This window comes from Sphingomonas sp. ABOLG, from assembly GCF_003950435.1.
In the GTDB taxonomy this organism is placed as follows: Bacteria; Pseudomonadota; Alphaproteobacteria; order Sphingomonadales; family Sphingomonadaceae; genus Sphingomonas; species Sphingomonas panaciterrae.
In genome coordinates this window covers 1-57,001 of sequence record NZ_QQWW01000012.1, presented here as the reverse complement: position 1 = coordinate 57,001, position 57,001 = coordinate 1, and the positions used below count along the sequence as shown (strand labels likewise).

The following is a 57,001-nucleotide window of genomic DNA, read 5'->3' as shown; positions in this document are numbered from 1 at the left end:
TCCCGCGCATGATCGCGTTGCGCAGATCGTCGACCGACAGTCGCGCGGCGGCGAGTGCGGCAGCATCGGGGCGGATCTCATAGGTGCGCACGAAGCCGCCAAGTGCGTTGACGTCGGCGACGCCCGGCACGGTGCGCAGCGCGGGACGGATCGTCCAGTCGAGCAGCTCGCGCTTCTCGGCGAGCGACAGCGGCCCGTCGATGGTGAACATCAGCACGTCCGACAGCGGCGTGGAGATCGGCGCCATGCCGCCGGTCACGCCTTCGGGCATGTCGGCCATGACGTTGGCCAGCCGCTCGCCGACCTGCTGGCGCGCCCAATAGATGTCGGTGCCGTCGGTGAAGTCGATCGTGATGTCGGCGATGGCATATTTGGCGGTGGAGCGAAGCGTCGCCTGATTGGGCAGGCCGAGCGTTTCGAGCTCGATCGGGGCGATGACCCTGGTTTCCACCTCCTCGGGCGTCATGCCGGGCGCCTTCAGGATGATCTTGACCTGGGTCTGCGCGATATTGGGATAGGCGTCGACCGGCAGCGAGGCGTAGGCAAGCGCGCCGAGCACGCCGACCACCAGGGTCAGGCCGATGACGACCAACCGGTAGGACAGCGACCAGGCGACGAGCGATCGAAGCATCAGTTCTGCCCTGCGATCGACTTGAGCTCACTCACCCCGGCGACGGCGATCTGCTCCCCGGCGCGAAGGCCCGAGCGGATAACGATCATGCCATCGGCGCGATCGCCGGTCGCGACCGTGCGCACCGCCGCGCCTTGCGGCGTGCGGACGAATACGCTGGGCTTGCCGTCGACATCGGTGACGGCAGCGGCGGGAACGGCGATCGCGCCGTCCGCCGCGGGCGCATAGAGGGTGGCGGAGACCGCGCGGCCGGAAACCACCCCGGCGCTGGCGGGGACGCGCGCGCGCAACGTGGCGGAGCGGGTCTGCGGGTCGATCACGCTGCCGACGCTGGTCACCTCACCGCGCACGTCATCGCCGCTCGCGGCCGGCACGCGCACCGACATGCCGGGGCGCACCTGGCCCAACAGCCGTTCGGGCAGCTGCGCGGTCAGCTCGTAACGCCCCTGCGCATCGATGACATAGGCGGAGGTCGCCTCGCTCACCGGGCTGCCGGTGGTGATCGTGGCGGCGGTGATCTTGCCCGAGATCGGCGCCGTCAGCGTGTAGCTGCCGCGATTGGGCGATCCGTTGACGAGGCGGACGATGCGGCGCTGCTCGTTCAGCTCCGCCTCCGCCTCGCGCAGCGCGGCGCGCGCCTCGTCAGCGCGCGATCCGGCGATGACGCCTTCACGGGCGAGCTGACCCAGGCGGCGGTCGTTGGCGCGGGCGACGGCGACGCGGGCCGACGCCTGGTCGATCCCAGCGGCAAGCGTGAACATCTCGCGCGCGGCGACGATCGCCAGCGGTTGGCCGGCGCGCACGCTGTCGCCCTCCACCACCATCGTCCGGGTGACGACGCCGGGGATCACCGCGGCGACAGCGACGCGGGCGTTGGGCGGGGGGGCTAGCGTGGCGGGGACGGTGGCGACAGGCAGTTCGCTGACGCTTTCGACCGGGGCGAACGTGACACCAATCCGGGACAATTCGGCCGCCGACAGGGCGAGGGGAGACTTGCCAGCGGCCGCGGCGTTGCTGGTGGCGGCCTCATTGCCGTCGGCAGGTGCCGCGTCATTGCCGCCACACGCGGCGAGGGCGCCGAGCAGTGCGAGAAGCAGCGGCTGTCGCCAGTTGCCGACCATGAATGACGCCCCGATGTTGTTAGCCTAGGCGCGCCGTTAGCTTCGCAACCTGACAGGAACCTGTCAGAATGAGCCATGCGAATCCTTCTGGTCGAAGATGAAGCCGCGCTGGCCGAGCGCCTCGTCGCGAACCTCGCGCGGCACGGCATGACCTGCGAATGGCTGGCCCAAGGCGAGGATGCGCTGGATTTCGCCAGCGACGGCTTCGCCGTGCTGGTGGTCGACGTCGGCCTCCCGGGCATGTCGGGGATTGAGCTGGTGCGGGCGCTGCGCGCAAGGGGCATCGCCACGCCGATCCTGATCCTGACCGCGCGCAGCGGGTGGGAGGAAAAGGTCGAGGGGCTGAACGCGGGCGCCGATGATTTCATCGTCAAGCCAGTACGCACGGAGGAGCTGGTCGCCCGGATCCACGCGCTGGCGCGGCGCGCGGCGGGGCATAGCGCGACGCGGATCACCGCGGGGCGGATCGCGATCGACACCGCATCGGGCGAGGCAAGGCTGGACGACCGGCCGGTGCCGCTGACCGCGCGCGAATTTCACCTGCTGCAACTGCTGGTCTACAATGCCGGGCGGACGCTGACTCGGCAGAGCATCATCGACAGCCTGTATCCGCTGAGCGAGGAGCGCGACGAAAATGCGATCGAGGTGCTGGTCGGCCGATTGCGGCGCAAGATCGGCCGCGAGCATGTCGTGACGGTGCGCGGCCTCGGCTATCGGTTCGCGGCATGAGCCAGCCACTGCACAACAGCCTGCGGCTGCGGCTGATCGTCGGGTCGGCGCTGGGCGTGATTCTGGCGGTGCTGCTGGCCGGGCTGTTCATCGGATATTTGTATCGCAGCCACACCACCGACCGTTTCCAGACCGAGCTGGATCACCATCTGGGCGAGTTGGTGGCGCTGATCGACTTCGATCCGCAAGGGCGCCCGGTGGTGCGACAGCCGCTGTCGGATCCGCAGTTCAACGTCGGGCGATCGGGACTGTACTGGCAGGTTGACGGGCCGCGGGGGAGCGCGCTGTCGCCCTCGCTCGCCGACGGGCTGCGGCTGATCCCCGCCGCGGATGAGGCGTGGCATCGCGGGCGGGCGGGCGCGGAGGAGGAGGTGCTCCAGCGCAGCGCGCGCGTGTTGCGGGACGGGCAGCCATTGACCGTCACCATCGCCTCGGCGCAGCACCTGCTGGAGGAACAGGTGGACCATTTCCGGTTCGACCTGACGCTGTCGATGACGGTGGTCGGCCTGTTGCTGCTGGGCGGGGCGGCGCTGCTGGTGCGATTCGGCCTGACGCCGGTTCGCCGGCTGGGTGAGGAGGTGGACCGGTTGCGCAACGGCGAGATCGAGCGGCTGGACCCGCACGTCCCGGCCGAGTTCGAGCCGGTCGTCACCCGATTCAACGCGCTGCTGGAGGGACAGGCGCAGCTGATCGCGCGGGCAAGGACGGAATCGGGCAATCTCGCGCACAATCTGCGCACCCCGCTGGCGTTGATCACCGCGGAGGCCGAGCAACTGGAAAACGCCGGCCAGACGCAGAGCGCGGCGTTCCTGCTTGAACGCTGCCGCATGATGCAGCGGCAGATCGACTATCACCTTGCCCGTGCAGCCGCGGCGGGCACGCGCGGGGCGGGGACGCGGACCGCGGTTGCGCCGCTGCTGGTGCGGATCGTGGAGGCGATGCAGCGCCTCCATGCCGATCGCGGGATCAGGGTCGTGATCGACCTTCCCGACGGGCTGCGCCTGCCGTGCGACAGCGGTGATCTGGCCGAGATCCTGTCCAACCTGATCGACAATGCCTTCAAATGGGCGCGCAGCACGATCACCGTGGCGGGCGGGGATGACCGGATCACGATCAGCGATGACGGGCCCGGCATTCCCGCGGCGCAGCGCGCGCTGGTGACCAACATCGGTATCCGGCTGGACCCGGCGACGCCGGGGACCGGCCTTGGCCTGGCGGCGACGGCGGACCTGCTGCGTTTTTATGATGCGACGCTGACGCTGGACGATGCGCCGCACGGGGGGCTGAGCGTTACCGTCCGCTTTTGAACGTCTGCGTCGCGCGTCGGTGCTGCGCCGCGCTTCAGTGTTGCTCCTTTGTGACAGCAGGTAGCAAATCGCGTCGTGCCGCCGGAACCCATGCTCCCGCAATCGCGGTCGCGGCGTTTTCCCCGCCACACGGACAAAAGAAGCCAGAACGACAGAAAGCCAGCACGACAAAAGGGAGGAAGCCATGCAACGGTTCGCTCTTTTCGCAGGTAGTTCGACGGCGGCGCTCGGCGCCCTGATGCTTCCCGCCATCGCGGTAGCGCAGACCACCCCAGACACGACCCCCCAGACAGACCAAACGGCCACGGCCCAAGCGCCCACCCCCCGGACGGTCGCGGCGACAACCGAAGAAGACCCGGGCGACATCATCATCACCGGGTCGCGCATCGCGCGGCCGGCGGTGGACAATCCGCAACCGACCACCACCGTCGACGCCGCGACGATCAACAATCGCGGCTATCCGGACATCGCCCGCGCGCTGAACGAGCTTCCCGGCTTTGGCGTGCCCGACAGTTCGCTGGTCGGTGACCAGGGCAACGGTTTTGGCGTCGGGCAGAGCTTCGTCAACCTGTACGGGCTGGGATCGCAGCGCACGCTGACGCTGGTCAACGCGCGGCGGTTCGTGGGTGCGAACCCGGCGACGATCTTCTCATCCGGCGGCGCGGGCACGCAGGTCGACCTCAACACCATCCCGACCAAGCTGATCCAGCGGATCGAGACGATCTCCATTGGTGGCGCGCCGATCTATGGCGCCGATGCCATCGCGGGCACGGTGAACATCATCCTGCGCAACGATTACGAAGGGCTGGATGTCGACGGGCAGGTCGGGATCAGCCAGCGCGGCGATCTGGGCAACCAGCGCGTGCGCCTGCTCGCGGGGAAGAACTTTGCCGACGGGCGCGGCAACATCACGGTCAATGTTGAATACAATCACGATGACGGCCTGTTAGGCAACAAGCGCGAGATCATCCGGCGGCAGCTGGGCTTTATTGCGCCTGCGCCGGGCACGTCGCCCTTCAACCAGATACTCGTGGAAAACACGCGCACCTATCTGGGAACCCCGGCGGGCATTCCGTTCATCCGCGATGCCGCGCGACTGGTCCCGGCCACCGCGGGCGGCACGACGTCCGTTGTCCGCAATGCGGCGGGCCAGATCCTGGGTTTCGATCGCAACAGCAATCTGGTGCCGTTCAACATCGGAACTCCGACGCAGGACCCCACCACGTTTCTGGGCGGTGACAACCTGAACTTCGCCGACATCACCAACGCCCGCGTGAAGGATGACCGGTTCAACGCGGTGGCGCTGGCGAAATTTGACTTTTCGGACCGGATCACCGCCTTCGGCGAGGCGTGGTATTCCCGGAACAAGGCCACCAATCTCGCTGGTCAGCCGGTTTACAACACGGCCTTCTTCAGCGCGAGCGACCCAGGCGCCTTTGACGTCAACGGCAATTTCATCATCCCGCTGAACAATCCGTTCCTGACGCCGCAGGCGCGGGCATTGATCGTGCAGAACCTGACGGCGGCGGGGCTGCCCGCGGGCGACACGGACGTTTTCTACCTTGGGCGCGCCAATACCGATCTCGTCTCCGGCGTGGCGCGGCTGGATCAGGAAATGTACCGCTTCGTCGGCGGGCTGCGCGGCGATTTCTCGCTCGGCGAGCGGGTGTTCAACTGGGAAGTGTCGGCCAATTACGGCCGTACCAACAGCCGGTCGAGCCAGCCCTCGCTGGTGGAGCCGAACCTGCGGCGGGCGCTGAACGCCGGCTTCGACGCCAATGGCAATATCGTCTGCCTGCCGTTCAACCCGGACCCGAGCAACCCGGCGTCGCCGCCCAATGTGCCGCAATATAACGGCACCATCTCCACCACCTGCGCGCCGCTGAACCTGTTCGGTAGCGGCGCACCGAGCCAGGCGGCGCGCGATTATGTGACCACCAATGCGCGGACCGAGGCGATCACCTCGCAGCGCGATTTCCTGGCGACGCTGACCGGGCCGGTGTTCAAGCTGCCGGGCGGCGATTTCGCGATTTCCGTCGGCTATGAGAACCGCCGCGAATTCTCCCGCTTCTCGCCCGATGAATTCTACACCGAGGCGCTGGGCCGCTCGATCCCGATCCTTCCGGTGCGTGGGTCGTACACCACCAACGAAGTGTTCGGGGAGTTCCGCGCCCCGCTGATCGGGCCGGATCAGAACATCCCGTTGATCTACCAGCTGGAGATCAACGCGGCGGGCCGGTATGTCGACAATTCGGTCGCCGGCGGTGATTTCACCTGGACGGCGGGCGGCCGCTGGGCGCCGGTCGACGGCTTTGCGGTGCGGGGCAATTACACCCGCGCGATCCGCGCGCCGGCGGTGACGGAATTGTTCGCCGCCGACCAGCCGGCGTTCGATGGCGGGTTTGATCCGTGCGATTCCCAGAACCTGACCAGCGGGCCCAACCCGGCGGTGCGCCAGGCCAATTGCGCGGCGGCCGGCCTACCGACGGATTTCTCGTCGCTGATCAACTCGGTCACCGTGCCGATCACCGTGCTGGGCAATCGCGGACTGCAGAATGAGAAGGCCAATTCCTGGACCGTCGGCGGGGTCCTGACGCCCAGCTTCCTGCCCGGGTTTGCGCTGTCCGCCGATTATGTGAACATCAACCTCAAGAACACCATCGTATCGTCCAGTGCGACCGACGTGCTGAGCGGCTGCTACGACGCAACTGATTATCCGGACAATTTCTATTGCAGCCTGATCACCCGCGATACGACGCCGGGCGAAAGTTTCGGCCAGGTGCTGACGCTGGATGAGCCGTTCATCAACCAGGGCGGGCGTCGGTTTGAGGCAGTGATCGTCGAGGCGAGCTATCGCCGTACATTTGGCGAGATCGGGGTAAATGCCACCGTCAATTACCAGCATCTGATAAAGCAGGAGAACCAGATCAACTCGGCGACCCCTTGGGTTAGCGATCGAGGAGAGATCGGCCAGAGTATCGACCGTTTCAACGTCAATCTGACGCTGGATCGCGGGCCGATCAGCTGGTTCAACCAGGTGCAATATACCGGCCCGGCGGTGTTCAACGCGACCGATACGCCAACCACGCGCGAGTTCCGCGGGATCGGCAGCTACGCGATCTGGAATACCGCGATCATCATCCGTGCGAGCGACAATTTCGATTTCCGCTTCAACATCGACAATGTGACCGACCGGGGCGTCCCTTTCCCGGCGACCGCAGGAGCGGGGACGCTCAACACCTATTACCAGGGGCTGGTGGGCCGTGCGTTCCTGATGGGGGCGAACGTCCATTTCTGATGGGACGGGAGAGGGGCGGGAAAGCCGCCGCTCTCCCCCGCCCTATGCGTCAGAACAGCGGCGCCGCCATCGTCAGCAGATTATCGAAGAAGCGGCGCGGCAGCGATCGGGCGGTGACGCCGCCGGGGGAAATCTCGATCGCATCCGCCAGCCAGCGGCGCTGGTGCGCGCTGACCGCCTCGGCCAGCTCGGGCGACTGGATCAACATGTTGTTCTCGAAATTGAGGTCCAGGCTGCGGCGATCCATGTTGGCGGATCCCACCAGCATCAATGCTCCGTCCACCACCAGTGTCTTTGCGTGGAGCAGCCCGCCGCGAAATTCGAAGATGCGCGCACCGGCCCGGGCGAGGACGGGGTAATAGGCCCGGCTGATCGCGCCGGTGATGAAGCTGTCGTTGCGGTTGGGGAAGATGATGCTGAGGTCCACCCCGCGGCGCGCGGCGGCGACAATCGCGTCGAGCAGCGGGGGATCGGGCGCAAAATAGGGCGTGGTGATCACCACGTGATGCTCGGCGGCCGCGAGCACCGCGGCGAAAATGTTGGTCATGGTGGAGGCGGGGGACAGGGGGCCGGTGCCGACCGCGATGGCGGGATAGCCGTGACGCGGCGTGAGTGGCGGCTGGTCCGCGAACACGGCGGGCATGTCCTCCCCCGTTTCAACCATCCAGGCCGAAGCGAAGATCAGTTCCGCCTGGCGGACCACCGGTCCTTCGAAGCGGAAGAGGATATCGACCCAGGGAGCAAAGCGGCGCTTGGGCAGGAAGGCGGCGTCGGCGCAATTCTGACTGCCGCACCACCCAATGCGGCCGTCGATGACCGCGATCTTGCGATGGTTGCGAAGATCGGTGCGGTGGCCGGCGAGGAAGCCGATCCCCCAGGGGACCGTGAGCGAGGCGCATAGCCGCGCGCCCGCCGCGCGCATAGCCGCCCATTGGGGCGAGCGGATCAGCGAGCGCGAGCCGATCGCGTCCGCGACGATGCGGCAGGTGACGCCGCGCTGCGCCGCGCGACAGATCGCATCGGCTACGCGTGAGCCGTTATGGTCGGTCAGCCATATGTAGAAGGACAGATGCACGCTCGACCGGGCAGCATCGATATCGGCGACGACGCGGTCGATCGCGCTGTCGGCATCGGGCGCCACCCAGGGGGCGGTCGCGGTCGACAATGGCCAGCCGCTCGCCGTCTCGCAGGTACGAAACGCGTTGCGTGCCACCGCGGAGGGCGGGTCCAGGGCTGGCGGCGGGGCGTGCTCGACCAGCGCGCGGTGGACGAGCCGCGTGCGGCGGCGAAGGCGCGGCGACACCCATGGCTCGCCGAACAACAGGTAGAGTATGGTTCCGATCGTCGGCAACGCGACCAGCAGCAGCAGCCACGCGGCGCGGGCATAAGGCTCCCGCCGCTCCAGCAGCACGGCGCGCACCACCACTGCGGTATAGACCGCCACCAGGATCAGCCATGGCGCCCAGCCGAGATGGTCCATCCGCCCTTCGCCGCGTCGGCCGAACGCCAACCGCGCTAGCCTACGCCTGTTTGCGAGGCGGGCGCCATCCCGTGTTGATGCGGATGGTCACCGCGCCGGGTCCGCCCAACGACCACGCCGGCGCTGCCAGCGCAACAGGCCGGTGACGAACAGCGCGGCTGGCGCCAGGCCGACCAGAACCGCGACGATGCGGCCGACGAGCCCGCCGACTGATCCATCATGCAGCGGGCGCACCCAGGTATTGATCGCGGTGCCGAGACCGCCATCACGCACATTGTGCAACGCGACGATGCGCGCGCTACGCTGATCGACGAAGACATAGCTGCCGGGAAAGCGGCGGTGCGGGTCGCCCGGCACCTGAATGCGGACGCGGTACGGCACGGCGGGATCGCCCGGCACGTCGATGAAGGCGAGCCGGGCATCGGGCACTGCCGCACGGACGCCGGCCAGCGCGCGGCTAATCGGCAGCGCCGGTCCGCTGCCGGCGATCGCTGGCGGCTCCGGCACCGTCGCGGGCGACAGCAGCGCCGCCTTGACCGCCGGCAGTGCGAGGATGACGCCAGACGCGACAAGGATCAGCAGCAAGCCGCCGCTTCCCACCCCGACGAGCCGGTGGATGTCGTTGAGGCGGCGGATCGGCGGTGCGTTGCGACGGAACGCCAGCGCCTTGCGCCACGAGCCGCGCGGCCACCAGGCGATCAAGCCGCTCAGCAGCAGCACCAGCATGATGACGCCCGACCAACCGACGACCTGCGCGCCGACGTCCCCCGCGAGGAGATGCATGTGCAGTTCGTAGAGCCAGCTCATCAGATAGCCGCCCCACGGTGCGACGCGCAGGATGCGGCTGCCATCGGCGGAGAACCACACCATCAGCCGCTGCGGGTGGCGCACCGTACTGGAAGTAGGCGGATAGTAGCGCGCCGGGATCGCGCCGCCGCCCCCGGTCACCTCGAACGACCATTTGCCCGCCGGATCGAAGCGTGCGGCGTGCGCCGTCGCCAGCGCACGATCCCACACTGGCGACGTCCAGCCCGGCGCGGGTGCCCGCTGCTCCACCTGCGTTTCGGGATGCAGCGCCGCGTCGATGCCGACGTAGAAGACCAGCGCCGATCCGGTGAGGCTGATCACGGCGAACAGCAATCCGATCGTTAGCCCCAGCCACAGGTGGATACGGCGTGCGGCCGATCGCCAGGGCTGCCGTCCCGCCGTTACGGTCTGCGTTCCTATCCGGGACACGGTCAGAACCGCGCGCGGATCGCGCCGAACAGGCTGCGCGGATCGGCCGGCGCGTGCAGCCGCTGGGTGCCGTCGTACCAGACATATTCGTAGCGATCATTGGCGAGGTTGCGCACCTGCGCGGACAGCTCCAGCGCGTCGCTCAGCCGGTAGGCGAGTTCCGCCGTAAGCTGGAAATAGCCGCCATAGAGTCCCTGATCGTTGGCGGTGGTGAGTTCATAGGAGGATTGCCCATTGCCCCACAGCGAGGCGCGCCACGGCAGGGTCGTCGGGGCCCATTCAACGCCTGCGGTGACGACGTTCTGGGGGACGTGATCGATCGCATTGCCCGCGGTGAGCGGTGCGGCGGGATCGGCCACGCGAATGACCGCCTTTTGATGCGACCAGCTGGCCCAGGCGGACAGGCCGGGCAGCGGGCGAACTTGTGCCTCCAGGTCGAGACCGCGGCGGCGGGTCGCGCCGAGATTGTCGAATTCGCCGGAGGGATCGTTGAGGCGCCGGCGCAGCTCGCCACTTGCCGTCTGCTGCCAGACCGCGGCGCGCGCGGTCAGCCAGCGGCCGTGCGACAGTTTGACGCCGCCTTCCCACCCTTCGTTGATCGAAGGCGCCACATCGCGCACGCGCGGCGGCACGACAAAGGCACCGGAGCCCGCGCCGACCTGGAAGGTGCGACCGTAATTGGCGTAAGCGGTCAGCCCGGCCGTGGGCGTCACCGCGACCGACAGCTTCGGCTGGCTGATCGTGCCATAATCGTTGACCGGCGCGCGCGCTCCGTTCAGCCGGTTCAGGAAGTCACCGTCGACCCGGTCAATCCGCCACGCCGGGGTGATCGTCAGCCACGTCGCCGGGGTGACAATCGCCTGCACATAGGCGCCGCCCACCGTGAGGTCGAAATCCTGGTCGCGCGTCGGTGCGGTGATGATCCGCCGGTCGGTCGTCCAGCGCAGGCTGCGATTGTGTTGCCATTGCACGTCGCCCCCGGCCTCCGCCATCAGCCAGCCCGCGGCATGCCAGTGCACGCCGGCGACCACGCCATAATGCTGTTCCTGCGTCAGCCGGCGCTGCTGCGCGACATTGGCGGAGAAGCGCACGTATCGATCGTCATCGTTGGTCGTCGCATAGCCGATCGCGGTCAGTGACAGGTCGCGCGCCAGATCGGCGTCGAGGTGCAGGCTGTACTGGCTGAGATTACGGGTGCCGCCGTCGGTCTCAGACACGGCATAGGATCGCCGCCGGTCGATATAGGCGTCGGCATCGGTGAGGTAGCCGGGCTCCTCGGCCGTGCTGCGGCTGTGCCGAGCGATCAGGCCGACCCGCGCGCCGCCCAAGTCGTAGAACCACTTGCTCGCCAGCGTCAGCCGGTCGAGGTCGGCGTGATCGCGGTAACCCCCCGTCCGGCGATAGGAGAGCGCGACATTCTGGCTGAGGCGGCCGGTTTCGACGCCGGCGGCGAGCTGTGCGTCAAAGGTGTCGAACGCGCCAGCGATGCCGCGCATGTCGAGGTAATTGCCGCCGGTGCGCGTCTTGATATTGGCGCTGCCGGCGATGGCATGGAGGCCCCAGCGCGGGTCGGACGTGCCACGTACCAGCTCCACCGCGGCGATATCGAGCGGCGCCACCAGGTCGATGAAGTCGGTTCGCCCGGCATTGTCGTTGGACGGGACGCCGTCGATCAGCAGCTTGACGGCGTTGATCTCGCCCTCTCCGTTGAAGCCGCGGATCGAGAAGCGGCCCGATGTCGTGCCCTGGTTGAAATCGGTCAGCACCACCCCGGGCAGGCGGGCGAACAATTCCCAGGCGTTGTCGACATTCTGCCGCTGGGCAAGATCGCCGCCGAGGACATCGACCGAGGTGAGCACATTGGCGGTGGAGCGTGCCATATCGCGCGCGGTGACGACGATGGCATCGTCGCCGATCGCAATATGGGTGTCGCCGCGCTGGGCGGAAGCGGCATCGGGAAGGGCAAGGACGGGGGAGGGAGCGGCGACGCACAGGGCGGCGCCGCCGAGCAACAGGCTGCGGACCATGACAGGACTTTCTTGCTGACGAGGGCCTGCCGGGCACGCGACGCGGCAGGGGCGCCACCGCGCGAACGCGAGGCGGCAGTGTCGCCGGCCGGTCAATCCGGTCGGCGCGTCAGATCAGCAGCGGTGGTCCGCGCAACGGAGGGCGCAGGTAGAGGGCGGCGCGCGGCAGGCGCCGCACCATCGGGCGAAGCGCCTGGCCTGCCACGATCGCCAGCGCGGCGACCAGCAGCACGGCGTCGACCGCACCCAGGAACTGCGTCGAAAGCCCGGCAAAGGCGCAGGGCATGTCGCCCCCGCCACCATCCTTGGACGAGTCACTGCCGGGCGTGGCATGATCCATACCCGGTATGACGATCTCCATCGTCTGCGGGCCGAAGCCCGAACAGACCGCGACGGTGATCCGCCCATCATCGGGAACGATCATGTAGCCGGTGGGGACCAGCACCTTCAGCAGCAACGCCGCGGCACAGATCAGCACCGGGACGAGGCGTTGCGCCAACAGATTCCGGATCGCCCCCACGGCATCGCGGATATCGCCTGCGTGCGGCGGTGTCACTGGGACATTTTGTCGCCGGGGATAATCAGGTTGGGAAACGGGCGTCGCCGGCTTCAGCCGGTCAGTTCCTGCCGGACGATCTGCGCGCCAGCGCCCAGCGCCTTCAGCTTGCCCTGGGCCACGGCACGCGGCAGCGGGGCCATGCCGCAATTGGTGGCCGGATACAGTTTGTCCGCATCGACGAAGCGCAGCGCCTGGCGCAGCGTCTCGGCAACCTCCTGCGCGGTTTCGACCTGTTCGGTCGCGACGTCGATCGCGCCGACCATGACCTTCTTGCCCCGGATCAGTTCCATCAGATTCATCGGCACCCGCGAATTGCGGCATTCGAGCGAGATGATGTCGATGTTCGATTGCTGCAGGCGAGGGAAGGTTTCCTCATATTGCCGCCATTCGGAGCCGAGCGTCCTTTTCCAGTCGGTATTGGCCTTGATGCCATAGCCGTAGCAGATGTGCACCGCCGTCTCGGCGGTCAGCCCCTCGGCGGCGCGTTCCAGCGCAGCAATGCCCCAGTCGTTCGCCTCGTCGAAGAACACGTTGAACGCCGGTTCGTCGAACTGGATGATGTTGACCCCAGCCGCCTCCAGCTCACGCGCCTCCTGGTTGAGGATGCCGGCAAATTCCCACGCCAGCTTCTCCCGGCTGCGGTAATGCGCGTCGTACAAGGTATCGATCATCGTCATCGGGCCGGGGAGGGTCCATTTGATCGGTTGATCGGTCTGCGCACGCAGATAGCGGGCATCATCGACGAACACGGGACGGGGGCGCGACACGGGGCCGGTTACCGTCGGCACGCTGGCGTCGTAGCGATCGCGGATGCGCACGGTCTCGCGACGATCGAAGTCGACGCCGTTCAGATGCTCGATGAAGGTGGTGACGAAATGCTGGCGGGTCTGCTCGCCGTCGCCGATGATGGTGATCCCGGCCTGGCGCTGATCATCCACCGCAAGCCGCAGGGCGTCGCGCTGCGCATCCGCGAGTTCGGCATCGGCGAGCTTCCACGGCGACCAGAGCGTCTCCGGCGTGGCGAGCCACGCGGGCTTGGGCAGACTGCCGGCGGTGGTGGTCGGCAACACTGTGGTCATCATTGGATTCCTTGGGTGAATGGGGGTCACAGGCCGCACGTCGCTGACCATTGTTCGAGCATCGCGCCATGCGGGCGGATGACATGTTCCTCGGCAAAGCGGCCCTGCGCGACGGCGAGGCGGCTGCGTTCTTCGCGGTCGTAGGCGATGCGCGTCAGCGAATAATCCTGCCGCGTGAGGCTGGGCCGATAGTCATGCGCGGCGACCGAATTGGCGTTGTAGATTTCCGGCCGGTAGATCTTCTGGAAGGTCTCCATCGTCGCGACGGTGCTGGCCAGTTCGACATGGGTATAATCGTCGAGCAGCCGGCCCTGATGGTAGAAGGCGAGCGGGGCGGCGGCGTGCGGCGGCATGAAATAGCGCACCGCGAGGCCCATCTTGGCGAAATAGCTGTCGGTCGCGGAGTGATGCTCGCATCGATACTCCACGCCCAGGACCGGGTGGGAGTTGGTGGTGCGATGATAGATCTCGCGGCTGGAGACGCTGAGGCAGAACACCGGCGGCTTGCCAAACTGGTCGCGATAGGCGCTGGAGCCCAAGAAGTGCCGGAACAGCTTGCCATGTAACTCGCCGAACCCCTCCGGCGCACCGCCGCATGGGCTGCGCCGCTGGTAATCGGGCAGGCGGATGCTGAAATCATAGTCGCGGATGTAGGAGGACAGGCTGTTGCCGGTCATGCCGTCGGTCCACGCGCCGCTCTGCCGGTCGAGCACCGTCGTCGCCAGCATCTCGATCAGCGGCAGGCCGACCGGGTCGCCATCGGTGATCGCCAGGTGAGCGGAGACGATGCGCAGCGCGAGGGCGTAGCGATCACCGCCGGGATTGTCCCAGTGCATCAGTGCGTTGAAGCGATTGTCGATCATCCGCAGCGTGTTGCGCAGGTTCTCTGCCCGCGCCTCGCCCCGCGCCAGATTGGCGAAGTTGGTGGTCAGCCGCGTACTGTCGCCGGGCTGATAGTCCTCGTCAAAAGGGATGCTGCTGGTCGTGAACGTGAAACCGCTGTTCGTCATGACTCACCTGCTGTTGTACGAACAGGGGAGCCAGAGGGAGCGCGCACGTCATCGATGGTCCGCGATGGCAGTCACCATCCACGGTTCTCCGGCGCGATCCACCGGAGGAACCCCCGTCCGAGGAACGTTATCGCGTCGGAGGCAGGTCTCCTGGCTTGCGGGTCAACACGGCAGTTCCGGCCTTCCCGGACCCGTTACAGGGCCCAGTGACACGAAATGGAACTGCCGCTCTCCGCTCACAGTTGCGGGGGCAGCGCCGGAATCCGCCCCCTTCTGGAACGTCACCGGCTTCCCGTCTTAGCCCCATCGCCACGCCTGGCATGGGGAACCTCGACAGGGCCGGTTGAACATCATCCAACCAGCCCTGTCAATGCCGATATAAAGATATGTTTATATCCTGATGTCCGCTGCGGTCGTGCCGCTGCATTCATCAGAAACGAATGCCGATGCCGGCCACGACCTGATGCCGCTGCGGACGGAATTTGGAATAGGTGATGCCGTCGTCGAACTTGTCAGCCGAATAGTTGGTGAAGACGTATTCGAGCTTTCCATAGACGTTGTTGGCGACCATCACCTCGCCGCCGGCACCCAGATGGAAGCCGCCGTGATTGTCCTTGAACCGCACCCGTTCGTCATCGACGAAATCATCGGCCTCGAACTTCAGCTGGCCGTTGGAATAGCCGCCCTTAAGATAGACGACGCCCTGGTCCGTGACGTAGCCCGCCCGTGCGCCGACGGTGAAATTGCGTCCGCCCTTCAGACAGGCACGATCGCCGAACGGGCTGGTGTCGCAGTCCTTGATGGACGATCCCTCGACCCCGACATAGCCGCCAACCAGGAACCGGCTGTCGGTGACATAGTCATAGCCCGCTTCGATACCGTAAGTGACGCCGCTCTTTCCGTTCTTGTCGGAAATGTCTACCAGAGGGTCGCGAAATTCAGTCTTGAACTCACCCCGGTCCCAGCCGAACCGGGCTTCGACGCGACCGCTGGATTGGATCGCCCCGGCGGATTGCGCCGCAGCGGGCGCAGCGATGAGGATCGCAAGCGCGGTCCCGATGAAATACTTCATATCGCCTCACTCTCTTTGGCCGGATCACTCTTTACCGACACCCGCGACATAAGCGCGGCCCAAGCCACGGCATATCGGGAGATGCACGTATCGCGCGGCGCATGGTGGAAATGCGCCGCCGAAACCGATCAGAAGCGAAAGCCGAGTGTCGCCATGACGTTGCGCGGCGCGGCCATGAAGCAGTCGCCACGCGCCAGGCAGGAGGCGAAGGCGCGTTCGTCGAACAGATTGGTCGCGTTGACCGCGAGACGCCACTGGTTCCAGCTGACCTCCGCCAGCGCGTCCACGGTAGTACGTGCGGGCGTCACGATCGTGTAGAGCGTGCCGGGCGCAATCGCGGGGTTGAGGGCATAAGGATCGAGCGGGCCGGTCGACTTGCTGTTGCCGCTGTAGACGATGCCGGCACCGAGCCGCAGCTGCGGACCGTCCGCGCTGGTCGCGAAGGTCTTCGTCGACCACAAGGATGCGGTGTGCCGCGGCATGTAATCGAGGCTGGTGTTCACTTCCGAATCCAGCTCGCTGTAGCCGTAGTTCAGCAGCAGTTCGAAATTGCCCGGCAGCGTGTGGCTGGCCTCGAATTCGAACCCCTTGGTCGTGAGCTCGCCGGACTGAGTGGTCACGTTGTTGGCGAGGTAGAGGACGCGGTTGCGCTCCTTGATGTGGAATCCGGTGACGGTGACGAGCGTGGTGGGCGCGGGCTGCCACTTCACGCCGGCTTCATATTGCGTGCCGGTCTGCGGTCTGAACGGATTGCCCGGAACACCGCCGGGCCCGGACAGCCGCCCGGCGATCGGCAGGAAGCTTTCGGTATAGCTGAAGAAAGGCGAGATGCCGGCGCCGATCTCCCCGATAATGCCGGCACGGAAGGTGGTGGCGTTGTCTTCCTGCCCCGACGAATTGGTGACATGGTCCCGGCGGGCGCCGACGATCACCGAGACACGGTCGAACAGACGGATCTGGTCCTGCACGTACACACCGAGCTGCTTTTGCGATTCATTGACGAACGGACCCGTCGGATCGTAGGTCAGCAGTGCATCGTAATCGATGTCATAGAGGTCGACGACCTCCAGCGCAGGCGACAGCGCTACGCCCCGCTTTCCGACCTTGTTCCAGCTATAGTCCAGCCCGACAAGCAACGTGTGTTCGACATTGGCGCCGGTGTTGAAAGTGAACTGCAGATTGTTGTCGGTCGAGAAGACGTTCATCCGCGCGTCGCTGGCATCAGCGGTCAGGCCGATATGGCGACCGTCGGTGCCATAGACCGAAAAGGGATCGGTCGGGTTGGTGTAGCTGTCGGCATAATGGGTGAAATATTCGAGGTCGCTGTCGATGTAGCGCGCCTTGAGGCTGAGCCGGACATTGTCGGAGAAACGGTGCACCAGCTGCCCGCCGCCCTGCAGTGAGCGTCCGTTGTAGCGATCCCACCCCGCCTTGCCGACGAACGTATAGGGATCGAGCCGCGCGCCCGGGTTTGCGGGATTGGGGCGGAAGGTGCCGACGATCGGCAGGAACTGCGAGGTCGAGCCGGTATCGTCCTCCTGGTACAGACCGGTCAGGATGATGTCGGTCGCGGCGGTCGGCTGCCAGCGGATCGACGGCGCGGCCATCACGCGGTCATCGGGGACGTTGTCGACATAGGTGTCGGCATCGCGCACGCGGCCCACCAGGCGCACCGCCAGCGTGTCGGTGACGGCTAGGTTGACGTCGCCCAGCGCTTCCTTGCGGTTGTAATTGCCATAGACGAGGTTGAGTTCGCCGCCGGTGCGAAATTCCGGCACCTTGGACACCAGATTGACGAGGCCGCCGATCGACCCCTGGCCAAACAGAACCGAGGCAGGCCCGCGCACGATTTCCACACGGGAAAAGTTATACGGGTCCGAGGTGATGCTGGCGTAATAAGAGAAGATGTCGCGCATGCCGTCGCGGAACTGCAGCGCATTGATGCCGCGCACGTTGAACCCGTCGACGCGGGTGTCACGGCCATAGGGGTTGGCGAGCACGCCGGCGGCGTATTTCACCGTGTCGCTGATGTTGATCGCGCCCTGCGAAAGATAGGTGCCCGAATCGATGATCGTCAGCGGCTGGGGCACCTGCGTCAGCGGGGTTTCGGTCTTGGTACCGGCATTGCTGCCCACGACGACGATTTCGTCCTCCGGCGTGGTGGCCGCGTCGGTCTGCTGGGTAGCGGCGGGGGCAGAGGCGGGGGCGCCGGACGGGGTGAGCGCAGCCTCCTGCGCCAGAGCGGTCTGGCTCAGCAGCGCGCTTGCTACCCCCGCCGCTACGATCAGTTTCGCCATGTCCGCCCTTTCGAGAAATGTAATCGTTCGTTGCCGGCGCCCTCTAAATGCGTGCGAAAGATTATCAATAGCATTTTTCTTGCCATCGGCGGATCGTGTTTCTATTCGCTGCGCCATGGCCGAGCCGACCCCTTCAGCGCAGCCGAACGCCCGCCAGCGATGGGCGCGAATCCTGCTCGCCGGGCCGGGCGCGATCATCGTGACGCTGGCGCTGCTGGCCGGCATGCCGCTGTGGCTGCCGGGCGGCGCCGCAGGAATCGACAATCTGGCTATTCCGCTGGTGATGGCGCCGCTGATCTGGGCGCTGCTGTTTTTTCACGCCTGCCTTGATCGTAACCTGACGCGAGTCGCGCTGGTCGCTGGCGCATTGCTGCTGGTCCATGGCGGACTGGTCGCCACCCGCATGATGGCCGGGCCCCCTGCCGCGGAGAGGAACCTATGATTCAACTGAGGAAGGATCAGACCAAGGCGATGGTCGCGGTCCACGGCTGGTCGGGCATCCTGCTCGGCCTGCTGTTGTATGCGGTGGTGCTGACCGGCACGGCGGCGGTGTTCGCGCACGAGATCGGCGCCTGGTCGGCGGGCCATGTGGCGACCAAATCCTCCTTCGCGCAGCCGGTCGACGCCACGCTGCGCCGCCTGACCGCGCAGACGCCGCGGCAGTATCAGGAAGCGGTCAACATCTGGGAGACCGGCGACCATGGCCTGGGCGTGTTCTTCCACCGGCACGAGACGGGCGCTGACGGAGTTCCGACCGAGGCCGGCGTCTTCTACCAGCTCGACCATCAGGGGCGGGTGCTGAACGCCACCACCGGCAATATCGACGACCTGTTCGGGCCGCGCAACGACGATGCGCTGAGCACCTTCCTGGTCGACACGCACGTCCGGTTGCATGTGCCCAACCCATGGGGGCTGGTGCTGACCGGGATCCTGGGGCTGGCGATGCTGGTCGCCGCCATTTCGGGGCTGCTGATCCACCGCCATCTGTTCAAGGACATCTTCACCCTGCGCCGCGGTGCCAAGCCGGTGCTGGCGACGCGCGACCGCCATAGCGTGGCGGGCACGTGGAGCCTGCCGTTCGCCTTCGTACTGGCGTTCACCGGCAGCTTCTTCTCCTTCTACGGCACGGTCGGGCTTCCGGTCGTCGCGACGGCGGCGTTCGGCGGCGATGTCGAGGCGCTGCAGCATGCCGTCTTCGGCAATCCCGGCACGCCCGATCCGCGCCCGGCGGCGAGCGGCAACCTCGACCGGATCACCAGCGATGCGATCCGGCGCACGGGCGAAGTGCCGACCTTTGTCGCGATCGAGAATTTCGGGCGCGCCGACGCCACGGTGACCAGCTATCACAATCCGCGGGAAGGCGACCTGAAGCCGGTTGCGCTGCTCTATAACGGCGCCACGGCCGAGTTCATCCGCGCCAAGCCGCAGGTCGGCGCGGGGCCCTCCGCCGGGGGGACGCTGGTCGGCATCATGGGGCCGCTCCATTTCGGCAATTTCGCGGGGCTGTTGTCCAAGGCGATCTGGTTCGGGCTGGGATTTGCCATGTGCTACGTCACCTATACCGGGATGCGGTTGTGGGTGGTGCGGCGGCGTGAGGATGCGCGGTCGCTTGCGTGGCTCGAACGGACGCTAACCGTGGTGGCGTTTGGCCTGCCGCTGGGGCTGGTGGTGGCCGCGGCCGGCTTCCTCGTGACGATGCCGCAGGGCGGCGCGGTCTATTGGACGACGACCGCCTTTCTGATTGCGTCTGCAGTGGCGATCATCGCTGGCGTGGTGGCGCGCAGCAACGATGCGCTGACGCTCATGCTGAAGGGTGCGACCGGCCTCGTGATGCTGATGCTGCCGCTGCTGCGGCTTGTCGCTGCGGGCGGGCCGGGCTGGACCGCGGCGATCGCATCGGGCCAGGCGGTGATCCCCGCACTTGACCTGGCCTTTGTCGTTGCTGGCGGCTGGCTGCTGCGGGGGTGCTGGCAGGCGCGCCCGCTGACGCTGCCCGAGCGGCCGCGGCGGATGGAGGCGGTGGAGGCGTGAGCACGCTGGCGCTTGCCCTCGTCGCACTGGCGCTGTCGGCGCCCGCCGTCCTTCTGTTGTGCCGCGACGATCCCAAGCGCCGCCGCGCCGCGGGGCAGGGCGGGGGCGCGACCGGGCGGGCGCGATCGTTGCTGGTGGGCTGGGCCTGTGCGCCGGCGCTTGGCTGCATTGCGCTGGGCAACAGCGCGGCGTTCATGCTGTGGCTTGGCGGGGCGGCGCTGCTCGGCTGGCTAGCGGCGGGGAGCTTTGCGCGGCCGGCAAGGTGAGGGCGGGTGGCACCTGTACTTAAGGACAGGTTAGCGGGAGTATCTCTGAACAAATCTTGTGATCGCGGATACTTGCGGCACAGTTCTGCAAAGAACAGTGAAGTTGAGCCGTGAAACCGGCGTGCGTCACATGCATTGGCAGCGGCATCTGGAACCTGAAAGGAAAGGAACCAACGTGTCCGCGCTTCGCAATCTGATGATCCTCGCGGCGGGAGGCATGATAACGGCCCCGCCCGCTTATGCCGAGCCGCAGGCGACGACGGCCGCAACCGCTGCCACCGCGTCCAAAACCATCGTCGAGAACGCCTCGGCGCTGCCCGATCTCAGCACGCTCGTCGCCGCGGTAAAGGCCGCAGGGCTGGTCGACACGCTGAACGGCGCTGGCCCGTTCACGGTCTTCGCCCCGACCAATTCGGCCTTTTCCGCGCTTCCGGCGGGCACCGTCGACACGCTGCTGAAGCCGGAGAACAAGGCGCAGCTGACCGGTGTCCTCACCTATCATGTCGTGTCGGGCAAGGTGACCGCGGCTGACCTTGCGCGCCAGATCCGAGCCGGCGGTGGCAAGGCGATGCTGACGACCGTGCAGGGCGCGCCGCTTACCGCGAGCATGTCGGGTGACAAGGTCATCATCACTGACGCGGCCGGCGGCACTGCAACGGTCAGCATGGCCGATGTTCAGCAGTCGAACGGCGTCGTGCACGTCATCGACAAGGTGCTGCTCCCCAGCGCGTAACGGCGCGCTGCTCACTACCCCTGCTACTACCCCTGTCGCTACCCCTGGTCCCTGCGGAGGGCTCCGGTCGAAAGGCCGGAGCCCGATGCGGGTGACTAGAACCCGGCCTCGACCGCCGTGCGGATCGCCTCCGCCGCGGTCCGGCACCCCAGCGCCTTCAGCAGCGCGGCGCGGTGCATCTTCACGGTCCGTTCGCTGATCCCCATTTCATAGGCGATCTGCTTGTTCATTAGCCCCCCGGTCATGAACCGCAGCACGTCGCGCTGGCGCGACGACAGGCGCTCGATCGCGCAGCGCCCGCCCGTCGTCGGTCGCCCGGCGGTCACGTCGAACTGAGAGCCCAGGATGAAGCGCAGCGCGCCGTCCGCCTCGAAGATCGGGGCGAGCATCACTGCATTGCGAAAGGGGCTGCCGTCCTTGCGATAATTCAGGATCTCGACCAGCGTCGTGCGCCGGTCACGCACCGCGCAGCGCAATTCCTCGGTCAGGTGCAGCTCCGTATCGAGGCCCCGGAGGAACCGGCAGTTGCGCCCGATCACTTCCTCGGCAGCATAGCCGGTCAACGCGCTGAAGGCGTCATTGCAAGCCACGATGGGCGTGTCGGGCAGCGTCGGGTCGCTGATAACCGCGGCGACGGAGCTGCCGGAGATCATCTCGAGCGGCGACATGGTCGCCGGTTTTGCATTCCATCGCGCGCAATGCAAATTACAAGATGTTGCGCAGCATGTTGCGCCGCACTCTTCCTACCCTGCCCAGACAGTTCGTTTCCATTGGCGGCGCAGCGCCTCGTCGAGCGCAGTTATCACGCTAGCCACGCAAGTCTAGTTGATGCGACGCCGTGAGATCACCTATTTTGCCAAAGTCAAGATGTCCGAACACCCATGGATGTGCAGTCTTGTCGTTTCGATTGTGTCCCGCACATCGGCACCGGGCGGCGCAGCCTTTCGGCACGTGCTGCTCATGTGGCTTTGATTAAGGGGATTGATATGCGGAAACTGGCCTATTTGCTGGCAGCACCGGCGGTGGTGCTTGCCATGCCGGCGGCAGCGCAGGATGTGTACGTGGGCGTCAGCGGCGGTCTGTCGCTGCCGGAGGATTCCGCCAATCGTGGCCGCTTCACCAGCGATGTTGCCGCGACCCCGGACTATCCGGCGATCGCATCGGGCACGCCGCTGGCCTGGACGACCCGGTTCAAGAGCGGTTTCAACATTTCGGGCCAAATCGGCGCGCGCTTCGACAACGGCTTCCGGACCGAACTGGAGGTGGCCTACTCGCAATATGACGTGCGGCGTCACCGCAACCTCAGCGTCGGCGGAACGGAGATCGACGGCCTTGACGTGTCGGTGCTCACGCGCGGTGCCCCGGCCGCCGGCAACCCTACCGTCGGGCAGGTGATCAACGACGGTCGCGGCAAGGTGAAGAACCTGGGTGCTTTCGCCAACGTCTTCTACGATTTCAACCGTGCCGAGGCGTTCCAGCCCTATCTGGGCGCGGGCCTTGGTATGCAGCGGGTCGACGTAGAATATCGCCCGTCGGGCGTCGACGTGGCGAATGATGACCAGACGCGTTTCGCCTATCAGTTCATGGCCGGCGCAACCTACCAGGTGTCGCCGCGCGTCGACCTGTTCGCCCAGTACACCTATCGCCGCACCGAGGGGCGCGCGAATGTCGACCTTAACCTGTTGCCCGCACGGCTCGGGGTGGAGTCCAACCAGTCGATCGTCGGGGCTGGCCTTCGCTTCAAGCTGAACTGACGTGCCGTATCGCCGCACCAGGCACGTCGGGGCCGGCCGGCGGCCGGGAAAGTCCTGCCCTCAACTCCCGGCACCGAACGGCTGCGGCATCAACGGTGCGGCCCATGACTGAAGTATCCTGAGCAACCTCCCTGTGTGTCCTCCTCGTCCTGCGACGGTGCCACTGCCCCGGCACCGACGCGGGGCGCTTTTCTGCCGGAGTGCCAGCGCCGCGCTCGCTGGACCTTCCGCCCGCCTGCCGGGTTGTCCTGGTGCCGAACAAGGGAGTGACTGATGAAGACGCGCAATGCCGTGATCGCCGCAGGGCTGCTGGCCGGGGTCGTGACGACAGCCGCGATGTTCGCCGGGCGGAAGACGGGCGTGCTGGACAAGACGCTGGATCGTGACGCGGTCGACTGGATCGACGAGACCACCGGTTCCCGCGAGGTGATCGGCGACACGGGAACGAGCCTGGTCGAATTCACCAACCATCTCGGCGCGTCGGTGAGTTTTGCCGCGCTTTATCCACCGCTGCGCCGTGCCTTTCCGACGGTCTCGCCGGTGGTTCTCGGAACGCTCTATGGCACGGGGCTTTACGTGGTGAACATCGCCGGGATCGCGCCATTGCTCGGTATCACCGAAGGCGAATTTGCGGCGGGCCCGAAGAAAGCGGCAGAGCGGTGGTCGCTGCATGTCCTCCAGTCGGTCACCACCGCGCTGGCGATCGAGCGGCTGGCCGACGATCTGCCCTGAGAGTGCCGGCCTTACCCTTGTCCTGTAGACCATCGTCCGGCCGCGGCGCACGGCAACGGCGGGATGACGCGGGCCGCTAGGCAGACAGATGCTGATACAGGATCGTGCTGCCGACCACGACGAGGACCACGCCGCCTGCGATTGCGGCGTAATTGCCAAGATAGGCTCCCACGCGCTTGCCCAGCATCACGCCGCCCGTGGCGACAAAGCTGGTGGTGCCCCCGATAATGAGGCAGGCGATCCAGATGTTGACGTCCATCAGCGCCAGCGTGACACCGACGGCGGCCGCATCGATGCTGGTCGCAATCGCGGTGAGAGATAGCTTGAGGTAGCTCGGCTGCTCGAGCGCTGCCGTCGACGCGGCGGGAGGTGTCCCGTCACCCTTCAGCGCCTGAACGATCATGTGCCCACCAATGCCAAGCAGCAGGACAAACGACGCCCAGTGATCCCAGTCGGCGATCCAGTCGTTGACCAGGTAGCCGAGGAGCCAGCCCAGCGCCGGCGTCACCGCCTCAAAGAAACCGAAGACCAGCCCGATCCGAAGCGCGTCCCCCCAGCGGGCCTTGGGCTGTTGCGCGCCCTTGCCGAGCGCCGCGGCGAATGCGTCGACGGACAGGCTCGCGCCCAAGGCGCCGAGCGTCAGAATTCCTGGCATTATTGATCAAATCCCGGGGCCAACGACCAAACGACACCCACCCCTCCCGGCCCAACGCGGAAAGGCGGTGTCGTGGTCTCGCCTGGCAACGCGAAGGTTGCTGCAATCGCCACGATCCCAGGGATCGAGTATGTTGACGATTGCCCCGGGGCCGGGTGGCTACTCCCCAAGAACGGCAGCCCGTCTAGCGGATGCCGATAATCGGATCAATAGCATCCGATTTGGTGCCTGGCGACCAAGGTGTGCCTGCCGTTCAGCTCTGATCGTCTACGACGCGGGGCCAACAAGGGCTGATGACGATGAAAAGCACGATCTGCGCGGGGATTGCAGCGCTTGTGGCGCTGGGCGGCTGTGCGTCGATGCGCCCGGTGGAAGGGCCGGTGAGGCTGGGGCAAGTGGCCTATGTCGATGGGCCGCGCGTCCGCGTGGATGAGATTATCGAGGACAGTCGCTGCCCGAGCGACTTGCTGTGCGTCTGGGCCGGCCGCCTGATCGTGCGGGCAACGGTACTGGGCGGCGGATGGGAAAAGCAGCTCAGGATGACGCTGGGCGAGCCTGTCGCTGTGGCGGACGGCGCGCTGACGCTTATCACCGCGACCCCGGTGCCGACGCGGCGGAAGCCCGTTGGAATGCCGGAGCCTTACCGCTTCACCTTCGCCTTTCAGGGCGGGCTGTAGAACAGGGTGCGCCCTAGGAGCCTTAGCCAGCTGCCGCGTTCTTGGGCGTCGGCGCTGACCCGGGGAGCCTCAGGATGCGATCGAGCAATTTTTCGTGGATCGGCCTGCCGCCGAGCAAATAGGCCGTGAAATTGGCCGCAAGGCAGGTGGTGAGCAACGGCAGCGACAGGGGGTAAGCATTGGTCAGTTCCAGCGTCAGGACGACCCTAGCGGCGAGCGGACCGAGGCGGTGAACAAGCCGCCCATCGGCGCGATGACAAAGGCGCTGGTCGCGGAGCTGCCATCCGGCAGGAACGCACTGGCGGCACGGGCAAAGGCGACGCCGACGCAGGCGGCCAGCGACAGGATCGGGGCAAAGATTCCGCCCGGCACACCGGTCGAATAGCTTGCCACGATGACGCAGAACCGTGCTGTGGCCAGCAGCAGCATGACGCGCACGCCGGCTTCGGCGCTCACCCAGCCCCGGATCAATGCCTCTCCACCGGTCGCCGCCTGCGGGACCAGCACCATCAGCGCCCCCACCGCCAGCCCGATCGCGGCGAAATAGGCATAGTAGAGGCGCCTTTGGGCCGCGTCGGCAAAGGCCAATCCGCGCAGCAGCCCGGCATTGAGGAGGACGCCAAGCCCCCCCCAGGAGCCGGCCCAGCAGCACGAACAACGGCAGCATGGGCAGCAACACCTCCGCCGGACTCATCGGAAGCTCCGCGATGGTCCCGCCGATCCCGCGCGTCATCACCGTCGAAAGCACGGTGACCAGGATGACGGCCATATAAGTGCCGGTCCGCCAGGCAAACTGGCGCCGCGTTTTCCCGATCACGAACAGCACGCCGGCGACCGGCGCGTCGAAGGCGCAGGTGAGGACTGCCGCCGCCCCGGCCGCGATTGTGTTATTTGCTGACCAGCCCCAGTGTTGTAGGAGCGCCTGTCAGTAATCACATCAGCGGAGTCGTCCGTCATGTCGCTGCGACTTCCCCAGGGACTTGGGCCTTCCGTGGCGCCGGACCGGCTGAACCAAGCGTTCCAGCACGAGATCGCAGCGGAAAAGGCAGCGTCGCTCGATCGGTCGGGGAAAAAGCTGGCGGCCACGCTGGCGCAGCTACACAGTGCCGCCGACGAGGGTGATCGCGCGACGCTGATCAAGAACGCTGCCGAGGCGGCGCATCATTATTTCATCCAGCGCGAATTGTGTGGCTTGTTCGTCCACCAGTCCATCATCGACGACTACGATATCCCGCGAGAAGTATTGGCGCAGATGGGCGCTCGTTAAGGTCAGGCTATAACTTGCCGACCACCTTGGCAGCGGCATTTGACTCGACGGCGAGCGCCTGAGCGTAGCGCGCCGGCTGGGCGGGGGATTTCCAGCGCAGCGCCTGCATGATCCCGGCGAGGTCCTGCCCGCTGGCGAAGAGGTCCTGCGTCAGCCCGACGCGCGTTGAGTGCGCGGTGAGGCTCGCGCGCCAGATGTCGAAATCGGCGCTGTCGATCATTCCCAGCAGCCCCGCCGCATGGGCCGCGTCCAGCATCGCCCTATATATAAGAGTCACGGATTGCGCGGAGAGCGCGGCGCCGACGCTCCAGATATCGGCGCCCGACTTGTCACGCGTCCGATGGAGGCGGCGAAACAGCGCGCCGTCGCTGCGCCCGCCACATGCCGCGCGCCACTCGCCCAGCGCGGTCATCGTCCTGGCGGAGAGATAAGCGTAGGCGCCCGCCCCCTCCTGATCTGCCTTGGAGCGCGGCACGAACAACCTGCCGCCGCCCGCGCCACCGCGCTCCACATGCGGCCAGCGGATCGCGACGATCTCCGAGCGTCGCAGGCCGGTGTCGAACGCAAGGCTGAGCAGCGCGCGATTACGCTGACCCGGCAGATCGTCGCCGGTCGCCGCCAGCATCGCTTCGACGCAGACGCCGACTGGCCCGGCGGCCGCCAGCGGATCGGCAACCTCGCCGCGGAAACGCAGCCCGCGCGCCTGTCGCTGCCGCACCCCCAGCGCGCGTCGCTGCGCCTTCAGCTCAAGACGCACACGCTCGGTACGGGTGGGATCGGGTTGGTCGGCCAGCGCATGCAGCCGCGCGATCGACGCCGTATAGCGCGCCAGCGTGGCCGCCTTCTTTCCGTGATCGGCCTGATCGGCGAGGAACGTCGCGACGGTCGCAGGCAAGGCGGGCAATGTCATTAGTCCGCGTGCGGCACACCAACCGGCGAACACGCGAATGTCGGCGCGCAGCGCGCGCCACGAATTGGGGCTCATCGCGCGGCGCGCCGCATCGATCACATCGGCGTCGATCGCAACGATGCCCGATCCGGTCACGTCATCGGCAAATGGCAGCAACGCGTTCATTGCGGTCGACCGTGCGCGACGACGCGCGTCCGGTCAACCGCACTAGTGATAGCGGACATTATCGCTAGTGCGCTGTTGCTGCTTCTCAGCGCTCTCGCACGCGTAACATTACGGATCGAAGATCGGCGACGATCACCCAAAGCTGCGGCGCGAAGGAATGGACGATGCGCCTGCAATCGGCATCCCTGCTCCTTGCACTTGGCGCGACGCCGGTGACAGCGCAGACCGCGCTTCGCGTTCAGCCGCTGACGGTGGAGGTGACGTCGCCGGCGCAGGCGTCCGCCGTCAGCGTGCAGAATGGTGGCCCTCGTCCCATGAACCTGCGAGTCCGCGTGTTCGATTGGACCCAGGTGAACGGCCAGGATCAGATCGCCCCCACAACCGAGGTTGTCGCGAGCCCCCCGGCGATGACGATCCCGCCGGGCGCCAGCTACACCGTCCGGATTGCGCGAACCGCCGGCCCGGTCTCCATGGGTGAAAGGAGCTACCGGCTCTGGATTGACGAGCTTCCACCGCCGGCCCGGCAGATGCCGTCGGGCGGCGGTGAGGTGGACGTCCGATTGCGATACGACCTGCCGGCGTTCTTCCGCGACGGTGATCCGCAGCCCGCACTCGCCTGGCGGGCATATCGCTCGGGCGGGCAGTTGGTGATCGAGGCGACCAACTCCGGCCGCAGTCACGCCCGCATCGATAATCTGCGGCTCGAGGGCGCCCAGGCACCGATCAGTTTCGGGAGCGGCCTCAATGGCTATGTTCTCCCCGGCGCCACGCGGCGCTGGGTCGCCCCCGCCGGGGCGGTGCTTCCGACTGCGGATAGCAATGTGACGCTGGTCGCAGGAGTCGGCGGTCGTGAGATCAGGCAAGCGACCACGATCGCCACCCGGTGAGCGGTTCTTTTGTGGGATCAAGGTTGCCGTTGCCACCTGTCTCATCGTGGTATCGGGCGGTGCCGCCGCCGCACAGGAGACCCCGGCGACGCAGGACGTCGAACTTGTTCTGGCGGTGAGGGTGAACGGCAGGGTCTCACCGTTCCTGTGGCAGGTGACCCGCCTTCCGGACGGAGCGCTGGCAATGACGGCGGAGCGTTTGCGACTGCTGGGGTTCGATCTGCGCCGCCTGGGTATTCCGCCGGGCGAGCAGTTGGTGAAGCTGGCCGACCTTCCGGGTGTCAACGTCCAGTATCGCGAATCCACGCAGTCGCTGTCGTTCGAGGCGGGTGACACGGCGCTGGTTCCGGTCGTTCTCGACGAGTCCGCGCTTCAGCCACCGCTCCATCCGGACAGCGTCGAGACGAGTACCGGCGCGGTCCTCAACTATAATCTCTTCGTCGATGGCTCGCGCGCGGGGCTCCATGCGACGGGCCAATACGACTTCCGCTTCATCAGCCGGTACGGCGTTGGTCAGACCACCGGCTTCGCCAATTGGCGCCCGCCCAGCAAGGGCGGCTTCGAACATGTCCGGCTCGACACGCAATGGCGCTATGTCGACGTGCGCCGCGTGCTGGCGATGACCGTGGGCGATACGATTGCCGATGGAGGGCAGCTCGCGACCGCCTATCGGATGGCGGGCGTGCAAATCCGCCGCAACTACAATGAGCGGCCCGATCTGGTCGCCACCGCGCTGCCGGTCCTAACCGCCTCCGCCGCTGTCCCCTCGAGCGTCGATTTGTACCTGAACGGCCTGCGCTATTTTTCAGGGCAGGTCGGGCGTGGCCCGTTCGAGTTCCGGTCACTCCCCAATCTGGGCGGCGGTGCAACCGCGACGGTGGTGCTGACCGATGCCAGCGGCCGCGAGACCAAAATTACCAAACCGCTGTTCTTCGTCCCCAGCCTCCTGCCGAAGGGTCGGATCGGCTTCTCGCTCGAGGCGGGTTTCCCGCGGCGAAACTACGGGACACGGTCGTTCGATTATTATCCGGATTTCGCCGCGTCGGGCACGGTCGCTTACGGCGTTTCCGACCGGCTGACCGTGCTCGGCCATGTCGAGGGTACGCGCGACCTGTGGAATGCGAGCCTGGGGGGCATCACCCGGCTGGGGGACTGAGGCTCGCTTACCGCCGGGCTCGCCGTCAGCCGCTTCCAGGGCAGGATCGGCATCCGGCGTCGGATCGACGTTCAGGCTCGGGTGGCCGGGATCAACCTGTTCGGTGGCATCGAGGATGCCGACAGCCGCTACCAGGACATCGCCAGCGCGACGCTGACGCGCGAACAACTGACCAATCGCTCGCCCGACCTGGTCGTCGCACCGGATCCGACGCTCCCGGCGCTTCTGTCATTTTCCCGGCGGGTGGAGCGGTTCGGCGCCAATTTCTCCATCCTGCGCACCGGGGTGAACCTCAACTACACCCATGCCCGGCTGGGGGATGATGACCTGCGGATCGCGAGCCTGTCGCTGTTCCGTCCCGTGTTCAGGCGCTCGTCGATCTGGATCAACGGGTACAAGGATTTCGGGAGCGGTCGCGACTGGGGCGTCTTTGCCGGCATCACCTTTCCGCTGGGGCGCAGCGGATCAGCCTCCGCCTCCGTCTCGCGGACAGAGCGTGGCGCGCGGCTTCAGACGCGGGCGTGGCGCTCCCCGGGGGTCAGGCGGGGATCGTTCGGCTGGACCGTGACCAGCAACCAGGCGCTGTCGGGGCCGAGCGACACCTATCGCGCCGCCAATGTCGCCTACCTTGCCCGCTTCGCCACGCTGGAAGCGGGCATCGAGCAATATGGCGGCGACGTCCACGCCACCGCTTATGCCGAAGGCTCGATCGTGGCCATGAACGGCATTTCTGCCGCCCCGCGCATCGACACGAGCTTTGCCGTGGTCACCGGAGCCGGAGCCAACACGCCGGTGTTGTCGAATACCAAGCTGGTGACGCGGACGAACAAGCGCGGCGCGGCGCTGGTGACAGACCTTGATCCGCTGCAGCCCAACACCGTATCGATCGACCCCACCCTGCTGCCGGTGGATGTGCGGCCGGCCCGTACCGACGCGGTGGTGGTGCCCGCGCCACTTGGCGGGGTGGTGATCGATTTCGGCGTGGCGCGCGAAAATAGCGCGGTCGTGGTCCTCGTCGATGCGGCGGGGCGTGTTCTGCCGGTGGGCACAACCGTCACGGTGCGGGGCGGCGGCGAGCCGACGGTCGTCGGCTATGACGGGCGGGTGTATCTCACCGGACTGGGCAGCACAAACGAGCTCGACGTGCAGATCGACGGGGGCGGCACCTGCACCGCGCAGTTCGATTATCAACCCGCCGAGGGCCGGCAGGTAGAGATCGGGCCGGTCACATGCCGCTAGGGTCAGCGAAGCGGCGCCTGACTCCTGTGGCGTGCCGCTGCCTGTGGCTGGCGATCATCGGCGCTATCCTCGCGATCCTTCTCGTCCCGCAGGAGGCGAAGGCCAACGCCTTTTGCCAGGCCGATCAGCCGACGCTCGATTTCGGCTCGGCCCTTACGGCACGGGGGACGATCAACTGGACCTGCACCAACTTCGACCCCACCCCCGTCGCCTTCACCTTGTGCGCCGCGATCGGCACGCCAAGCTACCCGGGAACACCGCAGCAGCCCAAGATGATCGGCAGCTCTCCCATCTTCCTGGACTTCAACGTCTATGTCGACAGTGCCGGAAACGAGCTGTGGGACAGCAGCACGCTGCTGACGGCGAACGTGGCCATTGCCGCCAATGGCAGGACATCCGGCACCTTCACGTATTACGGGCGAATACCCCCCGGACAGGCCGCGCCCCCGGGCAGCTATTCGGCCTTCTTCTACAATACGTTGATCGGCATTCTTACCACCGGCACAAGCATCTGCCAGCGTAACGCGCCCGATTTTTCAGGGATTGACGTGACGCTGAGCGTGCGCGCCACGTTGATCGAGGCATGCACGCTCGGCACGATCGGCGACATCGACTTTGGCGAGCTGGCGGGCTTTCGCGACCAGATCGATGCGGCGGGATCGGTGCAGCTGGTGTGCCCGCCGAACCGCGGCTGGACGCTCAGTTTCGATGGCGGGCGCCATGCCGCGGGGACCGAGCGACGCATGCAGGATGCGGACGGCAACCTTGTTCCCTATCGACTGTACCGTGATGCCGCGCGCACCGACACGATCGCGATCGACGGGTCGGTGACGGGTGCCGGCACGGGCGCGGCGCAGACCGTTCCGGTCTATGGCCCGGTGGAGATCGGCGCGCTGCCGCCGGTCGGGCAATATTCCGATTTCGTGGTGGTCACGCTAGGTTTCTAGCTGGTTGCAACGCCCTCGTGCGAACGCTCCAGCGCGCGCCCATAGGCGTCGCGGCCGGTGGTGCGCGCGAGGTAATCCCTAGCCGCCGGGCTGAGCGTGAGGCCGCAATGACGCTGCCCGAGCATGAAGGCATATGTCACGGAAATATCTGCCGCGGTGAACCTGTCCCCGGCCAGATAAGGCGCCTCAGCGAGCCGCCGCTCGACCAGCGTCACGCGTTTCCGGAAGGATTGCAGGCACCAGCGCGCGGCCCAATTGTCGCGCTCAGCCGGCGGGGCCATGAAGCGGCTGACGATGGCGGGCATCATCAGCGTCGCCAGCCCCGCCTCACCGAGGTGGAGGAACTGCTGATAGGCGGGAAAGCCGGGGTCATGCGGCGCGGGGGCGAGCGGCGTCGGGCCGTGGCGGGCGAGCAGATATTCCATGATCGCGATCGATTCGACCATCGTCACCGGACCGTCCTGCAGCACGGGGATATAGTCGGCCGGGTTGAGGGCCAGGAACCGGGAGTCGCGTTCTTCGGACAGCATGTCGACCTGCCGCACCTCATAGGGCAGGCCCATTTCCTCCAGCAGCCAGACGACCCGGATCGAGCGCGAAATCTGTCCGCCCCAGATGGTGATCATGCGTCGTCCCTTCCGCCGTTGCTGCGTGCGACCCGATCGTGGCGGGGCGATCATAGGCGTATCCGGGGCCGCGCGGTACCGCTTTAGCTGGCGAGGCGGCGAATGTCGGGGACGTGGTGGCGGTACACGCCGGGGACGGTGCAGGTCGTCAGCCGGTCGATCGCCGCCGCCACGATCGCGGCGTCGAGCGCGGCGTAGCGGCCGAGGGGACCGGCGAGCATCGGTTCGAGCAAGGGGGCGATACGCTGCGCCAACCATTCCCCCGGGCGGCGCTCCGCACGTGGGCCGAGGAGCAGGCTGGGGCGAAGGATGTCGACGCGGTCGAAGCCGAGCGCGGCAACGCCCGCCTCGGCCGCGCCCTTGGTGGCAAGATACAGGCCGCGGCCGCCGGCGCCGACCGAGCTGACCATGATGAAATGATGCGCCCCCGCATCACGGGCGAGGCGGGCGAAGGCGAGGACATAATCATGGTCGACGCGGCGGAAGGCGGCGGCTGATCCAGCGGCGCGGCGGGTGGTGCCGAGGCAGCAGATCGCGACGTCGGCGGGGGCGGTCGGGAGGGCGGCGAGTGCGGCGAAATCCACCTTGCGCTCGCCGGGCTGGCGGGGATTTCGCACGAGGCTGTCGAGCGTGACGTCGGGGCGGCGGCGGAGGCGGGCGGTGAGGAGGCCGCCGACCAGGCCCGTGCCGCCGGCCATGATGATGCGGGTGACCATGCGCGCGAGGCTAGGCAATCGGACGCGCGCTGTCGACGGATTGGGCGGGTGCGCGGCGGCTGCCGGCGCAGCGCGAGCGGCCGGGGTGCGGCCTGTTGCCGGCGCAATTTGGCCACGGGGTGTGATGCGCCGGCCAGCACCCTTGCCGCCGGCGCTTCCATCCGGCACGACGCCCGCCCAGGGGGAAAAATGAACCGTACATCCATCGCCGTCAGCGTTCTGTTTGCCATGGTCGCGCCGGTCGCGGCGAGCGCGGCGGATCGCCCCGCCACCCAGCGCCTGCCGGCGGGCGATCCGCGCGGCGGGACCGAGCGGCTGGACGGGTTGCTGCCGGTGCATGTCGACCGCAAGGGCGGGCGCATCCTGCTGGCGCTGCCGGCGCCGGGGCGCGACGGGGTGGCGACACGGCTGCTGTATATCAATGCGCTGCGCACCGGGCTTGGCTCCGCCCCGATCGGGCTCGATCGCGCGCAGCCGGGGCCGGCGCAGGAGCTGGTGATCCGGCGGCTGGGCAAGAAGATCGCGTTCGAGCTCGCCAACCCGCGGTTCCGCGCCACCAATGGCTCGGCCGCGGAGCAGGCAGCGGCGAGCGATGCCTTTGCCACCTCCACGCTTTGGCTGGGCGATGCGATCGATGCCGCCGACGGCACATTGCTGGTCGACATCGCGCCGTTCCTGGCGCGCGACACCAAGGGGATCACCGCGCAGCTCAACAGCGGCGGCGAAAAGGGCTGGAAGCTGGTCGAGGCGCTGAGCGCGGCCGACACCAACAATGTCCGGGCCTTTCCGCTGAACCTCGAGTTCGAGGCGCGGCAGACCTATGCCAGCGAGACGCCCGGCGCGGAGGTGCGCAACATCGCGCCCGACCCGCGGCAAGTGACGATGGTGGTGCGACACAGCTTCGTCGCGATGCCGACGCCGGGCTATGTCACCCGCGCGTTCGACCCACGCGGCGGCAGCTTCGCCACGCAAGTGCTTGATTTCGGTGCGCCGCTGGGCGGGCAGATCGTACAGAACCTGTCCAACCGTTTCCGGCTGGAACGGGTCGATCCCGCCGCGCCGCGATCGCGCGTGAAGACGCCGATCACCTTCTATATCGACAATGCCGCGCCCGAGCCGATCCGCACCGCGTTGCTGGAAGGGGCATCGTGGTGGAAGGCGGCGTTCGAGGCGGCGGGATATATCGATGCCTATCGCGTCGAGATCCTGCCCGACGGGGCCGACCCGCTCGACATGCGGTACAATGTCGTCAACTGGGTCAATCGCGCGACGCGGGGCTGGTCCTATGGCTATGCCGTGTCCGATCCGCGCACCGGCGAGATCCTGAAGGGATCGGTGCTGCTGGGGTCGCTGCGCGTGCGGCAGGACATGCTGATCTACGAGGGGCTGGTCGGGGCGGACAAGACCGGGACCGGCGGGCCGAACGACCCGGCGCAGGTCGCGCTGGCGCGCATCCGGCAGCTCGCCGCGCATGAGGTGGGCCATGCGCTGGGGCTGCAGCACAATTTCGCCGGCAGCACGCAGGATCGCGCATCGGTGATGGATTATCCCGCGCCGCGCATCGGGCTGGTCGATGGTGCGCCGGACCTGAGCGATGCCTATGGCGTCGGGCTGGGCGCATGGGACCATCATGCGATCGACTGGCTGTACGGCGACCCCGCGGGCGGCAATCCCGACGCGGCGGCGCAGGCCAAGGCGGCGGCGGCGGAAGCCAAGGGCCTGCGGTTCGTGTCCGACGAGAATTCGCGCGTCGTGTCCGCGTCGCAGCCATGGGGCAGCCTGTGGGACGACGGCGCGGACCCGGTCGCCGAGCTGGAGCGGATGATGGCGGTGCGCGCCGCCGCGATCGCGCGCTTCGGCCCGCGCGCGCTGGCGGCGGGCGAGCCGGTCGCGGCGCTGCGGCGCAAGTTCGTGCCGATCTGGCTGCTCCACCGCTACCAGGTGGAAGCGGCGGGCAAGCTGCTGGGCGGCGCGACGTCGACCTATGCCGTGGCGGGGGGCGCGGGTGATCCGGCGGCGGCGACGCCCGTCGATGCCGCGGCGCAGCAGCGCGCGCTGGACGTGCTGCTCGCGACGCTTGATCCTGCCGCGCTCGACGTGCCCGAGCCGCTGATCGCGCCGCTGTCGGCCGGCTGGTCGGGCGATCGTGACCGCCAGACCGATATCGAGGTGATGCGCACGGCCGGCAGCGCGGTGTTCGATCCGCTGGTCGCGGCCGAGATCGCGGCGGAAGTGAGCCTTGCCGCGCTGCTCGCGCCAGAGCGGCTGGCGCGGCTGACCGACCAGCATCGCCGCGACGCCGCGGTGCCCGGCGCGGGCGAGGTGGCGCGGCGGTTGCTGGCGCTGGCCGATGCGCCGGCGGCGAGCGCGCGGCTGGGCGCGGTGCGGCGCGCGATCGGCACGCGCATCATCCTGAACATGGCGCGCGCCGCGGCGGCGCCGGCGACCGGCAGCGAGGCGTCGGCGGTGATCGACCAGGCGCTGGCCGATTGGGCGGGCGCGCAGGGCAAGCGCCGCTTTGCCAGCGCCGAGGATCGCGCCTGGGCGCTGTCGACCGCGCGGCTGATCAGTGACCGCGAGGCGCTGGCGGCGGCGCTGCGCGACACGGGCAATGATGTGCCGGTGCCGCCGGGGATGCCGATCGGATAGGAGGCGGGACGACAGGCGGCGGGCGGACGGCGGGTGGCGGGCGGCAGGCGGCGGCTTGGGCCCCCCGCCCCGCCCCACCTGCGCTCAGGGCCGGTCGATCGCGCCGGCGTCGAGCAGCGGCGCGGCGTCGGGATCGCCGCCGCCGAGGAGATCGGCAAGCCGTTCGACCCCGGCGAGGATCATCGCCTGTTCCCATGACGGCAGCGCCGTGAAGCGCGCCGTGAACACCTCCTGCAGCATGTCGGGCGCGCTGGCGAGGCAGTCATGCCCCTTGCCCGTAACGGCGAGCAGCATCCGCCGCTTGTCCTCCTCGCTGCGCGCGCGCGTCACCAGCCCGAGCGTCACCAGCCGGTCGACGATCGCGGTGATCGCGGCGTGGCTGAACTGAAGCGTCTGCGCGATCTTGCCCGGGGTCACCCCCTCGCCGGCGTCGATTTCCCGCAGGACGAGCAATTGCGAGGGCGTGAGCCCGGTGGTGGTGGCCAGCTTTCGCGTGCCCCCTTCCGCCGCGCGAAGCACGCGGCGCAACGCTCTCAAGGTGGCGCTGGCGATCGGCGAATCCATGTCGCCGCGTAGCGCCCGGCGCGCGCGCTGCAAGCGGCATTTTTCACGATATTCATTGCGATATGTTTCACCCGATGAAATATATTTTGCTGAACGGGGTTGTGCTTGCGCCAAAGGGGCTTAGGTTTTTAGCGAGCAGCGCCGCACTGCCGTGCGCTTATAACTTCATGGAGTGAAACATTCTTGAGAGCGAAACGGTCGAAAAGGCGACGCCTTCGACCGCCAACGACCATCATGGCGGCGCCGCAGCCACGCTGCGCCTGCGCCGTCCCCAAGCCACCGACGGCCCTGCCGTCACCGCACTGATCGCGGCCTGCCCGCCGCTCGATCGCAACTCGCCCTATTGCAACCTGCTGCAGTGCGAGCATTTCGCGGACCATTGCGTTATTGCCGAGGAAGTGATCGCCGAGGAGGCGGGGCGGATGATCGGCTGGGTCTCCGGCTATCGCCCGCCGTCCGACCCGACCGCGTTTTTCGTGTGGCAGGTTGCCGTCGCGCCCGAGGGCCGGGGCAGGCAGCTGGCCAGCCGGATGATCAACCATTTGATGCAGCAGCCCGCACAGCAGGGCGTGACGCATCTGATCACCACCATCACCGCGGACAATGAAGCGTCCTGGGGGCTGTTCCAGCGGCTGGCGCGGACCTGGTCCGCGACGCTGGAGCGGCGGACGATGTTCGACCGCGAGACGCATTTCGCCGGCGCGCACGCGACCGAGTTCCTCGCCCGGATCGGGCCGATCGACCACCACAATCTGACAGAACAGAGGGGATAAGACCTTGTTCACGACACCACAGCCGTCCGGCATCCGCCCGGACACTCGCCTGTATGAGCGCCGCGAATCCGCCGTGCGCAGCTACGCCCGCGCGATGCCGCGCCAGTTCAACCGCGCCGAGGGCGTGTGGATGCACGACGACCAGGGCGGGCGGTACCTCGATTTCCTGTCGGGCTGTTCGACGCTGAATTACGGGCACAATCACCCGATCCTGAAACAGGCGCTGCTCGATTATGTCACGGCCGACGGGATCGCCCATGGCCTCGACCTGCACACCGACGCCAAGCACGATTTCCTCGACACGTTCGAGCGCGTGATCCTGAAGCCGCGCGGGATGGACCATCGCGTGATGTTCACCGGGCCGACCGGGACGAACGCGGTGGAGGCGGCGATCAAGCTGGCGCGCAAGGTGACCGGGCGGCAGATGGTGATCGCCTTCACCAACGGTTTCCACGGCATGACGCTGGGCGCGCTGGCGTGCACCGGCAATGCCACCAAGCGGGGCGGCGCGGGCGTGCCGCTTTCCCATGTCGCGCACGAGCCCTATGACGGCTATTACGGGCCCGACGTCGACACCGCGGACCTGCTGGAACAGCGGCTGTCCGACCCGTCGAGCGGGCTCGACGCGCCGGCCGCGATCCTGGTCGAGACGGTGCAGGGCGAAGGCGGGCTGAACGCCGCGTCGCCCGAATGGCTGCGGCGGATCGCGGGGATCGCCAGGGCGCACGGCGCGCTGCTGATCGTCGACGACATCCAGGCCGGCTGCGGGCGGACGGGAAGCTTCTTCAGCTTCGAGGACATGGGCTTCACGCCCGACATCGTCACGCTGGCGAAATCGCTGTCGGGCATGGGGCTGCCGTTCGCGCTGACACTGCTTCGTCCCGAGCTCGACCAGTGGCTGCCGGGCGAGCACAATGGCACGTTCCGCGGCAACAACCACGCCTTCGTCACCGCCACCGCGGCGCTGCGCCATTTCTGGCAGGACGACCGCTTCGCCGGTGACGTGCAGCGGCGCGGCGACCTGCTCGCCAGCCGGTTGCAGCGCATGGCCGACCGTTATGGTTTCGAGACGCGCGGGCGCGGCATGATGCGCGGCATCAACGTCGGGTCGGGCGAGCTCGCCAGCCAGGTGACCGCGGCCTGTTTCGACGCCGGGCTCATCATCGAGACGAGCGGCGCGCACGACGAGGTCATCAAGGTGCTGGCGCCGCTGGTGATCGACGACGCCGTGCTGAGCCACGGGCTCGACATGCTGGAGGGGCGGCTGGGCGAGGCCATGCGCGCCGACCACGCCATCGCGGCGGAATAACCCAAAGAAACAAAGGAGATCATTCATGATCGTTCGCACACTCGACGACATTCGCGCATCGGACCGCAACGTGGAATCGGACGGCTGGGTCAGCGCCCGGCTGCTGCTGAAGGACGATGGCATGGGCTTTTCCTTCCATGTCACCACCATGTTCGCCGGCAGCGAGCTGAAGATGCATTACCAGAACCACCTGGAGGCGGTGCTGGTGCTGAAGGGCACGGGCACGATCGAGGACCTGGGCACGGGCGAGATCCACCGGCTGGAGCCGGGCGTGATGTACGCGCTGAACAACAATGACCGGCATATCGTGCGGCCGGAGACCGACCTCGTCACCGCCTGCACCTTCAACCCGCCGGTGACCGGCAATGAAGTGCATGACGAGACGGGCGCCTATCCGGCCGATGTCGACGCGCGGGCGCCGGTGGCTGCGACCGGGTGATCCCCGGCGTGCGCGCCCTCGCCCCCATGACATGAACCAATAAAAGGGAGACGCCTGATGCAGGACCTCTACCCCTCTCGCTTTGCCGCGGAGGCCGAAATGCGGCCGCGGCAGGACCCCGTCGTTCGCAGCACCTGGAGCCCCGTCGCGCCGGTCAGCGCGGCGCAGGCGGTACAGTTCGAACGCGACGGCTATCTCGTGCTCGAGGATTTGTTCTCGGCCGAGGAGGTCGACTTTCTCCAGCGCGCGGCGGGCGAGCTGCTCGGCAATCCGGCCGCGCTCGACCGCGAGACGATCGTCACCGAGCCGCAGAGCGACGAGATCCGGTCGATCTTCGAGATCCACCAGCAAAGCGCGGTGATGGCGCGGCTGGCGCGCGATGCGCGGCTGGCGGATGTCGCGCGGTTCCTGCTCGGCGACGAGGTGTACATCCACCAGTCGCGGCTGAACTACAAGCCGGGGTTCAAGGGGCGCGAATTCTACTGGCACAGCGATTTCGAGACCTGGCATGTCGAGGACGGGATGCCGCGGATGCGCGCCTTGTCGATGTCGATCCTGCTGGCCGAGAACACGCCGCACAACGGCCCGCTGATGGTGATCCCGGGATCGCACCGCACGTTCCTGACGTGCGTCGGGGAGACGCCGGAGGACCATTATCTCAGCTCGCTCAAGAAGCAGGAATATGGCGTGCCGGACGAGCAGAGCCTCGCCGAAATGGCGCAGCGGCACGGCATCGTCGCGCCGACCGGGAAGCCGGGCACGGTGATCCTGTTCGACTGCAACCTGATGCACGGGTCGAACGGCAACATCACGCCCTTCCCGCGGGCCAATGCGTTCCTGGTCTATAATGCGGTGAGCAACCAGCTGGAGAAGCCGTTCGGGGTCGAGAAGCCGCGCCCCTGGTTCCTGGCGCATCGCGGCAAGGCCGAGCCGCTGGCCGTCGAGCGCGGGCCCCTGTCCGAGCCGCTGGCAGAAATGGTGCCGGCATGAGCGCTGGCCACAGCGTGGAGAAGATCGGCGGCACGTCGATGGCGGCGACGGCGACGCTGTTCGACAATGTCCTGATCGCCGGCCGCTCGGGCGCGGACCTCTACCAGCGGATCTTCGTCGTATCGGCCTATGGCGGGATGACCGACCTGCTGCTGGAGAACAAGAAGACCGGCGAGCCGGGCGTCTATGGCCGGTTCGTCGCGGACGACGATGCCAATGGCTGGCGCGAGGCGATGGCGCGGGTGCAGGCGGCGATGCGCGAGCGCAATGCCGCGATGTTCGCGCGCGCCGAGAGCCGGGCCGAGGCCGACGCCTTTGTCGACCGGCGGATCGCATCGGTGGGCGCCTGCCTGGAAGACCTGGCGCGGCTGCGCAGCCATGGCCGCTTCTGCGTCAAGGAGCAGCTGGTGACGGTGCGCGAGCTGCTGGCCGGGATCGGCGAGGCGCATAGCGCGCACAGCACCGCGCTGCTGCTGCGCGACCGCGACGTGAATGCGCAGTTCGTGGACCTGACGCTATGGGACCAGGACGACCTGCGCAGCCTGGACCAGAGGATCGGCGACGCCTTTGCGGCGATCGACCTTTCCCGCGTGCTGCCGATCGTCACCGGCTATGCCGGGTGCGAGGGCGGCATGGTGTCGCGCTATGCCCGCGGCTATACCGAGATGACCTTTTCGCGGCTGGCGGTGCTGACCGGCGCGCGCGAGGCGATCATCCACAAGGAATTCCACCTGTCGAGCGCCGACCCCCGGCTGGTCGGCGTCGACAAGGCGCGCAAGATCGGGCGGACGAACTACGACGTCGCCGACCAGCTCGCCAACCTCGGCATGGAGGCGATCCACCCCGGCGCGGGGCGCGGGCTGCGCCAGAGCGGCATTCCGCTGCGCGTGCGCAACACGTTCGACCGCGAGGACGGCGGCACGCTCGTCACCGGCGACTATATGTCGGAAAAGCCACGGATCGAGATCGTCACGGGCATCCGCCAGCTGCAGGCGCTGCAGTTCTTCGAACAGGATATGGTCGGGGTGAAGGGCTATGACACCGCGATCCTCGACCTGCTCGCGCGCCATCGTCTGTGGATCGTGAGCAAGGCGTCCAACGCCAATACGATCACCCATTATCTGAACGCCAGCGCCGAGGCGGTGGCGGGCGCGATCGCCGAATTGCAGGCGATGTATCCCGACGCCGCGGTCTCCGCGCATCCGGTGGCGATGGTTGCCGCGATCGGCAGCGACATCTCGCGCCCCGGGCTGGTCCCGGACGCGCTCGCCGCGCTGGGCGAGGCGGGCGTGACGATGCTGGCGATGCAGCACCAGATCCGCAACGTCGACGTCCAGTTCGTCGTCGATTGCGGTGATTTCGACGCCGCGGTGCGCGCGCTGCACCATGCGCTGATCGAGCGCGAGGCGTCCATCAGCGAGGACCGCCGCGCCGCGTGACGCGGCGGGCATGACACCGATGCTGGCGACCATTCTGCCCGTGCGAAGCCTGCTCGCCGCCATCTTCATGATGATGGCGGGCAGCGGCTTCCTGTCGACGCTGATCGCGCTCCGGCTGGAACGCGGCGGCAGTAGCACGATGGTCATCGGCCTTGTCGCCACCGCCTATTTCGGCGGACTGGTGATCGGCGCGCTGCGCGCCGGCGCGATCGTCCGGCGCGTCGGGCATATCCGCGCCTTCGCCACTTTCGTGGCGCTGCTGTCGGTCAGCACGCTGACCTATGCCCTGGTCCAGCAGCCCGCGCTGTGGGCCATGTTGCGGCTGGTCGACGGCGTCTGCGTGGCGGGCGTCTTCATCTGCATTGAAAGCTGGCTGAACGACCGCGCCGACAGCACGACGCGCGGGTCGGTGCTCGCCTCCTATATGGTGGCGCTCTATTCCGGGCAGGCGCTGGGGCAGCTGCTGCTCAGGTCAGGCAATACCGCGCCGCAGGTGCCATTCGAGCTGGCGTCGATCCTGATCACGCTGGCGATCATCCCGGTCTGCCTGACGCGCACCCATGCGCCCGTGCTGGAGGATGCCGCCTCACAGCCGCTGCGCCGGCTGTTCGCCGCCTCCCCGCTGGGCGTGGTCGGCGCCGGCATCACCGGGCTGATGCTGGGCGCCTTTTACGGCCTCGCCGCCATCTATGCCGGGCGCGTCGGGCTGGACCTGAAGGGCACCGCCAGCTTCATGACCATCGTGATCCTGGGCGGCGTGGCGCTGCAATGGCCGCTGGGGCGATTGTCCGATCGGTTCGACCGGCGGCTCGTCATCATCGGCTGCTTTGCCGCGACCCTGCTGGTGAGCCTGGCGCTGGCCACGGCGCCGGGCGGCATCCTGCTGTTCGTGCTGGGCGCGGCGTTCGGTGGCCTCGCCTTTGCGCTCTACCCCTTGTGCGTCGCCTATGTGAACGACCGGCTGGCGTCGCACGAGCGGGTCGCCGCGAGCGGCCAGCTGGTGCTGCTGTATTCGGCGGGCGCGGCACTGGGCCCGATGGGCGCGGCGACGGCGATGAGCCAGGCGGGGACGGGCGGCCTGTTCGGCTTCATCGGGCTAGCCGCGGCGGGAACGCTCGCCTTTGGCCTGTGCCGTCTCGCGATCAGCGCGCCGGTGCCCGCGCCCGAGCAGCAGGATTTCCAGATCCTGCCGCGCACCACGCCGGTCGCCGCGCTGCTCGACCCTGCAGGCCCCGAGCCTGCGCCCCACGACAATACAACAGGTGAACCATGGACACGCACGTGACGGCCGATACCGCCGCGCCGCCCCATCAGGGTGGCGACCGTTCGGAACTGAAGCGCGCGGTCGGCGCGTCGGCGCTGGGCAATGCGGTCGAATGGTTCGACTATGGCATTTACGCCTACGGCCTGACCTTCATCTCGGCCGCCCTGTTCCCCGGCGAGACCGAGGAGGCGGTGCTGTTCGCGCTCGCCACCTTTGCCATTTCCTTCCTGGTCCGGCCGCTCGGCGGGCTGTTCTGGGGGCCGCTCGGCGACCGGATCGGGCGCAAGTCGGTGCTGGCGATGACCATCCTGATGATGGCCGGCGCGACCTTTGCCGTCGGGCTGATCCCCGATTATTCGGCGATCGGCGTCTGGGCGCCGACGCTGCTGATTGCGCTCAGGCTGGTGCAGGGATTTTCCACCGGTGGCGAATATGGCGGGGCGGCGACCTTCATGGCCGAATATGCCCCCGACGACCGGCGCGGCTTTTTCGGCAGCTTCCTGGAATTCGGCACGCTGGCCGGCTTTTCCTGCGGCGCGGCGCTGATGCTCGGCTTTTCGCTGTGGCTGGGCGACGAACAGATGCAGGGCTGGGGCTGGCGCATCCCGTTCCTGATCGCCGGGCCGATCGGGCTGATCGGCATGTATGTCCGATCGAAGATGCAGGACACGCCGATCTTCCGCGAGGAAATGGCGGCGATGGAGGAACGGCGGCCGCCCGGCATCGCGACGCTGGTGCGCGAGCATTGGCGGCCGTTGCTGGTGGTCGGCGGGCTGGTGATCGCGCTCAACGTCGTCAATTATACCCTGCTCAGCTACATGCCGACCTATCTGCAGCGGCGCATCGGCCTCAGCAGCGACGAGGCGCTGCTGGTGCCGATCATCGGCATGCTGTTCATGATGGTCTTCATCCCCTTTGCCGGCGCGCTGTCCGACCGGATCGGGCGGCGGGTGATGTGGCGCTGGTCGCTGATCGGCCTGCTGGTGATGGTGGTGCCGCTCTACATGCTGATCGGCACCGGATTTGCCGGCGCGATCGTCGGGTTCATCGTGCTGGGGCTGCTGTACGTGCCGCAGCTGGCGACGATCTCCGCCACCTTCCCGGCGATGTTCCCGACCGCGGTGCGCTTTGCCGGCTTTGCCATCGCCTATAATATCTCGACCTCGATCTTTGGCGGGACGGCGCCGATGGTCGGCAGCGGGCTGATCAGCCTGACGGGCGATCCGATGATGCCGGCCTATTACATGATGCTGGCGTGCGTCGTGGGGCTTGTCGCGCTGCGCTTCATGCCCGAAACGGCGGGGCGATCGCTGCGCGAGGACCCCTTTGCGCGGCGTGACCAAGCGGCGGGCTGAGCCCGCTCACCCGCGCCTTCCCCCCCGCCCCAGCAGGACCCGGATCGTCCGGGCAGGATTGCCATGTATTCGATGACCGCCGCCCCTTCCCTCTCGCTGCGCGGGATACCCGTGCTGGCGCAGCTGCCCGCCTGGGCCGAGACGCTGATCGCGCTGGCGCTGCTGGGGGCGATCGCGTGGGGCGCGAACTTCGTCGTGAAGCGGATCGCGCTGCGCTACATCATGCGGCGGCTGCCGGTGGAGGGCGCGGCGCCGATCGCCGCGCGGCTGGCCAATATCGTGCCGGCGCTGATCGTCGCTTACGGCATCCGTGCGGTGCCCAATCTGCCCGCGCCGCTGGGGGTCGCGATCGGCAATGTCGTGGCGGCGTCGATCATCCTGTTCCTGGCGCTGGCGATCGGCGCGGCGCTGAGCCTTGCCAACCAGATCTACGAACGGCGGCCGGAGGCGGCGCATCGCCCGATCAAGGGCTATGTCCAGGTGCTGAAGATCGTCCTGTACCTGGGCGCCGCGATCCTGATCGTCGCGGCGCTGATGGAGCAATCGCCGCTGCTGCTTTTGTCCGGGCTGGGCGCGATGGCGGCGGTGCTGATGCTGGTGTTCAAGGACACGATCCTGTCGCTGGTCGCGTCGGTACAGCTCACCTCCAACGACATGCTGCGCGTTGGCGACTGGATTGACATGCCGCAGCTGCATGCCGACGGCGCGGTGATCGACATCGCGCTGCACACGGTGAAGGTGCAGAACTGGGACAAGACGGTCACCACCATCCCGACCCACCGGCTGATCCAGGAAAGCTACAAGAACTGGCGCGGCATGGCGGAATCGGGCGGGCGGCGGATCAAGCGCGCGCTGCTCATCGACCAGAATTGCGTGCGGTTCCTGACCGAGGCGGAGCGCGACCGGATGGCCGACATCGCCCTGGTGCACGACCATATCGATCGCAAGCGCGGGGAGCTGGCCGAATGGAACGCGAGGCTTGGGCCGGCGGCGCAAATCCCCGCCAACCAGCGGCGCGTGACCAACATCGGCACGTTTCGCGCCTATGTGCTTCATTACCTGCGCGCCAACCCCAGGATCGCGCAGGACATGACGCTGATCGTCCGCCAGCTGGCCCCCACGCCGCAGGGGATCCCGATCGAGATCTATTGCTTCACCGCGACGACCATGTGGGTGGAGTATGAGGATATCCAGGCGGATATCTTCGACCATCTGATCGCGATCCTGCCCGAATTCGGCCTGCGCGCCTTCCAGGAGCCGAGCGGGGTGGATTTGCGGATGATCGGCGCGCGCGCGGACGCGGCCTAGCGTCAGGGTTCGGCGCGGGAGAGCGGGAGGACGAAGAACATCGTCGTCCCCGCGGGCGAGGTTTCCTCCACACCGATGGTGCCGCGATGCGATTCGATGATCGTGCGGCAGATGGTGAGCCCGACGCCCATTCCGTTCTCCTTGGTCGAGCGGAAGGCCGAGAACAGCCCCGCCGCAACCTCGTCGGAGAGGCCGCCGCCTGTGTCGGACACGCGCACGCGGTGACGATCCCCCTCCACCGTCGACCAGATCCGCAGCCGGCGCGTGGGCGCATGCTCCATCGCCTCGGTCGCGTTGCGGATGAGGTTGACCAGCACCTGCTGGAGCTGGACCGGGTCGGCATCGACCTTGCCGGGGGCGAGATCGACCGCGATCTCGACCTGCGCCAGCGCCGGGTTGGGGATGGCGAGCGACAGCGCGTCATGGACCAGCCGACCGAGCGCGACCGGCTGCACATCGGCGCGGCCGTGCGCCACCATGCGGCGCAGGCGGCGGATCATCTCGCCGACGTTGTTGACCTCATCCGCGGCGAGCGAGAGCGCGGGCAGGACGTCGTCGAGCGCGTCGGCGCCGCGCGCCTCGAGCAGGCGGCGCGCGCCCGAGACGTAATTGGCGATGCCGGTGAGCGGCTGGTTGAGCTCATGCGCGAGCGCGGAGGCCATGGTGCCCATCGCACTGACGCGCGAGACGTGGATCAGCTCGCCCTGCAGCCGGTTCAGCCGCTGCTGCGCCTCCACCCGCTGGCTGATGTCGGTCATCGCGCCGACCATGCGGACCGCCGCGCCGCCATCGTCGCGCACCAGAAAGGCGCGGTGGAGGACGTGCGCATGGCTGCCATCAGCGCGGGCGAAGCGATATTCGTGCTGCCAATGCTCCCCGCCCGAGACGATGAAGGCGTCGATATCGGCGGTGACGCGCGGGCGGTCCTCCGGGTGAATCTGCGCCACCCACCAGCTGACATGATCGGTCGCCGGGGCGCCGTGAAGCTGCTCGATCGCGTGGTTCCAGCTGACCTCGCCCGAGCGCAGGTCATGGTCCCAGATGACGTCGTTGGTGGCGCGGGCGGCGAGGTGGAGGCGTTGTTCCCGCTCGCGCAAATGCGCCTCCGCCTGCCGGCGGTCGGTGATGTCGGCGAAGACCAGGATAGTGCGCCGGCCAGCCGGCATGCTGCCTTCGGACGAGAGGCGCAGCGAGCAGTGGCGGATTTCCCCATCCGGGCGCACGATCCGCACCTCGCACTCGCCCGGCGCCGTCGTTGCCTGCACATGCCGCAGCCACGCCTCCAATGCCTTAAGGTCGGTCGGCATTATCCAGTCGGCCATCGGCCGCGACAGAAGATCGCAAGCGGAGCAGGCGACGAGGCTGCAGAGCTGGTGGTTCGCACCGATCGGTCGCCCGGCCGCATCAAGCTGCATCACCCCGAGGAACGTCTGGTCGAACAGCGCATCCAGCATCGGCGCGAACGGCCGCACCTCGCCCGGCGCGACGCGGGCGCCGTTGAGGTTGCGGAAGAAGACCGCGAGGTTCCCGCCGGCCGGGACGGCATGAACATCATACCAGCGCTCAAGCGAGGGATAATAAGCCTGGAAGGTCTGGCTCATCTGCCGCTCGAGCGCGAGGCGATAGCGTTCCTCAAAGACCGAGCCGCGCGCCGCGGGAAATGTCGACCACAGGTGGCACCCCTCCAAATCGGGGCTGCGCAACTCACGCCGGGCCAGGTCATTGCAGAATTTCACCGTCCAGTCTGAACCGACGACCAGAACGCACTCACTGGTACGTTCAAGGAATTCCGTCGCCGTCAGGCTCAGCATTTTTCAGATCTCCCCACACCTTGTTATAGCGCACGGCCTTTATGCGCGTTAGTGCGCCGCCTGTCTCTGGTCCGTCTCCCTGCTTCCCGACGTGGAAGTTTTGATCGGGCGCCTTCCCCCCGATCACGGAAAAGTCCTCCCATGGTTGCTGCTGCGCCCGCGCCTTCTTCTTCCCGCGCGGTGTACGTCATTGACGATGATGCCGGCGTTCGTCGATCAACGTCGTTCCTGCTGAGCGCGTCGGGCTATGCGCCGCGACCGTTTGTTTCCGGGACCGATTTCCTCGACGAGGCGCCCGGGCTGGCGCCGGGCTGCGCTCTGCTCGACATTCGCATGCCGCAGCTCGACGGGCTGGCGGTGCTGGAGCGTATCCCGCAGGACCTGCGCGCGCTGTTCCCGATGATCGTCGTGACGGGACATGGTGACATGCCGAGCGCGGTGCGCGCGATGAAGCTGGGCGCGCGCGACTTCATCGAAAAGCCGTTCGCCGACGCGGTGTTGCTGGACATTATCGCCCGCCTGTCGGACGAACTGGATGAGGTGGTCGCACGGCAGAACGCGCGTCGCCAGAACGCGGCACGGGTCGACCAGCTGTCGCCGCGCGAGCGCGAGATGCTGACCGCGCTGATGGCCGGGGAGACGACCAAGAGCGCGGCGCACCTGCTGGGGATCAGCGTGCGCACCGCCGAGATGCACCGCGCCAACCTGTTCGACCAGCTGGGGGTGCGCACCGTCGCCGAGGCGATGCGGATCGGCTTTGCGGCGGGCGTGGCGGATGCCGCCGTGTTGGAGCCTGCCTGAAGCAGGCACCCGGTGCGGACGGGTGATTACAGGTCGCGCATCGAGCCGAGTTCCTCCACGCTCAAGCCTTCGGTGAGGACGACGCCGGCGAGCCCGGTCTGCGACCAGCGCACCACGCCGCGGCGTTCGAGCTCCGGGCTGAGCCGCACCTTGACCGGCAGGCCCGCGGTGAAGCGGCCGTCATGCGCCAGCTTCAGCCCCGATTGCGACACGTCGCGAAGCGTCGCGACCTGAAGGCCAAGCTCGCTTTCCACCACCACCGACTTCTGGTGGTTGATCCGCATCGGGCGCGCGTCGCCGGCGCGGCGTTCCTCGAACAGCCGCTTCAGCACCGCGCTGCTGTCGATCGGCGCGTTGAGCGCGATGCCGCATTGGTCGCCGTGGTGCCAGGCAACCTTGCCGCTCAGCGAGCAGCTGTCGGACAGGTCGACGCGCACCGGATCGCCGACGCACATGTCCATCGTCGTCGAGAGCATCAGCCCGCCGTCCGAGATGTTGCGCACCCGCGCGAGCCCGGTGTCGCCGCGCGTGAACAGCCGGACGACGCGGTACACGGTGCGCAGGCGCTGCCCCCGGCGCCGCTCCGGCGCGGACAGCGATCGTAACGACCGGGCGCCCTGCTCGATCGCGCCGCGGTTCAGATCATGAACGTTCATCTTCAACCCTCCTGCTCGCGAGGCGACCATTGCCGCGCGACCGAGGGCGAGGGGGAGATGACAAATCTACGGTAGCGGCCGGTAACATTTTGGTAACCAAAAGGGCCGCAGCACTCTTGACCGACACGGGTGCGATTGACGATGGAGCCGCCCACCTCTTTGAGATCAACACCCGCGCGCCGTCACCATCATGTTTTCTACCTGGTTATATTCAAGCGTCTGCACGCTCGACCGTGCCGAGGCTGGTGAGGCGATGCGGGCGATCCAAGCGGTCTCGCAATCACGCAACGCGACGCTCGACGTGACGGGTGCGCTGATCTGGACCGGCGAGCGATTCTCGCAGTTCATCGAGGGCCCGGCGGCGAGCGTCGCTGCGCTGCGCCAGAGCATCCTGTCGGACCCGCGCCATCGCAGCGCCCTGACACTCGAGGCGTCGACCGCGGCCAGGCGCGCCTTTGCCGGCTGGTGGGCGGTGTCGTCAGCCGGCACGTCCTTCTTCGAGCGCGAGCTGAAGCGGATATGCGAACAGGCCGGCACCCGCGCCGAGGACAGCGCGCGCGACCTGAAGGCGCTGCTGATGGAGTTCGTCCGCACCACCGACCGCTGAACCGCGGCGGTTGACGGGAGACAGGGCGAGAAAGGCGCGCGCCGGCCGGCACGCGCCCCGCCCCCGCCCCCCCATTTGTCAGGCGGTCAGGCGCCGAAGCCGCCGTCGATCGTGTGCATCGCGCCGGTGACAAACCCGGCCTCCGGGCCGGCGAGCCAGGCGACCATCGCGGCGACCTCGTCCGGACGGCCGTGGCGTTTGATCGCCATGAAGCTGTGCATCACATCCTTCATCGGGCCGTCGGCGGGATTGGCCTCCGTATCGACCGGGCCGGGCTGCACGATGTTGATCGTGATGCCGCGCGGGCCGAAATCACGCGCCAGGCCGCGCGCCATGCCCTGAAGCGCCGACTTGCTGAGCGCATAGGAGGCCATGCCGGGCATGGGCATGCGATCACCGTTGACCGAGCCGATGACGATGATCCGCCCGCCGTCGGGCATCTGCCGCGCCGCCTCAACGGAGGCATGATAAGGCGCGTGGACGTTGACGCGTAGCAGATGGTCGATCGCATCGGGATCCTGCGCCAGCGCGTCGCCGAAGATCGCATAGCCGGCGTTCACCACCAGTACGTCGAGCGGGCCGCTGTCGCGCACCCGGGCGATCACCGCGTCGCGATCCGCGCTGTCGGTCTGCACCGCCGTGGCGCCGGTTTCCGACGCCAGCCGCTCGGCCGCGTCGCGCGATCCGGCATAGGTGAAGGTCACCGCCGCGCCATCGTTCGCGAAGCGCCGCACGATCGCCGCGCCGATCCCGCGACTGCCACCGAGCACGAGAACCTTCTTTCCTGAAAACGCAGCCATGCGGCCTCTCCTTAAGGGATAATGTACGGGTCGGTACATAATGCGGCAACGGCATCCGTCAATGATTGGCGTAGGCGTCGAGGACAGAAGATTCAGAGCCGGGCCGTGGAATCATAAAGCGGACTGGCAGGAAGCGCCCCATTTGCGGACCTGCCATCGGTGTGGGAAAGTGTTGCCGGAGGAATCGCCAATGAAGGCAAAGTGTCAGTGTGGCCAGTTGGTGGTCAAGCTTCCTGGCCCACCCCCGCCGTCGTCGCTTGCCATTGCACTGCTTGTCAGCGCCGCACCGGATCGCCCTTTGGTTTGATGGCCTATTATCCCGCCGACCAACTGACCATTGACGGAAAGGCGCAACGCTATGAGCGGCCTACCGATGAGGGGAACACCTTCGAGACATTTTTCTGCCCGTCGTGCGGCTCGAGCGTTTTTGCGCGGGCGGGCAAGCACCCAACCATGATTGGCGTCGCCGTGGGGGCAATCGCCGATCCCACTTTTCAACCGCCCGTGCGATCGGTGTGGGAGCAGACGATGCACCATTGGATTACGGTGCCCGGCGATGTGCAGCACTTCCCACGAGGTAGAGAATAGGATCCTAGCTTAAGTCTACTGTGAGGAAAGCGGCTTGACCGCTTCCCACCCAATCTTCGTCCTTCAGCCGTTGCACGCGCAGCCCTCTTTTGTAGGTCCATGACTCAGCGGCGCTGGTCGGACGGCTGAGCGACTGAGCGGGTCACTTGTCGCGGGGTTGTCGGGGCGGGGCTGGAGCGGGCATGATCCCGGGGCGGCAAATCGAGGTGCAGGGCGGCATGACGTTGCCCTGCCGGAACAAAGTCATTGCCCCGGCCCTTGGGGAAGGGTCGCGCGATGGCGACGGCAGGGAGACACAATGAATCATCTGGCCATCGTGCTGACGCTTGTCGGGTTGCTCGGCATCGGCGCACAGTGGATTGCATGGCGCACCGGCCTGCCGGCGATCGCGCTGATGCTGATCGCGGGGCTCATCGCCGGGCCCGCGACGGGGCTGATCCACCCGGAGGAAGATTTCGGCGCGCTGCTGGAACCCGCCATATCGCTGGCGGTGGCGGTGATCCTGTTCGAGGGCGGGCTGAGCCTCAATCTGCGCGAATTGCGCCATGCCGAGGGCGCGGTGCACCGGCTGGTGCTGGTCGGCGTGCCGGTCGGCTGGGTGCTGGGGGCGCTGGCCTGTTATTATGTCGCGGGGCTGGTGTGGCCGGTCGCGATCCTGTTCGCCGGCATCCTGGTGGTCACCGGACCCACCGTCGTTCTGCCGCTGCTGCGCCAGTCGAGCGTGGCGGCGCGGCCGCGCGCGATCCTGAAATGGGAAGCGATCGTCAACGACCCGATCGGCGCGCTGTGCGCGGTCGTCACCTATGAGGTGCTGCGCCAGGCCGGCAGCGGCGCGACGATCATCGACAGCCTGGCGAGCCTAGTGCTGGCGGCGATCGTGGCGGGCCTGATGGGCTATGGCGTCGCCCGGCTGCTCGGCTGGGCGCTGCCGCGCGGCTATGTCCCTGAATATCTGAAGGCACCGGTGATCCTGGTCGCGGTGATCGGCACCTTCGTGGCGTCCAACGCGATCCAGCAGGAAACGGGGCTGCTGGCCGTCACGGTGATGGGCATTGCGCTGGCCAATATGAAGCTGGCGTCGCTGCGCGATTTCCTGAGCTTCAAGGAGAATATCACGATCATCCTCGTCTCGGGCGTGTTCGTGCTGCTGTCCGCGTCGCTCGACCTCAGCGTGCTCCGGCAATTCGAGTGGCGGTTCGGGCTGTTCCTGTTCGCGCTGCTGTTCCTCGTGCGCCCCGCGACGGTGCTGATCAGCCTGGCGTTCAGCCGCATCCCGTGGCGCGAGCGGTTGTTCATCGGGTGGATCGCGCCGCGCGGCGTGGTGGCGATCGCGATCACCGGCCTGTTCGCGCTCAGGCTGGACGAGCTGGGCTATGGCGACGGGAGCACGTTGGTGGCGCTGTCGTTCGCGGTGGTGGTGGCGACGATCGTCGCGCACGGCTTCACCATCGGTTTCTTCGCCCGCGCGCTGGGGCTGACCGCACCGAGCGGGCGCGGCGTACTGATCGTCGGGTCGACGCGGTGGAGCCTGTCGCTGGCGCGCGCGCTGCGCGGGCTGGGCGTGGGCGTGACGATCAGCGACAACAGCTGGCAGCGGCTGACCGCCGCGCGCGCCGAGGGCGTGCCGACCTATCACGGCGAGATCCTGGCCGAGGCGACCGAGGAACGGCTCGACCTGCTGCAATTCGGGCTGCTCGCCGCGACGGCGGAGAATGAGGCGTATAATGCGCTGGTGTGCAGCGAGTTCGCGCCCGAGCTGGGCCGCGACAATGTGTACCAGCTGGGCGATGCGGCGGGCGACGATCCGCGCAGCCTGCCCGATGCGTTGCGCGGCCGGGCGATGTTCCGGTCAGGGCTGGGCGTCGAGGACGTCGCGTGGCGCGAGCGGATGGGCTGGACCTTCGCCGCCGCGAACGTCGAGGATGTCGCCGGCTTCACCGCCGCTGCCGCCACGCTGCCCGAGGAAGGAGGCCCGCTGCTGCTGCTGCGCAAGGACGGGTCGCTGCGCATGTTCTCGCACGCCTCCGCGCCGACGCCCTCGGTCGGCGACACGGTGCTGCTCTACGTGCCGCCCGACCGGGTGGAGGACGAATTCTGGCATGCCATCCCGGCGCCCGAAGAGGCGACAGACGGGGCAACGGACAGCGCCGCAGACGGGGCCGGGCGACCGCAGGAGACCATCGCATGAACAAGACCGCCTTTCTGCTGCTGGGGACGGTATCGCTCGCCGCCTGCGACAATCGCGCGCCGGCCCCTGCCCCCTCCCCCACGCCGAGCCCGGCCGAGGCGGCGACGGGCAATGAGCAGCGCGCCGCGCAATCGATCATGCAGCCCAAGGTGATCGCCGAGAGCCAGGCGGTCGCCGAGCCCGAGCCGACGCCGCCGGTGCCGACCGAAGCGACGATCCTGTTCGAGCACGGCGCGGCGATTGACGACGCAGCGCGCGAGGCGCTGGACGCGCTGCTCGCCAACCCGTCGCTGCCGGGCGTGGCGCGCTGGGTGTTGCGCGGGAGCAGCGACAATGACGGCAGCCGGGCGGCGAACCTGCGCGTGTCGCGGCTGCGCGCGGAGGCAGTGCGCGATTACCTGACCGACAAGGGGATCGCCGAGGAGCGGATCACCGTCATCGCGCTGGGCGACGGTCGGCCGGCGGCGCCCAACGTCACGCTCGACGGCAGCGACGATCCCGAGGGGCGGCGGCAGAACCGGCGCGTCGATATCGAGATCATCGTGCCGGAGGCAGCGGCGCCGGGGGACGCAGACACGGCCGCACCGGAGGCCACACCGCCGGCGGCCAAGGCGACGGAATAACCCCCGCCCCGCCCGGCCGCGTCATTCCGGGGCGATCGGATAACCCTGGAACACCTTGGGCTTGTCCATCACGACATGCGTTACGACGCGGGCGAGCCCGACCTCGCGCGTCATCCGTTCCTTCAGTGCATTCCAGTCGGCCATGCCGCGCACCACGACCTTCAGCATGTAATCCGTCTCACCGCTGACGTGCGATGCCTCGACGATCTGCGGCAAATCATTGACGAGGCGTTCGAAATGCTGCCGCTCCTCACGGTGGCGGCCCTCCAGCGTGACCTCGACCAGAAGGACGAGGCCGATGTCGACGCGGAACGGATCGAGCCGGGCGTGATAGCCCTGGATGACCCCGGCCTTTTCCAGGTTGCGGACGCGCGCCAGGCACGCGCTTTCCGACAGGCCGACGCGCTGCGCCAGCGCGGCGTTGCGCAGCCGCCCCTCGGCCTGAAGCGCGCGCAGGATTCGCCGGTCGATCCGGTCGAGCGTACGATCCGTCGTCATGGCGCCATCAAACCGCAGAATCTGCGGCGGGGGTCAAGGTGTTTCGCGCCACCTGCGGCGGCGGCGATGCTAATCCGCGCCGACAGCAACCAGTCCGCCACCCTGCCCGGCCCCGCCCGGCCGCGGGAAGGGGCGGAGCGGTTGGGCCATGCGCTGGTGAAGAAGGATCGGGCGGTTGAGGAATTGGAAGCTTCGCAAGCCGTTCGACCGCGCGTTGGGTGAGGGCAGCGGCGCGCTGGCCCGCACGCTGGGCTGGCCGCACCTGATCGCGATGGGCGTCGGCGCGATCGTCGGCACCGGCATCCTGACGCTGATCGGGGTTGGCGCGGCCAAGGCGGGACCGGCGGTGCTGGTCGCCTTCGTCATCGCGGGCTTCGTATGCGCCTGCGCTGCGCTCGCCTATGCCGAGATGGCGACGCTCGTCCCCGCATCGGGCGGGGCCTATACCTACAGCTATGTCGCGGTGGGGCAGCTTGCCGCGTGGATGATCGGGTGGAGCCTGATCCTCGAATACAGCCTGGTGGTGAGCGCGGTGTCGGTCGGCTGGTCCGGCTATGCCGCGCCGCTGCTGCACGACTGGCTGGGCGTGCCCTGGGCGTTGATGAACGGGCCGCACGCGGGCGGCATCGTCAACCTGCCGGCCGTGGCGATCATCGGCGGGGTCGCGGCGATGCTGATCTATGGCATGCGCAGCAGCGCCAGCGTCAATGCGCTGCTGGTGCTGGTCAAGGTATCCGCGCTGGTCGCCTTCGTCTGGATGGCCGCGCCGCATTTCGACAGCGCCAACCTTTCCCCGTTCAACCCGTTCGGCTTTGGCAAGTCGACCGGCGCGGACGGCGTCGAGCGTGGCATCATGGCGGCGGCGGCGATCATCTTTTCCGCCTTCTACGGCTTTGACGCGATCGCCACCGCGGCGGAGGAAACGCGCAACCCGCGCCGCGACCTGGCGATCGGCATCATCGGGTCGATGCTGGCGTGCGCGGCGATCTATACCCTGGTGGCGGGCGCGGCGCTGGGCGCCGTCGGCTTTCGCGACTTCGCCGACAGTCCCGAGCCGCTGGCGCTGGTGCTGCGCCGGCTGGGCGAGCCGGAGGCGGCGCGGTTCCTGGCGCTGTCGGCGGTAGTGGCATTGCCGACGGTGATCCTTGCGTTCTTCTACGGGCAGAGCCGGATCTTCTTCGTGATGGCGCGCGACGGGCTGCTGCCGCGCGGGCTGGCGCGCGTGTCGTCGAGCGGGGCCCCGGTGCGCACCACCCTGTTCACGGTGCTGATCGTCGGCACCATCGCGGCGTTCTTTCCGCTGAACGAGATCGTCGCGCTGGCCAATGCCGGGACGCTGGTCGCCTTTGCCGCGGTGGCGGTCAGCATGCTCGTCCTGCGCCGCCGCGCGCCGGACGCACCGCGTGGCTATCGCGCGCCTGCCGCGTGGCTGGTCGGGCCGGTGGCGATCGCTGGCTGCGTCTATCTGTTCGTCAGCCTGCCGAGCACGACCCATTGGTGGTTCCTGGTTTGGAACGCGCTGGGCGTCGCGCTCTACTGGGCCTATGCCGGCCGGGCGCGGCCTGACACGGATCACGCGGGCGAGGTGCGCGATGGTTGAGGGCGCCGCCGCCGGCGAGCTGCTGGTGACGCTGGTCCGGGTGCTGGACCTTGGCGGGACGTTCGCCTTCGCGCTGAGCGGCGCGACCGCGGGGGTGCGCCGGCGGCTCGACATCTTCGGGATCCTGGTGCTGGCGTTCGCCGCCTCGACCGCCGGCGGGATCACGCGCGACGTGCTGATCGGCGCGACGCCGCCCGCCTCGCTGGTCGACTGGCGGTACCTGGGCGTATCGAGCCTGGCGGGCATCATCTGTTTCTTCTGGTCGCCGTGGATCGAGCGACTGCACGCGCCGGTCAGGATGCTCGACGCGGTCGGCCTGGCGCTGTTCGCGGTGGCGGGCGCGCAAAAGGCGCTGGCCTATGGATTGAGCCCGGTGATGGCCGCGCTGCTGGGCGTGCTGACCGGGATCGGCGGCGGGATCGCGCGCGACGTGCTGCTGGCCGAGGTGCCGGGCGTGCTGCGGTCGGAGCTTTATGCCGTGGCGGCGCTGGCCGGCGCCGGCGTGGTGGTGGCGGGCAACATGCTAGACCTGCCGATCGTGCCGACCGCGATCGCCGGCGGCGCGCTGTGCTTCGGGTTGCGGATGATGGCGATCCGGCGCGGCTGGCAGCTGCCGGTGGCGAACAGGCCTCCAGTGGCCTGACCGACTAGCGCCGCGCGCGCGCCGGCGCGGCGAGCCGGGCGTCGATCGCCTTGTGCAGTTCCTCCCGCGAGGCGACCTGCTGGATGCCGTAGCGCTCAGCGGTGATATCGACATTGCCCTTGCGCCAGAAACCGGGCGGGCACAGCAGGATGACCTTGCCCGACCGCGCGTGCAGCCCGAGTTCGAGCAGGCTGACCGGGCTTTGCGAGCCGGGCGCGAGGTAGAGGACGATGATGTCCGCGCTCTCCAGCGCCTCCAGCTCCCATTCCACCTGGCGGCGGAATTCGGGCTCGCTCGCCTCCGGGCGCCAAGCGGGGTTCCAGTCGGGGCGGCGCGGGTTGAGGATCACCACGTCGCGGTCGGCGAGGGCGGCGATGAGCTGTTTCTGCCAGTCGGGCGCGTTGCCCATGTCGATGCTGCCGCCCAGGAAGATGCGCGGGCGATCGGGCGTCGTCGCGGGCAGTTCGGGCGCGGTGACCACCGTCGCGCGCCCGCCCGTCGCCGCCTGCTGGGTCGCCGCCTGCGGGGTGGGCGCGGTGCTGGCGGCGTCGGGGGCGGCCGCGACGGCGAGCGCGAGCGCAAGGGGATAGAGCATGGCGCGCCCCCTAGCCGACCCGGCGGCGGACGGCCACCATCGACAGCGCGCGCGATTTCCTGCCGTTTGGTGCGCAATTAAGGAGCTTTACTGACTGCGCCCCCAGCGCAAAGCGCAGATTACCTTGTCGTCGAGAACCATTCGGCGGGCGGGGACGAATCCATGGTGGAGGATGTTGGACACGCAAAGGACGGCGCGGGCCGGGCGCTGTGGACAAGCACGATCGCCTTCACCGTTTGCTTTGCGGTCTGGACCATCTTTTCCATCGTCGGGCTGGGCGTCAAAGAGGAACTGGGGCTTTCCGACACGCAATTCGGCCTGCTGACCGGCACGCCGATCCTGACCGGATCGCTGGTGCGCGTGTTCCTGGGCGTATGGTCGGACCAGATCGGCGGGCGGCGGGTGTTCGCCGCGGTCATGGTGCTGTCGGGCATCGCGACGTTCCTGATGTCCTATGCGCACACCTACCCCCAGCTGCTGATCGCGGCGCTTGGCGTTGGGCTGGCCGGCGGGTCGTTTTCGGTCGGCGTCGCCTATGTCTCCAAATTCTATCCCGCCGAGCGGCAGGGCACCGCGCTCGGCATCTTTGGCGCGGGCAATATCGGCGCGGCGGTGACCAAGTTCCTCGCCCCCTTCGTGATGGTCGCGATGGGCTGGCAGGCGGTGGCGCAGATCTGGGCCGGGGCGATCATCGTGATGGGGGTGATCTTCCTGTTCGCGACGCCCGAGGATCCTGACCAGAAAACGCGCCAGCACGGCGGCCAGAAGAGGGCATAGCGTGGATGGTACGCTAAACAACGCTAAGGGCGAACAATCAGCGAACGCTTAGGCGGCGCGGCTATCCGGCGGCAGATTGAGGGCCTTGCGGCCAGCGGAAGCGGCTGCTCGATCCCA

General features: G+C 67.7%; 52 protein-coding genes, 1 pseudogene and 2 riboswitches (1 of these 55 cut by a window edge). Of the genes and pseudogenes, 31 read left to right on the top strand and 22 right to left on the bottom strand.

Features of this window, described 5'->3' with window-relative positions:
* Together CA236_RS14000 and CA236_RS13995 are read right to left on the bottom strand one after the other, a co-directional pair.
* Positions 1–631, bottom strand: the 5' end (the start) of a protein-coding gene (locus CA236_RS14000; RefSeq protein WP_125946048.1) for a CusA/CzcA family heavy metal efflux RND transporter. It extends 2,441 nt beyond the left edge of the window; only the first 631 of its 3,072 coding nucleotides appear in the window; the start codon lies at positions 629–631; its stop codon lies beyond the left edge, outside the window.
* On the bottom strand, positions 631–1,752 hold the full coding sequence (locus CA236_RS13995) for an efflux RND transporter periplasmic adaptor subunit (RefSeq protein WP_125946047.1): 1,122 nt from the start codon (positions 1,750–1,752) through the stop codon (positions 631–633). Before CA236_RS13995 ends, CA236_RS14000 begins: the two co-directional genes overlap by 1 nt.
* A gap of 75 nt (positions 1,753–1,827) precedes the next feature.
* Between CA236_RS13995 and CA236_RS13990 the strand changes: the two genes are divergently transcribed.
* From CA236_RS13990 to CA236_RS13980, 3 genes are all read left to right on the top strand, one after another.
* Positions 1,828–2,481 carry a response regulator transcription factor gene (locus tag CA236_RS13990; RefSeq protein ID WP_125946046.1) on the top strand — a complete coding sequence of 218 codons (654 nt, stop codon included), beginning with the start codon at positions 1,828–1,830 and terminating at the stop codon, positions 2,479–2,481.
* Positions 2,478–3,788 carry a sensor histidine kinase gene (locus CA236_RS13985; protein WP_125946045.1) on the top strand — a complete coding sequence of 437 codons (1,311 nt, stop codon included), beginning with the start codon at positions 2,478–2,480 and terminating at the stop codon, positions 3,786–3,788. The genes CA236_RS13990 and CA236_RS13985 overlap by 4 nt, the downstream gene beginning before the upstream one ends.
* A 184-nt stretch (positions 3,789–3,972) precedes the next feature.
* On the top strand, positions 3,973–7,086 hold the full coding sequence (locus CA236_RS13980; RefSeq protein ID WP_125946044.1) for a TonB-dependent receptor: 3,114 nt from the start codon (positions 3,973–3,975) through the stop codon (positions 7,084–7,086).
* 49 nt (positions 7,087–7,135) lie between these two features.
* On the opposite strand, the gene cls is transcribed toward CA236_RS13980, so the two are convergent.
* From cls to CA236_RS13940, 8 genes are all read right to left on the bottom strand, one after another.
* On the bottom strand, positions 7,136–8,596 hold the full coding sequence (gene cls, locus CA236_RS13975; RefSeq protein WP_241212667.1) for a cardiolipin synthase: 1,461 nt from the start codon (positions 8,594–8,596) through the stop codon (positions 7,136–7,138).
* Positions 8,597–8,653: 57 nt separating this feature from the next.
* Entirely contained in the window at positions 8,654–9,802 is a 1,149-nt protein-coding gene (locus CA236_RS13970; RefSeq protein ID WP_206430578.1) for a PepSY-associated TM helix domain-containing protein, read from the bottom strand.
* A gap of 2 nt (positions 9,803–9,804) precedes the next feature.
* The gene (locus tag CA236_RS13965) at positions 9,805–11,829 is read right to left on the bottom strand and encodes a TonB-dependent receptor (RefSeq protein WP_125946043.1); all 2,025 of its coding nucleotides are present in this window, start codon (positions 11,827–11,829) and stop codon (positions 9,805–9,807) included.
* Between the two features lie 109 nt (positions 11,830–11,938).
* On the bottom strand, positions 11,939–12,349 hold the full coding sequence (locus CA236_RS13960; RefSeq protein WP_046407518.1) for a DUF2946 family protein: 411 nt from the start codon (positions 12,347–12,349) through the stop codon (positions 11,939–11,941).
* Between the two features lie 89 nt (positions 12,350–12,438).
* Positions 12,439–13,467, bottom strand: a complete 1,029-nt coding sequence (locus tag CA236_RS13955; protein WP_125946042.1) for a methionine synthase — start codon at positions 13,465–13,467, stop codon at positions 12,439–12,441.
* 26 nt (positions 13,468–13,493) lie between these two features.
* Entirely contained in the window at positions 13,494–14,477 is a 984-nt protein-coding gene (locus CA236_RS13950) for a putative oxygenase MesX (protein WP_125946041.1), read from the bottom strand.
* A 122-nt stretch (positions 14,478–14,599) separates the two neighbouring features.
* A riboswitch (cobalamin riboswitch) is annotated at positions 14,600–14,825 on the bottom strand.
* Positions 14,826–14,907: 82 nt separating this feature from the next.
* Entirely contained in the window at positions 14,908–15,549 is a 642-nt protein-coding gene (locus CA236_RS13945; protein ID WP_125946040.1) for an outer membrane beta-barrel protein, read from the bottom strand.
* A gap of 128 nt (positions 15,550–15,677) precedes the next feature.
* Positions 15,678–17,846, bottom strand: a complete 2,169-nt coding sequence (locus tag CA236_RS13940; protein WP_125946039.1) for a TonB-dependent receptor — start codon at positions 17,844–17,846, stop codon at positions 15,678–15,680.
* A gap of 115 nt (positions 17,847–17,961) precedes the next feature.
* On the opposite strand from CA236_RS13940, the gene CA236_RS13935 reads away from it, so the two are divergent.
* From CA236_RS13935 to CA236_RS13920, 4 genes are all read left to right on the top strand, one after another.
* Positions 17,962–18,288 carry a hypothetical protein gene (locus tag CA236_RS13935; protein ID WP_125946038.1) on the top strand — a complete coding sequence of 109 codons (327 nt, stop codon included), beginning with the start codon at positions 17,962–17,964 and terminating at the stop codon, positions 18,286–18,288.
* A complete protein-coding gene (locus tag CA236_RS13930; RefSeq protein WP_125946037.1) occupies positions 18,285–19,877 on the top strand; it encodes a PepSY-associated TM helix domain-containing protein in 1,593 nt (530 codons plus the stop codon). The genes CA236_RS13935 and CA236_RS13930 overlap by 4 nt, the downstream gene beginning before the upstream one ends.
* The gene (locus CA236_RS13925; protein ID WP_125946036.1) at positions 19,874–20,143 is read left to right on the top strand and encodes a hypothetical protein; all 270 of its coding nucleotides are present in this window, start codon (positions 19,874–19,876) and stop codon (positions 20,141–20,143) included. Before CA236_RS13930 ends, CA236_RS13925 begins: the two co-directional genes overlap by 4 nt.
* A gap of 217 nt (positions 20,144–20,360) precedes the next feature.
* Positions 20,361–20,876: a fasciclin domain-containing protein gene (locus tag CA236_RS13920; RefSeq protein ID WP_241212670.1), complete on the top strand. Its 516-nt coding sequence runs from the start codon at positions 20,361–20,363 to the stop codon at positions 20,874–20,876.
* A 95-nt stretch (positions 20,877–20,971) separates the two neighbouring features.
* Here the strand turns inward: CA236_RS13920 and CA236_RS13915 are convergent, their stop codons facing one another.
* Positions 20,972–21,544: a LuxR C-terminal-related transcriptional regulator gene (locus tag CA236_RS13915; RefSeq protein WP_241212666.1), complete on the bottom strand. Its 573-nt coding sequence runs from the start codon at positions 21,542–21,544 to the stop codon at positions 20,972–20,974.
* Positions 21,545–21,862: 318 nt separating this feature from the next.
* On the opposite strand from CA236_RS13915, the gene CA236_RS13910 reads away from it, so the two are divergent.
* Entirely contained in the window at positions 21,863–22,630 is a 768-nt protein-coding gene (locus tag CA236_RS13910; RefSeq protein WP_164518946.1) for an outer membrane beta-barrel protein, read from the top strand.
* Between the two features lie 273 nt (positions 22,631–22,903).
* Complete coding sequence (locus CA236_RS13905; protein WP_046407489.1) at positions 22,904–23,362, top strand: hypothetical protein; 459 nt, start codon at positions 22,904–22,906, stop codon at positions 23,360–23,362.
* A 76-nt stretch (positions 23,363–23,438) separates the two neighbouring features.
* Here CA236_RS13905 and CA236_RS13900 read toward each other — a convergent pair whose 3' ends face one another.
* Positions 23,439–24,017: a manganese efflux pump MntP family protein gene (locus tag CA236_RS13900; RefSeq protein WP_046407491.1), complete on the bottom strand. Its 579-nt coding sequence runs from the start codon at positions 24,015–24,017 to the stop codon at positions 23,439–23,441.
* Between the two features lie 5 nt (positions 24,018–24,022).
* Positions 24,023–24,197: riboswitch (yybP-ykoY riboswitch) on the bottom strand.
* 113 nt (positions 24,198–24,310) lie between these two features.
* Between CA236_RS13900 and CA236_RS13895 the strand changes: the two genes are divergently transcribed.
* Complete coding sequence (locus CA236_RS13895; RefSeq protein ID WP_231621844.1) at positions 24,311–24,694, top strand: hypothetical protein; 384 nt, start codon at positions 24,311–24,313, stop codon at positions 24,692–24,694.
* A gap of 195 nt (positions 24,695–24,889) precedes the next feature.
* Here the strand turns inward: CA236_RS13895 and CA236_RS19285 are convergent.
* Positions 24,890–25,312 (bottom strand): annotated as a pseudogene (locus tag CA236_RS19285) (chloride channel protein); the annotation flags it as partial.
* Positions 25,313–25,649: 337 nt separating this feature from the next.
* Between CA236_RS19285 and CA236_RS13880 the strand changes: the two are divergent.
* Positions 25,650–25,961, top strand: coding sequence for a DUF6665 family protein (locus CA236_RS13880; RefSeq protein WP_125946033.1), 312 nt, complete (start codon positions 25,650–25,652; stop codon positions 25,959–25,961).
* 7 nt (positions 25,962–25,968) lie between these two features.
* On the opposite strand, the gene CA236_RS13875 is transcribed toward CA236_RS13880, so the two are convergent.
* The gene (locus CA236_RS13875; protein ID WP_046407494.1) at positions 25,969–27,036 is read right to left on the bottom strand and encodes a tyrosine-type recombinase/integrase; all 1,068 of its coding nucleotides are present in this window, start codon (positions 27,034–27,036) and stop codon (positions 25,969–25,971) included.
* 164 nt (positions 27,037–27,200) lie between these two features.
* Between CA236_RS13875 and CA236_RS13870 the strand changes: the two genes are divergently transcribed.
* The 4 genes from CA236_RS13870 to CA236_RS13855 all read left to right on the top strand — a co-directional run bounded on the left by CA236_RS13870 (position 27,201) and on the right by CA236_RS13855 (position 31,265).
* Positions 27,201–27,923, top strand: a complete 723-nt coding sequence (locus tag CA236_RS13870) for a fimbria/pilus periplasmic chaperone (RefSeq protein WP_125946032.1) — start codon at positions 27,201–27,203, stop codon at positions 27,921–27,923.
* 121 nt (positions 27,924–28,044) lie between these two features.
* Entirely contained in the window at positions 28,045–29,079 is a 1,035-nt protein-coding gene (locus tag CA236_RS13865) for a fimbria/pilus outer membrane usher protein (RefSeq protein WP_164518945.1), read from the top strand.
* A gap of 81 nt (positions 29,080–29,160) precedes the next feature.
* Positions 29,161–30,318: a FimD/PapC C-terminal domain-containing protein gene (locus CA236_RS13860; RefSeq protein WP_125946030.1), complete on the top strand. Its 1,158-nt coding sequence runs from the start codon at positions 29,161–29,163 to the stop codon at positions 30,316–30,318.
* Positions 30,309–31,265 carry a spore coat U domain-containing protein gene (locus CA236_RS13855; protein WP_125946029.1) on the top strand — a complete coding sequence of 319 codons (957 nt, stop codon included), beginning with the start codon at positions 30,309–30,311 and terminating at the stop codon, positions 31,263–31,265. The genes CA236_RS13860 and CA236_RS13855 overlap by 10 nt, the downstream gene beginning before the upstream one ends.
* On the opposite strand, the gene CA236_RS13850 is transcribed toward CA236_RS13855, so the two are convergent.
* Both CA236_RS13850 and CA236_RS13845 read right to left on the bottom strand, forming a co-directional pair.
* Entirely contained in the window at positions 31,262–31,891 is a 630-nt protein-coding gene (locus CA236_RS13850; protein ID WP_125946028.1) for a glutathione S-transferase family protein, read from the bottom strand. The two genes, CA236_RS13855 and CA236_RS13850, sit on opposite strands and share 4 nt — an antisense overlap.
* 83 nt (positions 31,892–31,974) lie before the next feature.
* Positions 31,975–32,607 (bottom strand): NAD(P)H-binding protein, encoded by a 633-nt coding sequence (locus CA236_RS13845; RefSeq protein ID WP_125946027.1) that lies wholly within the window; start codon positions 32,605–32,607, stop codon positions 31,975–31,977.
* A 189-nt stretch (positions 32,608–32,796) separates the two neighbouring features.
* Between CA236_RS13845 and CA236_RS13840 the strand changes: the two genes are divergently transcribed.
* Positions 32,797–35,256 (top strand): zinc-dependent metalloprotease, encoded by a 2,460-nt coding sequence (locus CA236_RS13840; RefSeq protein WP_241212665.1) that lies wholly within the window; start codon positions 32,797–32,799, stop codon positions 35,254–35,256.
* Between the two features lie 84 nt (positions 35,257–35,340).
* On the opposite strand, the gene CA236_RS13835 is transcribed toward CA236_RS13840, so the two are convergent.
* Entirely contained in the window at positions 35,341–35,820 is a 480-nt protein-coding gene (locus CA236_RS13835; protein WP_046407745.1) for a MarR family transcriptional regulator, read from the bottom strand.
* 179 nt (positions 35,821–35,999) lie between these two features.
* Here CA236_RS13835 and ectA point away from each other — a divergent pair, with 179 nt between their 5' ends.
* The 8 genes from ectA (at position 36,000) to CA236_RS13795 (ending at position 44,697) form a co-directional block, all read left to right on the top strand.
* A complete protein-coding gene (ectA, locus tag CA236_RS13830; RefSeq protein WP_346962775.1) occupies positions 36,000–36,593 on the top strand; it encodes a diaminobutyrate acetyltransferase in 594 nt (197 codons plus the stop codon).
* Between the two features lie 4 nt (positions 36,594–36,597).
* Positions 36,598–37,902, top strand: coding sequence for a diaminobutyrate--2-oxoglutarate transaminase (gene ectB / locus CA236_RS13825; RefSeq protein ID WP_125946025.1), 1,305 nt, complete (start codon positions 36,598–36,600; stop codon positions 37,900–37,902).
* Positions 37,903–37,927: 25 nt separating this feature from the next.
* Positions 37,928–38,341 (top strand): ectoine synthase, encoded by a 414-nt coding sequence (locus tag CA236_RS13820; protein ID WP_125946024.1) that lies wholly within the window; start codon positions 37,928–37,930, stop codon positions 38,339–38,341.
* Between the two features lie 57 nt (positions 38,342–38,398).
* Positions 38,399–39,331 (top strand): ectoine hydroxylase, encoded by a 933-nt coding sequence (gene thpD, locus CA236_RS13815; protein ID WP_125946023.1) that lies wholly within the window; start codon positions 38,399–38,401, stop codon positions 39,329–39,331.
* Complete coding sequence (locus CA236_RS13810) at positions 39,328–40,770, top strand: aspartate kinase (protein WP_125946022.1); 1,443 nt, start codon at positions 39,328–39,330, stop codon at positions 40,768–40,770. The genes thpD and CA236_RS13810 overlap by 4 nt, the downstream gene beginning before the upstream one ends.
* Positions 40,771–40,789: 19 nt before the next feature.
* The gene (locus tag CA236_RS13805) at positions 40,790–42,055 is read left to right on the top strand and encodes an MFS transporter (RefSeq protein ID WP_125946021.1); all 1,266 of its coding nucleotides are present in this window, start codon (positions 40,790–40,792) and stop codon (positions 42,053–42,055) included.
* Complete coding sequence (locus CA236_RS13800; protein WP_125946020.1) at positions 42,040–43,389, top strand: MFS transporter; 1,350 nt, start codon at positions 42,040–42,042, stop codon at positions 43,387–43,389. The genes CA236_RS13805 and CA236_RS13800 overlap by 16 nt, the downstream gene beginning before the upstream one ends.
* Positions 43,390–43,461: 72 nt before the next feature.
* Positions 43,462–44,697, top strand: a complete 1,236-nt coding sequence (locus tag CA236_RS13795; RefSeq protein ID WP_125946019.1) for a mechanosensitive ion channel family protein — start codon at positions 43,462–43,464, stop codon at positions 44,695–44,697.
* Between the two features lie 2 nt (positions 44,698–44,699).
* Here the strand turns inward: CA236_RS13795 and CA236_RS13790 are convergent, their stop codons facing one another.
* Positions 44,700–46,508, bottom strand: a complete 1,809-nt coding sequence (locus tag CA236_RS13790) for a PAS domain-containing sensor histidine kinase (protein WP_125946018.1) — start codon at positions 46,506–46,508, stop codon at positions 44,700–44,702.
* A 141-nt stretch (positions 46,509–46,649) separates the two neighbouring features.
* Here CA236_RS13790 and CA236_RS13785 point away from each other — a divergent pair, with 141 nt between their 5' ends.
* On the top strand, positions 46,650–47,309 hold the full coding sequence (locus CA236_RS13785) for a response regulator (RefSeq protein WP_125946017.1): 660 nt from the start codon (positions 46,650–46,652) through the stop codon (positions 47,307–47,309).
* 26 nt (positions 47,310–47,335) lie between these two features.
* Here CA236_RS13785 and CA236_RS13780 read toward each other — a convergent pair whose 3' ends face one another.
* Positions 47,336–47,965: a PilZ domain-containing protein gene (locus tag CA236_RS13780; protein WP_164518944.1), complete on the bottom strand. Its 630-nt coding sequence runs from the start codon at positions 47,963–47,965 to the stop codon at positions 47,336–47,338.
* Positions 47,966–48,155: 190 nt separating this feature from the next.
* Between CA236_RS13780 and CA236_RS13775 the strand changes: the two genes are divergently transcribed.
* Complete coding sequence (locus CA236_RS13775) at positions 48,156–48,572, top strand: BLUF domain-containing protein (RefSeq protein WP_052742430.1); 417 nt, start codon at positions 48,156–48,158, stop codon at positions 48,570–48,572.
* Between the two features lie 86 nt (positions 48,573–48,658).
* Here CA236_RS13775 and bdcA read toward each other — a convergent pair whose 3' ends face one another.
* Positions 48,659–49,372, bottom strand: coding sequence for an SDR family oxidoreductase (bdcA, locus tag CA236_RS13770; protein WP_125946015.1), 714 nt, complete (start codon positions 49,370–49,372; stop codon positions 48,659–48,661).
* An 886-nt stretch (positions 49,373–50,258) separates the two neighbouring features.
* On the opposite strand from bdcA, the gene CA236_RS13760 reads away from it, so the two are divergent.
* The gene (locus CA236_RS13760) at positions 50,259–52,148 is read left to right on the top strand and encodes a sodium:proton antiporter (protein WP_125946014.1); all 1,890 of its coding nucleotides are present in this window, start codon (positions 50,259–50,261) and stop codon (positions 52,146–52,148) included.
* Positions 52,145–52,771, top strand: coding sequence for an OmpA family protein (locus CA236_RS13755; protein WP_125946013.1), 627 nt, complete (start codon positions 52,145–52,147; stop codon positions 52,769–52,771). Before CA236_RS13760 ends, CA236_RS13755 begins: the two co-directional genes overlap by 4 nt.
* Before the next feature lie 21 nt (positions 52,772–52,792).
* Here the strand turns inward: CA236_RS13755 and CA236_RS13750 are convergent, their stop codons facing one another.
* The gene (locus tag CA236_RS13750) at positions 52,793–53,269 is read right to left on the bottom strand and encodes an Lrp/AsnC family transcriptional regulator (RefSeq protein ID WP_125946012.1); all 477 of its coding nucleotides are present in this window, start codon (positions 53,267–53,269) and stop codon (positions 52,793–52,795) included.
* Positions 53,270–53,444: 175 nt separating this feature from the next.
* Between CA236_RS13750 and CA236_RS13745 the strand changes: the two genes are divergently transcribed.
* Positions 53,445–54,869 carry an amino acid permease gene (locus CA236_RS13745; protein WP_241212664.1) on the top strand — a complete coding sequence of 475 codons (1,425 nt, stop codon included), beginning with the start codon at positions 53,445–53,447 and terminating at the stop codon, positions 54,867–54,869.
* On the top strand, positions 54,862–55,512 hold the full coding sequence (locus CA236_RS13740; RefSeq protein WP_125946011.1) for a trimeric intracellular cation channel family protein: 651 nt from the start codon (positions 54,862–54,864) through the stop codon (positions 55,510–55,512). The genes CA236_RS13745 and CA236_RS13740 overlap by 8 nt, the downstream gene beginning before the upstream one ends.
* 4 nt (positions 55,513–55,516) lie before the next feature.
* Here the strand turns inward: CA236_RS13740 and CA236_RS13735 are convergent, their stop codons facing one another.
* Positions 55,517–56,107: a nucleoside 2-deoxyribosyltransferase domain-containing protein gene (locus CA236_RS13735; protein ID WP_125946010.1), complete on the bottom strand. Its 591-nt coding sequence runs from the start codon at positions 56,105–56,107 to the stop codon at positions 55,517–55,519.
* A 162-nt stretch (positions 56,108–56,269) separates the two neighbouring features.
* Between CA236_RS13735 and CA236_RS13730 the strand changes: the two genes are divergently transcribed.
* Positions 56,270–56,884: an MFS transporter gene (locus tag CA236_RS13730; RefSeq protein WP_125946009.1), complete on the top strand. Its 615-nt coding sequence runs from the start codon at positions 56,270–56,272 to the stop codon at positions 56,882–56,884.
* Positions 56,885–57,001: the final 117 nt, after the last annotated feature.

Coding starts and splice junctions, on each gene's coding strand:
- CA236_RS13785 (WP_125946017.1), top strand. CDS start 46,650: ATGGTTGCTGCTGCGCCCGCGCCTTCTTCTTCCCGCGCGGTGTACGTC.
- CA236_RS13980 (WP_125946044.1), top strand. CDS start 3,973: ATGCAACGGTTCGCTCTTTTCGCAGGTAGTTCGACGGCGGCGCTCGGC.
- CA236_RS13820 (WP_125946024.1), top strand. CDS start 37,928: ATGATCGTTCGCACACTCGACGACATTCGCGCATCGGACCGCAACGTG.
- CA236_RS13775 (WP_052742430.1), top strand. CDS start 48,156: ATGTTTTCTACCTGGTTATATTCAAGCGTCTGCACGCTCGACCGTGCC.
- CA236_RS13760 (WP_125946014.1), top strand. CDS start 50,259: ATGAATCATCTGGCCATCGTGCTGACGCTTGTCGGGTTGCTCGGCATC.
- CA236_RS13805 (WP_125946021.1), top strand. CDS start 40,790: ATGCTGGCGACCATTCTGCCCGTGCGAAGCCTGCTCGCCGCCATCTTC.
- CA236_RS13955 (WP_125946042.1), bottom strand. CDS start 13,467: ATGACCACAGTGTTGCCGACCACCACCGCCGGCAGTCTGCCCAAGCCC.
- CA236_RS13915 (WP_241212666.1), bottom strand. CDS start 21,544: ATGTCGCCGCTCGAGATGATCTCCGGCAGCTCCGTCGCCGCGGTTATC.
- thpD (WP_125946023.1), top strand. CDS start 38,399: ATGCAGGACCTCTACCCCTCTCGCTTTGCCGCGGAGGCCGAAATGCGG.
- CA236_RS13965 (WP_125946043.1), bottom strand. CDS start 11,829: ATGGTCCGCAGCCTGTTGCTCGGCGGCGCCGCCCTGTGCGTCGCCGCT.
- CA236_RS13995 (WP_125946047.1), bottom strand. CDS start 1,752: ATGGTCGGCAACTGGCGACAGCCGCTGCTTCTCGCACTGCTCGGCGCC.
- CA236_RS13905 (WP_046407489.1), top strand. CDS start 22,904: ATGAAGACGCGCAATGCCGTGATCGCCGCAGGGCTGCTGGCCGGGGTC.
- CA236_RS13920 (WP_241212670.1), top strand. CDS start 20,361: ATGATAACGGCCCCGCCCGCTTATGCCGAGCCGCAGGCGACGACGGCC.
- CA236_RS13935 (WP_125946038.1), top strand. CDS start 17,962: ATGGCCGAGCCGACCCCTTCAGCGCAGCCGAACGCCCGCCAGCGATGG.
- CA236_RS13795 (WP_125946019.1), top strand. CDS start 43,462: ATGACCGCCGCCCCTTCCCTCTCGCTGCGCGGGATACCCGTGCTGGCG.
- CA236_RS13875 (WP_046407494.1), bottom strand. CDS start 27,036: ATGAACGCGTTGCTGCCATTTGCCGATGACGTGACCGGATCGGGCATC.
- CA236_RS13780 (WP_164518944.1), bottom strand. CDS start 47,965: ATGAACGTTCATGATCTGAACCGCGGCGCGATCGAGCAGGGCGCCCGG.
- CA236_RS13855 (WP_125946029.1), top strand. CDS start 30,309: ATGCCGCTAGGGTCAGCGAAGCGGCGCCTGACTCCTGTGGCGTGCCGC.
- CA236_RS13840 (WP_241212665.1), top strand. CDS start 32,797: ATGAACCGTACATCCATCGCCGTCAGCGTTCTGTTTGCCATGGTCGCG.
- CA236_RS13740 (WP_125946011.1), top strand. CDS start 54,862: ATGGTTGAGGGCGCCGCCGCCGGCGAGCTGCTGGTGACGCTGGTCCGG.
- CA236_RS13845 (WP_125946027.1), bottom strand. CDS start 32,607: ATGGTCACCCGCATCATCATGGCCGGCGGCACGGGCCTGGTCGGCGGC.
- CA236_RS13835 (WP_046407745.1), bottom strand. CDS start 35,820: ATGGATTCGCCGATCGCCAGCGCCACCTTGAGAGCGTTGCGCCGCGTG.
- CA236_RS13900 (WP_046407491.1), bottom strand. CDS start 24,017: ATGCCAGGAATTCTGACGCTCGGCGCCTTGGGCGCGAGCCTGTCCGTC.
- CA236_RS13945 (WP_125946040.1), bottom strand. CDS start 15,549: ATGAAGTATTTCATCGGGACCGCGCTTGCGATCCTCATCGCTGCGCCC.
- CA236_RS13850 (WP_125946028.1), bottom strand. CDS start 31,891: ATGATCACCATCTGGGGCGGACAGATTTCGCGCTCGATCCGGGTCGTC.
- CA236_RS13930 (WP_125946037.1), top strand. CDS start 18,285: ATGATTCAACTGAGGAAGGATCAGACCAAGGCGATGGTCGCGGTCCAC.
- CA236_RS13750 (WP_125946012.1), bottom strand. CDS start 53,269: ATGACGACGGATCGTACGCTCGACCGGATCGACCGGCGAATCCTGCGC.
- CA236_RS13880 (WP_125946033.1), top strand. CDS start 25,650: ATGTCGCTGCGACTTCCCCAGGGACTTGGGCCTTCCGTGGCGCCGGAC.
- CA236_RS13735 (WP_125946010.1), bottom strand. CDS start 56,107: ATGCTCTATCCCCTTGCGCTCGCGCTCGCCGTCGCGGCCGCCCCCGAC.
- CA236_RS13985 (WP_125946045.1), top strand. CDS start 2,478: ATGAGCCAGCCACTGCACAACAGCCTGCGGCTGCGGCTGATCGTCGGG.
- CA236_RS13790 (WP_125946018.1), bottom strand. CDS start 46,508: ATGCTGAGCCTGACGGCGACGGAATTCCTTGAACGTACCAGTGAGTGC.
- CA236_RS13895 (WP_231621844.1), top strand. CDS start 24,311: ATGACGATGAAAAGCACGATCTGCGCGGGGATTGCAGCGCTTGTGGCG.
- bdcA (WP_125946015.1), bottom strand. CDS start 49,372: ATGGCTGCGTTTTCAGGAAAGAAGGTTCTCGTGCTCGGTGGCAGTCGC.
- CA236_RS13910 (WP_164518946.1), top strand. CDS start 21,863: ATGCGGAAACTGGCCTATTTGCTGGCAGCACCGGCGGTGGTGCTTGCC.
- CA236_RS13870 (WP_125946032.1), top strand. CDS start 27,201: ATGCGCCTGCAATCGGCATCCCTGCTCCTTGCACTTGGCGCGACGCCG.
- CA236_RS13990 (WP_125946046.1), top strand. CDS start 1,828: ATGCGAATCCTTCTGGTCGAAGATGAAGCCGCGCTGGCCGAGCGCCTC.
- CA236_RS13800 (WP_125946020.1), top strand. CDS start 42,040: ATGGACACGCACGTGACGGCCGATACCGCCGCGCCGCCCCATCAGGGT.
- CA236_RS13940 (WP_125946039.1), bottom strand. CDS start 17,846: ATGGCGAAACTGATCGTAGCGGCGGGGGTAGCAAGCGCGCTGCTGAGC.
- CA236_RS13810 (WP_125946022.1), top strand. CDS start 39,328: ATGAGCGCTGGCCACAGCGTGGAGAAGATCGGCGGCACGTCGATGGCG.
- CA236_RS13950 (WP_125946041.1), bottom strand. CDS start 14,477: ATGACGAACAGCGGTTTCACGTTCACGACCAGCAGCATCCCTTTTGAC.
- CA236_RS13730 (WP_125946009.1), top strand. CDS start 56,270: ATGGTGGAGGATGTTGGACACGCAAAGGACGGCGCGGGCCGGGCGCTG.
- CA236_RS13755 (WP_125946013.1), top strand. CDS start 52,145: ATGAACAAGACCGCCTTTCTGCTGCTGGGGACGGTATCGCTCGCCGCC.